At 62.4% G+C, this 55327-nt stretch carries 51 protein-coding genes and 5 pseudogenes (2 of these 56 running past the window's edge); 32 read left to right on the top strand and 24 right to left on the bottom strand.

Annotated elements, in window-relative coordinates:
* Nucleotides 1-406: the 5' portion of an FAD-binding oxidoreductase gene (locus PSH87_RS27720; RefSeq protein ID WP_305431832.1), read on the bottom strand. Its footprint begins 887 nt before the window's first position; the window shows 406 of its 1293 coding nt (coding positions 1-406); it begins with the start codon at nucleotides 404-406; its stop codon lies beyond the left edge, outside the window.
* A 115-nt stretch (nucleotides 407-521) separates the two neighbouring features.
* Here PSH87_RS27720 and PSH87_RS27715 point away from each other — a divergent pair, with 115 nt between their 5' ends.
* A complete protein-coding gene (locus PSH87_RS27715; protein WP_016975913.1) occupies nucleotides 522-875 on the top strand; it encodes a YkgJ family cysteine cluster protein in 354 nt (117 codons plus the stop codon).
* 112 nt (nucleotides 876-987) lie between these two features.
* On the opposite strand, the gene PSH87_RS27710 is transcribed toward PSH87_RS27715, so the two are convergent.
* The gene (locus tag PSH87_RS27710) at nucleotides 988-1476 is read right to left on the bottom strand and encodes an Lrp/AsnC ligand binding domain-containing protein (RefSeq protein WP_003176896.1); all 489 of its coding nucleotides are present in this window, start codon (nucleotides 1474-1476) and stop codon (nucleotides 988-990) included.
* Between the two features lie 155 nt (nucleotides 1477-1631).
* On the opposite strand from PSH87_RS27710, the gene dadA reads away from it, so the two are divergent.
* From dadA to PSH87_RS27680, 6 genes are all read left to right on the top strand, one after another.
* Nucleotides 1632-2933: a D-amino acid dehydrogenase gene (gene dadA / locus PSH87_RS27705; protein ID WP_017735776.1), complete on the top strand. Its 1302-nt coding sequence runs from the start codon at nucleotides 1632-1634 to the stop codon at nucleotides 2931-2933.
* The gene (locus PSH87_RS27700) at nucleotides 2905-3258 is read left to right on the top strand and encodes a RidA family protein (RefSeq protein ID WP_017735777.1); all 354 of its coding nucleotides are present in this window, start codon (nucleotides 2905-2907) and stop codon (nucleotides 3256-3258) included. The genes dadA and PSH87_RS27700 overlap by 29 nt, the downstream gene beginning before the upstream one ends.
* 78 nt (nucleotides 3259-3336) lie before the next feature.
* On the top strand, nucleotides 3337-4410 hold the full coding sequence (gene alr, locus PSH87_RS27695) for an alanine racemase (protein WP_305431830.1): 1074 nt from the start codon (nucleotides 3337-3339) through the stop codon (nucleotides 4408-4410).
* Nucleotides 4411-4526: 116 nt separating this feature from the next.
* Nucleotides 4527-5075: a cupin domain-containing protein gene (locus PSH87_RS27690; RefSeq protein WP_003176893.1), complete on the top strand. Its 549-nt coding sequence runs from the start codon at nucleotides 4527-4529 to the stop codon at nucleotides 5073-5075.
* 180 nt (nucleotides 5076-5255) lie between these two features.
* Nucleotides 5256-5666: a cytochrome c5 family protein gene (locus PSH87_RS27685; RefSeq protein WP_026136673.1), complete on the top strand. Its 411-nt coding sequence runs from the start codon at nucleotides 5256-5258 to the stop codon at nucleotides 5664-5666.
* Between the two features lie 137 nt (nucleotides 5667-5803).
* Nucleotides 5804-7726: an acetyl-CoA hydrolase/transferase C-terminal domain-containing protein gene (locus tag PSH87_RS27680; protein WP_305431828.1), complete on the top strand. Its 1923-nt coding sequence runs from the start codon at nucleotides 5804-5806 to the stop codon at nucleotides 7724-7726.
* A gap of 123 nt (nucleotides 7727-7849) precedes the next feature.
* Here PSH87_RS27680 and PSH87_RS27675 read toward each other — a convergent pair whose 3' ends face one another.
* Complete coding sequence (locus PSH87_RS27675; protein ID WP_010207474.1) at nucleotides 7850-8422, bottom strand: xanthine phosphoribosyltransferase; 573 nt, start codon at nucleotides 8420-8422, stop codon at nucleotides 7850-7852.
* Nucleotides 8423-8480: 58 nt separating this feature from the next.
* Nucleotides 8481-10491: pseudogene (rep, locus tag PSH87_RS27670) on the bottom strand (DNA helicase Rep).
* A gap of 255 nt (nucleotides 10492-10746) precedes the next feature.
* Here rep and PSH87_RS27665 point away from each other — a divergent pair.
* Nucleotides 10747-12411 (top strand): bifunctional diguanylate cyclase/phosphodiesterase, encoded by a 1665-nt coding sequence (locus PSH87_RS27665; protein ID WP_026136910.1) that lies wholly within the window; start codon nucleotides 10747-10749, stop codon nucleotides 12409-12411.
* A gap of 122 nt (nucleotides 12412-12533) precedes the next feature.
* Here PSH87_RS27665 and PSH87_RS27660 read toward each other — a convergent pair whose 3' ends face one another.
* Nucleotides 12534-13937, bottom strand: a complete 1404-nt coding sequence (locus PSH87_RS27660) for a NorM family multidrug efflux MATE transporter (RefSeq protein WP_305431826.1) — start codon at nucleotides 13935-13937, stop codon at nucleotides 12534-12536.
* 152 nt (nucleotides 13938-14089) lie between these two features.
* On the opposite strand from PSH87_RS27660, the gene PSH87_RS27655 reads away from it, so the two are divergent.
* Both PSH87_RS27655 and PSH87_RS27650 read left to right on the top strand, forming a co-directional pair.
* Nucleotides 14090-15007 carry a LysR substrate-binding domain-containing protein gene (locus PSH87_RS27655; RefSeq protein WP_305431825.1) on the top strand — a complete coding sequence of 306 codons (918 nt, stop codon included), beginning with the start codon at nucleotides 14090-14092 and terminating at the stop codon, nucleotides 15005-15007.
* 180 nt (nucleotides 15008-15187) lie between these two features.
* Nucleotides 15188-17164, top strand: coding sequence for a methyl-accepting chemotaxis protein (locus PSH87_RS27650; protein WP_305431823.1), 1977 nt, complete (start codon nucleotides 15188-15190; stop codon nucleotides 17162-17164).
* A gap of 25 nt (nucleotides 17165-17189) precedes the next feature.
* On the opposite strand, the gene PSH87_RS27645 is transcribed toward PSH87_RS27650, so the two are convergent.
* Nucleotides 17190-18689, bottom strand: coding sequence for a PLP-dependent aminotransferase family protein (locus tag PSH87_RS27645; RefSeq protein WP_305431821.1), 1500 nt, complete (start codon nucleotides 18687-18689; stop codon nucleotides 17190-17192).
* Between the two features lie 105 nt (nucleotides 18690-18794).
* Between PSH87_RS27645 and PSH87_RS28955 the strand changes: the two are divergent.
* Together PSH87_RS28955 and PSH87_RS27640 are read left to right on the top strand one after the other, a co-directional pair.
* A pseudogene (locus PSH87_RS28955) lies at nucleotides 18795-19097 on the top strand (benzoate/H(+) symporter BenE family transporter); the annotation flags it as partial.
* Between the two features lie 10 nt (nucleotides 19098-19107).
* Nucleotides 19108-20025, top strand: coding sequence for a benzoate/H(+) symporter BenE family transporter (locus PSH87_RS27640; protein WP_370695287.1), 918 nt, complete (start codon nucleotides 19108-19110; stop codon nucleotides 20023-20025).
* 10 nt (nucleotides 20026-20035) lie between these two features.
* Here the strand turns inward: PSH87_RS27640 and PSH87_RS27635 are convergent, their stop codons facing one another.
* Together PSH87_RS27635 and PSH87_RS27630 are read right to left on the bottom strand one after the other, a co-directional pair.
* On the bottom strand, nucleotides 20036-21544 hold the full coding sequence (locus tag PSH87_RS27635) for a YifB family Mg chelatase-like AAA ATPase (protein ID WP_305431820.1): 1509 nt from the start codon (nucleotides 21542-21544) through the stop codon (nucleotides 20036-20038).
* Nucleotides 21545-21699: 155 nt separating this feature from the next.
* Nucleotides 21700-21963, bottom strand: a complete 264-nt coding sequence (locus PSH87_RS27630) for an accessory factor UbiK family protein (protein ID WP_017736994.1) — start codon at nucleotides 21961-21963, stop codon at nucleotides 21700-21702.
* 422 nt (nucleotides 21964-22385) lie between these two features.
* Here PSH87_RS27630 and glnK point away from each other — a divergent pair, with 422 nt between their 5' ends.
* The 3 genes and pseudogenes from glnK to sutA all read left to right on the top strand — a co-directional run bounded on the left by glnK (nucleotide 22386) and on the right by sutA (nucleotide 24782).
* Complete coding sequence (gene glnK / locus PSH87_RS27625) at nucleotides 22386-22724, top strand: P-II family nitrogen regulator (protein ID WP_002555808.1); 339 nt, start codon at nucleotides 22386-22388, stop codon at nucleotides 22722-22724.
* A 34-nt stretch (nucleotides 22725-22758) separates the two neighbouring features.
* Nucleotides 22759-24099 (top strand): annotated as a pseudogene (locus tag PSH87_RS27620) (ammonium transporter).
* 347 nt (nucleotides 24100-24446) lie between these two features.
* Nucleotides 24447-24782 (top strand): transcriptional regulator SutA, encoded by a 336-nt coding sequence (gene sutA / locus PSH87_RS27615; protein WP_305431817.1) that lies wholly within the window; start codon nucleotides 24447-24449, stop codon nucleotides 24780-24782.
* A 189-nt stretch (nucleotides 24783-24971) separates the two neighbouring features.
* Here sutA and PSH87_RS27610 read toward each other — a convergent pair whose 3' ends face one another.
* From PSH87_RS27610 to PSH87_RS27585, 6 genes and pseudogenes are all read right to left on the bottom strand, one after another.
* Nucleotides 24972-25667, bottom strand: coding sequence for an HAD family hydrolase (locus tag PSH87_RS27610; protein ID WP_305431816.1), 696 nt, complete (start codon nucleotides 25665-25667; stop codon nucleotides 24972-24974).
* Nucleotides 25664-26563, bottom strand: coding sequence for a tyrosine recombinase XerC (xerC, locus tag PSH87_RS27605; RefSeq protein WP_207040362.1), 900 nt, complete (start codon nucleotides 26561-26563; stop codon nucleotides 25664-25666). Before xerC ends, PSH87_RS27610 begins: the two co-directional genes overlap by 4 nt.
* A 2-nt stretch (nucleotides 26564-26565) precedes the next feature.
* Complete coding sequence (locus PSH87_RS27600) at nucleotides 26566-27282, bottom strand: DUF484 family protein (RefSeq protein ID WP_017736988.1); 717 nt, start codon at nucleotides 27280-27282, stop codon at nucleotides 26566-26568.
* A gap of 13 nt (nucleotides 27283-27295) precedes the next feature.
* On the bottom strand, nucleotides 27296-28126 hold the full coding sequence (gene dapF / locus PSH87_RS27595; protein WP_017736987.1) for a diaminopimelate epimerase: 831 nt from the start codon (nucleotides 28124-28126) through the stop codon (nucleotides 27296-27298).
* Nucleotides 28127-28129: 3 nt separating this feature from the next.
* A pseudogene (gene lysA, locus PSH87_RS27590) lies at nucleotides 28130-29378 on the bottom strand (diaminopimelate decarboxylase).
* A 9-nt stretch (nucleotides 29379-29387) separates the two neighbouring features.
* The gene (locus PSH87_RS27585; protein ID WP_010207449.1) at nucleotides 29388-29558 is read right to left on the bottom strand and encodes a lipoprotein; all 171 of its coding nucleotides are present in this window, start codon (nucleotides 29556-29558) and stop codon (nucleotides 29388-29390) included.
* Nucleotides 29559-29796: 238 nt separating this feature from the next.
* Between PSH87_RS27585 and cyaY the strand changes: the two genes are divergently transcribed.
* The 3 genes from cyaY to rnk all read left to right on the top strand — a co-directional run bounded on the left by cyaY (nucleotide 29797) and on the right by rnk (nucleotide 30895).
* Complete coding sequence (gene cyaY, locus PSH87_RS27580; protein ID WP_017736985.1) at nucleotides 29797-30129, top strand: iron donor protein CyaY; 333 nt, start codon at nucleotides 29797-29799, stop codon at nucleotides 30127-30129.
* Between the two features lie 2 nt (nucleotides 30130-30131).
* Complete coding sequence (locus tag PSH87_RS27575) at nucleotides 30132-30350, top strand: DUF1289 domain-containing protein (protein ID WP_026136813.1); 219 nt, start codon at nucleotides 30132-30134, stop codon at nucleotides 30348-30350.
* A gap of 131 nt (nucleotides 30351-30481) precedes the next feature.
* The gene (gene rnk / locus PSH87_RS27570; protein WP_017736984.1) at nucleotides 30482-30895 is read left to right on the top strand and encodes a nucleoside diphosphate kinase regulator; all 414 of its coding nucleotides are present in this window, start codon (nucleotides 30482-30484) and stop codon (nucleotides 30893-30895) included.
* On the opposite strand, the gene PSH87_RS27565 is transcribed toward rnk, so the two are convergent.
* The 3 genes from PSH87_RS27565 to PSH87_RS27555 all read right to left on the bottom strand — a co-directional run bounded on the left by PSH87_RS27565 (nucleotide 30892) and on the right by PSH87_RS27555 (nucleotide 34537).
* Nucleotides 30892-33732, bottom strand: a complete 2841-nt coding sequence (locus PSH87_RS27565; RefSeq protein WP_305431812.1) for a class I adenylate cyclase — start codon at nucleotides 33730-33732, stop codon at nucleotides 30892-30894. The two genes, rnk and PSH87_RS27565, sit on opposite strands and share 4 nt — an antisense overlap.
* 169 nt (nucleotides 33733-33901) lie before the next feature.
* Nucleotides 33902-34156, bottom strand: a complete 255-nt coding sequence (locus tag PSH87_RS27560; protein WP_003195403.1) for a TIGR02647 family protein — start codon at nucleotides 34154-34156, stop codon at nucleotides 33902-33904.
* Nucleotides 34157-34252: 96 nt separating this feature from the next.
* Nucleotides 34253-34537, bottom strand: coding sequence for a hypothetical protein (locus PSH87_RS27555; protein WP_010207441.1), 285 nt, complete (start codon nucleotides 34535-34537; stop codon nucleotides 34253-34255).
* A 126-nt stretch (nucleotides 34538-34663) separates the two neighbouring features.
* Here PSH87_RS27555 and PSH87_RS27550 point away from each other — a divergent pair, with 126 nt between their 5' ends.
* A complete protein-coding gene (locus PSH87_RS27550; protein WP_305431811.1) occupies nucleotides 34664-35323 on the top strand; it encodes a glutathione S-transferase family protein in 660 nt (219 codons plus the stop codon).
* Between the two features lie 109 nt (nucleotides 35324-35432).
* Here PSH87_RS27550 and argH read toward each other — a convergent pair whose 3' ends face one another.
* On the bottom strand, nucleotides 35433-36827 hold the full coding sequence (argH, locus tag PSH87_RS27545) for an argininosuccinate lyase (protein WP_305431810.1): 1395 nt from the start codon (nucleotides 36825-36827) through the stop codon (nucleotides 35433-35435).
* A 502-nt stretch (nucleotides 36828-37329) separates the two neighbouring features.
* Between argH and PSH87_RS27540 the strand changes: the two genes are divergently transcribed.
* The 7 genes from PSH87_RS27540 to PSH87_RS27510 all read left to right on the top strand — a co-directional run bounded on the left by PSH87_RS27540 (nucleotide 37330) and on the right by PSH87_RS27510 (nucleotide 43718).
* On the top strand, nucleotides 37330-38076 hold the full coding sequence (locus tag PSH87_RS27540; RefSeq protein WP_017736980.1) for a LytTR family DNA-binding domain-containing protein: 747 nt from the start codon (nucleotides 37330-37332) through the stop codon (nucleotides 38074-38076).
* Between the two features lie 138 nt (nucleotides 38077-38214).
* The gene (hemC, locus tag PSH87_RS27535) at nucleotides 38215-39156 is read left to right on the top strand and encodes a hydroxymethylbilane synthase (RefSeq protein ID WP_305431809.1); all 942 of its coding nucleotides are present in this window, start codon (nucleotides 38215-38217) and stop codon (nucleotides 39154-39156) included.
* The gene (locus tag PSH87_RS27530; protein ID WP_305431808.1) at nucleotides 39153-39911 is read left to right on the top strand and encodes a uroporphyrinogen-III synthase; all 759 of its coding nucleotides are present in this window, start codon (nucleotides 39153-39155) and stop codon (nucleotides 39909-39911) included. Before hemC ends, PSH87_RS27530 begins: the two co-directional genes overlap by 4 nt.
* Nucleotides 39912-39929: 18 nt before the next feature.
* On the top strand, nucleotides 39930-41045 hold the full coding sequence (locus PSH87_RS27525; protein ID WP_305431807.1) for a uroporphyrinogen-III C-methyltransferase: 1116 nt from the start codon (nucleotides 39930-39932) through the stop codon (nucleotides 41043-41045).
* A 5-nt stretch (nucleotides 41046-41050) separates the two neighbouring features.
* Nucleotides 41051-42292: a heme biosynthesis protein HemY gene (locus PSH87_RS27520; RefSeq protein WP_305431806.1), complete on the top strand. Its 1242-nt coding sequence runs from the start codon at nucleotides 41051-41053 to the stop codon at nucleotides 42290-42292.
* A 236-nt stretch (nucleotides 42293-42528) separates the two neighbouring features.
* Nucleotides 42529-43044 carry a disulfide bond formation protein B gene (locus PSH87_RS27515; protein ID WP_305431805.1) on the top strand — a complete coding sequence of 172 codons (516 nt, stop codon included), beginning with the start codon at nucleotides 42529-42531 and terminating at the stop codon, nucleotides 43042-43044.
* 215 nt (nucleotides 43045-43259) lie between these two features.
* Nucleotides 43260-43718 carry an Rsd/AlgQ family anti-sigma factor gene (locus PSH87_RS27510; protein ID WP_017736974.1) on the top strand — a complete coding sequence of 153 codons (459 nt, stop codon included), beginning with the start codon at nucleotides 43260-43262 and terminating at the stop codon, nucleotides 43716-43718.
* A 53-nt stretch (nucleotides 43719-43771) separates the two neighbouring features.
* On the opposite strand, the pseudogene PSH87_RS27505 reads toward PSH87_RS27510, so the two are convergent.
* Nucleotides 43772-44418 (bottom strand): annotated as a pseudogene (locus PSH87_RS27505) (FKBP-type peptidyl-prolyl cis-trans isomerase).
* A gap of 192 nt (nucleotides 44419-44610) precedes the next feature.
* Between PSH87_RS27505 and PSH87_RS27500 the strand changes: the two are divergent.
* The gene (locus PSH87_RS27500; RefSeq protein ID WP_305431803.1) at nucleotides 44611-45675 is read left to right on the top strand and encodes an AlgP family protein; all 1065 of its coding nucleotides are present in this window, start codon (nucleotides 44611-44613) and stop codon (nucleotides 45673-45675) included.
* Here the strand turns inward: PSH87_RS27500 and PSH87_RS27495 are convergent.
* Complete coding sequence (locus PSH87_RS27495) at nucleotides 45672-46133, bottom strand: TIGR02444 family protein (protein WP_305431801.1); 462 nt, start codon at nucleotides 46131-46133, stop codon at nucleotides 45672-45674. The genes PSH87_RS27500 and PSH87_RS27495 overlap by 4 nt on opposite strands.
* Before the next feature lie 50 nt (nucleotides 46134-46183).
* Between PSH87_RS27495 and PSH87_RS27490 the strand changes: the two genes are divergently transcribed.
* From PSH87_RS27490 to PSH87_RS27480, 3 genes are all read left to right on the top strand, one after another.
* Nucleotides 46184-48097: an ATP-binding cassette domain-containing protein gene (locus PSH87_RS27490; protein ID WP_305431800.1), complete on the top strand. Its 1914-nt coding sequence runs from the start codon at nucleotides 46184-46186 to the stop codon at nucleotides 48095-48097.
* Entirely contained in the window at nucleotides 48097-48651 is a 555-nt protein-coding gene (locus PSH87_RS27485) for a mechanosensitive ion channel family protein (protein WP_017736968.1), read from the top strand. Before PSH87_RS27490 ends, PSH87_RS27485 begins: the two co-directional genes overlap by 1 nt.
* A 71-nt stretch (nucleotides 48652-48722) precedes the next feature.
* Nucleotides 48723-49355 (top strand): LysE family transporter, encoded by a 633-nt coding sequence (locus PSH87_RS27480; protein WP_017736967.1) that lies wholly within the window; start codon nucleotides 48723-48725, stop codon nucleotides 49353-49355.
* A gap of 121 nt (nucleotides 49356-49476) precedes the next feature.
* Here the strand turns inward: PSH87_RS27480 and PSH87_RS27475 are convergent, their stop codons facing one another.
* Genes PSH87_RS27475 through PSH87_RS27460 form a run of 4 tightly spaced genes read right to left on the bottom strand, consistent with a single transcriptional unit; the run spans nucleotide 49477 to nucleotide 52620 of the window.
* Entirely contained in the window at nucleotides 49477-50217 is a 741-nt protein-coding gene (locus PSH87_RS27475) for a penicillin-binding protein activator LpoB (protein WP_305431798.1), read from the bottom strand.
* Between the two features lie 3 nt (nucleotides 50218-50220).
* Nucleotides 50221-50808: a penicillin-binding protein activator LpoB gene (gene lpoB / locus PSH87_RS27470; protein ID WP_017736965.1), complete on the bottom strand. Its 588-nt coding sequence runs from the start codon at nucleotides 50806-50808 to the stop codon at nucleotides 50221-50223.
* A gap of 35 nt (nucleotides 50809-50843) precedes the next feature.
* Nucleotides 50844-51215 carry a YcfL family protein gene (locus PSH87_RS27465; RefSeq protein ID WP_017530843.1) on the bottom strand — a complete coding sequence of 124 codons (372 nt, stop codon included), beginning with the start codon at nucleotides 51213-51215 and terminating at the stop codon, nucleotides 50844-50846.
* 10 nt (nucleotides 51216-51225) lie between these two features.
* A complete protein-coding gene (locus PSH87_RS27460; RefSeq protein WP_305431795.1) occupies nucleotides 51226-52620 on the bottom strand; it encodes a COG3014 family protein in 1395 nt (464 codons plus the stop codon).
* A gap of 257 nt (nucleotides 52621-52877) precedes the next feature.
* Between PSH87_RS27460 and PSH87_RS27455 the strand changes: the two genes are divergently transcribed.
* Together PSH87_RS27455 and PSH87_RS27450 are read left to right on the top strand one after the other, a co-directional pair.
* Nucleotides 52878-54773 (top strand): FTR1 family protein, encoded by a 1896-nt coding sequence (locus tag PSH87_RS27455; RefSeq protein WP_305431793.1) that lies wholly within the window; start codon nucleotides 52878-52880, stop codon nucleotides 54771-54773.
* Between the two features lie 136 nt (nucleotides 54774-54909).
* A protein-coding gene (locus PSH87_RS27450; RefSeq protein ID WP_124526870.1) for a YaiI/YqxD family protein crosses the window boundary here: on the top strand, nucleotides 54910-55327 show its 5' portion. It continues 38 nt past the right edge of the window; 418 of the gene's 456 nt are visible here — the first part of the coding sequence; its start codon is at nucleotides 54910-54912; the stop codon falls past the right edge of the window.

Genomic DNA, 55327 nt, shown 5'->3' with positions numbered 1-55327 from the left:
CGCGGGGTTTGTTGGCGAGGTCGCAGTAGCCCCAGGTCAAATCGCAGGGGATCTGAAAGCGTTCGACGCGCTCGCGCACGATTTCCACGGCTTCCAGGCCCATCAGTTTCAGCTGGTGTACGCCGTCGGTGCCGATCACGTTGGCGAACTGGTCCAGGCCGTGACCGACGCCACGGATCAGCTGCCCACCGTTACGCCCGCTGGCGCCCCAGGCGATCTTGCGTGCTTCCAGCAACACCACGCGAAAACCCCGCTCGGCCAGTTCCAGGGCGGTGTTCAGCCCGGAAAACCCACCGCCGACCACGCATACATCGGCCGTGATTTCGCCGGTCAACGCCGGGTAATCGGGTTGCGGCACGCTGCTGGCGGCGTAGTAGGACGTGGTGTGCCGGGCGCTGGCGGTCATGGGGAGCATCCCTGTTTGGAAAATTTGACGCAGGATACAGCGGTCGGACGAAGCTGTCTCACCACGGGCTTTTACGGCAGAATCCACGCCTATCCGCCGTTCGGTACCTGTTTCGATGAGTTGCAACAGCCAGAAAATCAGCGCCCTGCGCCGACAGATCCCTTCGTTCGAGTGCGTCCCCGGCTGCCACGACTGCTGTGGGCCGGTGACCACCTCGCCCGAGGAAATGTCGCGCCTGCCGCGCAAGACCGCGGCCGAGCAGGACGCGGCCATGGACGAGCTGAACTGTGTGCACCTGGGGCCCAACGGCTGCACGGTGTATGACGAGCGGCCGTTGATCTGCCGATTGTTTGGTACGACCAAGACCTTGCCATGCCCCAATGGGCGCCGGCCTGTGGAGTTGATTCACCCCAGAGTGGAAAAACAGATCCATGAATACATGGCGAGCACTCGGCAGGTGCTGGTCTAGCGAACGTACGCGGTTAAAAAATGTGGGAGCTGGCTTGCCTGCGATAGCTTTGGTGAATTCACTACAGCTATCGCAGGCAAGCCCGCTCCCACATTTGACCGCAGTGTGTCAGTCAGTCGGGGATCGGCAGGTTCAGGCTCTCCTTCACCTCTTCCATCACGATATAGCTTTTGGACTCCCGCACATGGGGCAGCTTGAGCAGGATATCGCCGAGCAATTTGCGGTACGAAGCCATCTCGGAAATCCGCGCTTTCACCAGGTAGTCGAAGTCCCCCGATACCAAATGGCACTCCAGCACATGGGGCAGTTTCAGCACCGCGCGGCGGAACTCCTCAAAGGTGTCGCCGGACTTGTAATCCAGGCTGATCTCGACAAATACCAGCAAACTCCCCTTCAAATGCTGGGGATTGAGCCGCGCGTTGTAGCCCATGATGATCCCTTCACGCTCCAGCCGACGCACGCGCTCGGTGCACGGCGTGGTCGACAGCCCGACCTTTTCCCCCAGCTCCGTGAACGAAATGCGCCCGTCGGTTTGCAGGATGCGCAGGATGTTGCGGTCGATCTTGTCCAGCTCCCGCTTGGTCTGGGTGTTGGTACGCATAGGGGATACGCCTCTGTGAAAAGGGTTTTTGCCGAGAATTGTCGCCAAATATAGGCGGTTATATAGTGAAATGCACTGGCAATAGTTTTTTACACTGCGCTCATCATTGCTCGAATAACACACGTCGGCGGTCAAGCCGCGATGAGGATATAAAAATGCGCGTTCTGGTCTTGGGTAGTGGCGTCATTGGTGTGACCAGTGCCTACTATTTGGCGCGGGCCGGCTTTGAAGTGGTCGTGGTTGACCGTCAGCCCGCCGCTGCGATGGAAACCAGTTTCGCCAACGCCGGCCAGGTGTCCCCAGGCTACGCCTCGCCCTGGGCCGCGCCGGGTGTGCCGCTCAAGGCCATCAAGTGGCTGCTGCAACGCCATGCGCCGCTGGCGATCAAGGCCACCGCCGACATCGACCAGTACCTGTGGATGGCGCAGATGCTGCGCAACTGCACCGCCAGCCGCTATGCCGTGAACAAAGAGCGCATGGTGCGCCTGTCCGAGTACAGCCGTGACTGCCTCGACGAGCTGCGTGCCGAAACCGGTATTGCCTACGAAGGCCGTAGCCTGGGGACTACCCAACTGTTCCGCACCCAGGCCCAGCTGGATGGCGCCGCCAAGGACATCGCCGTGCTGAAAGAGTCCGGCGTGCCGTTCGAACTGCTCGACCGCGCCGGCATCGCCCGTGTAGAGCCGGCCCTGGCCAGTGTCACCGACATCCTCGCCGGTGCCCTGCGCCTGCCGAATGACCAGACCGGCGACTGCCAGATGTTCACCACGCGCCTGGCCGAGATGTGCAAGCAGCTGGGTGTGGAGTTCCGCTTTGAACAAGACATCCAGCGCCTCGACTATGCCGGTGAGCGCATCAACGGCGTGTGGATCGACGGCAAGCTGGAAACCGCCGACCGCTACGTGCTGGCCCTCGGCAGCTACTCGCCGAAGCTGCTCAAGCCACTGGGGATCAAGGCACCGGTGTACCCGCTCAAGGGTTACTCGTTGACCGTGCCGATCACCAACCCGGCGATGGCACCGACCTCGACCATTCTCGACGAGACCTACAAGGTCGCGATCACCCGTTTCGACAACCGCATCCGCGTCGGCGGCATGGCGGAAATCGCCGGTTTTGACCTGTCGCTGAACCCGCGCCGGCGCGAAACCCTGGAGATGATCGTCAACGACCTTTATCCTCAGGGCGGCGATCTGGCCGAAGCCACCTTCTGGACCGGCCTGCGCCCAACCACACCCGACGGCACGCCGATTGTCGGTGCCACGCCGTTCAAGAACCTGTTCCTGAACACCGGCCACGGCACCCTCGGTTGGACCATGGCCTGTGGCTCGGGCCGCTTGCTGGCCGACCTGATGGCGAAGAAAACCCCACAGATCAGCGCCGCCGGCCTCGATATTTCCCGTTACGGCAACCACCAGGAGTCCGCAAAACATGTCAATCCAGCGCCAGCTCACCAATGAGCGCATGAGCCAGATCGTTGTCCACAGCGGTACCGTGTATCTGGCCGGGCAAGTCGGCGACGACATGAATGCCGGGATTGAACAGCAGACCCGTGAAACCCTGGCCAATATCGAGCGTTTGCTGGACCTGGCCGGTACCGACAAGACCCGGTTGCTGTCGGTGACGATCTACTTGAAGGACATCGATGCCGATTTCGCCGGCATGAACGCGGTGTGGGACAAGTGGCTGCCCAAAGGCGTCGCCCCGGCCCGCGCCACGGTTGAAGCCAAGCTGTGCGAACCGGAAATTCTGGTGGAGCTGTCCGTCGTGGCCGCGCTGCCGTAAACCCAGATCCTCTCCCGGTGCCGACGTTATTGGGCGGCACCGGTTTTTTTTCACTCTGCCGCCTAGAAGCCTGCCGCCATGCGTCCTGCCCGTGCCCTGATCGATCTCCAAGCCCTGCGCCATAACTACCAATTGGCCCGTGAAGTCACGGGGGCCAAGGCCCTTGCCGTGGTCAAGGCCGATGCCTACGGCCATGGCGCCGTGCGCGTGGCCCAGGCGCTGGAAGCCGAGGCCGACGGCTTTGCCGTGGCCTGCATCGAAGAAGCATTGGAGCTGCGCGCCGCCGGTATTCGTGCGCCGGTATTGCTGCTGGAAGGTTTTTTCGAAGCCAGTGAACTCCCGCTGATCAACGAGCATGACCTGTGGTGTGTGGTGCATTCGCTGTGGCAGCTGGACGCGATCGAACAGGCCCGGCTGAGCAAACCGTTGACCATCTGGCTCAAGCTGGATTCGGGCATGCACCGCGTCGGCCTGCATCCCAAGGACTACCACGAGGCGTACCAGCGCCTGCTGGCCAGCGGCAAGGTCGCGAAGATCGTGTTGATGAGCCACTTCGCCCGCGCCGATGAACTCGATTGCGTGCGCAGCGATGAGCAAGTCGCGGTATTCGAAGCGGCGCGCCAGGGCTTGGCGGCCGAGGTCAGCCTGCGCAACTCGCCGTCGGTGATGGGCTGGCCGAACGTCGTCAGCGATTGGGTACGCCCCGGCATCATGCTCTACGGCGCCACGCCGTTTGGCGAAGACCAGGCCGTGGCCGCGCGATTGCAGCCGGTGATGACCCTCGAATCGAAAGTGATCTGCGTTCGTGAACTGCCAGCCGGCGAGCCGGTCGGTTACGGCGCCCGGTTCATCACGCCCAAGCCGATGCGCATCGGCGTGGTTGCCATGGGCTATGCCGACGGCTACCCGCGCCATGCGCCAACCGGCACGCCGGTGCTGGTGGCCGGGCAGCGCAGCCAATTGCTCGGTCGTGTGTCCATGGACATGCTGTGCGTCGACCTGACGGACGTGCCCCAGGCCGGCCTCGGTTCCACGGTGGAGCTGTGGGGCAAAAACATCCTCGCCAGCGACATCGCGGTGGCTGCTGAAACCATTCCGTACCAGATATTCTGCAACCTGCGCCGGGTGCCAAGGCTCTATTCCGGCGACTGACCGCTTGGGACGAACGTCGCCGCCTGGGATTTAGGCCCAAGTGTTGTAAATACTGAACGCTGTCGCCATGATAACGCTCAATTACAACAAAGCCTGAACCCTAGGAGGCACCCGCATTGGACGTCGGCGAACGACTGCAATCCATCCGTAAACTGAAGGGTCTTTCCCAGCGTGAGCTCGCCAAGCGCGCGGGTGTCACCAACAGCACCATTTCGATGATCGAAAAAAACAGCGTCAGCCCCTCGATCAGCTCCTTGCGCAAGGTGCTGGGCGGCATCCCCATGTCCATGGTCGAGTTCTTTTCCGAGGAAATCCTCCAGGAAATACCGACGCAGATCGTCTATAAAGCCAATGAGCTGATCGACATCTCCGACGGCGCCGTGACCATGAAACTGGTAGGCCGGGCGCACCCTAGCCGGGCGATTGCGTTTCTCAACGAAATCTACCCGCCGGGCGCCGACACGGGCGAAGAAATGCTTACCCACGAAGGCGAGGAAACCGGGATTCTGGTGGAGGGTCGCCTGGAATTGGTGGTCGGTCTTGAAACTTTTGTGCTCGAAGCTGGCGATAGCTACTACTTTGAAAGCACCAAGCCCCATCGTTTTCGCAATCCGTTCGACGTGCCGGCGCGACTAATCAGCGCAGCCACACCCGCGAACTTCTAAAGAAGAGGCGTCCTGCCAGCGTTGCAGCGACTCCCGTAGCAGTATCCGCGTGGTCGAATCTCCCTTTATTTAATAGGGTTGTTTCGGCCAGGCGGGCTAACCGTTATACTTTCGCCGCCTGCGAAACCGTGGCCGCAGGCGTGAATAGCCACCATTGAGGGTGAACGCGTGAACCTAATTATGAAAATGCTGGCTGCACCAGCAACCGTACTGGCCCTATGGGCTGTCAGCGCTCAAGCTGCGACCAATGATGATATTGCCAAGCGCCTTGAGCCTGTTGGCCAGGTTTGCGTCCAGGGCCAGGAATGCAAGGGCATGGAAGTCGCCGTGGTAGCGGGCGGCGGCGGGGCGAAAACCCCGGACGAGATCATCGCCAAGCACTGCAATGCCTGCCACAGCACTGGCCTGCTGGGTGCGCCGAAAATCGGCGACACGGCGGCCTGGAAAGAACGCGCTGATCACCAGGGCGGCCTCGACGGCATCCTGGCCAAGGCGATCACCGGTATCAACGCCATGCCGCCGAAAGGCACCTGCGCTGATTGCTCGGATGACGACCTTAAAGGCGCCATCAAGAAGATGTCCGGGCTCTAATCCGCCGATCTTCGGCAAAAATGCCGCTTACGAGCGGCTTTTTTGTTCCCGCGATTTTTGTTTCAGGGCTGTTCTTTGCAGCAAACACCCGCCACTCTCTGTCCAACCCCTAATCACGGAATGTTCAGGAGGGTCGGATGGTGCAGTTGTGTTCAATCGAGCAGGCAGTTGACGACGTACTGGCGCGCTTGCCGGCGCATATCCACATGGGCATGCCGCTCGGGTTGGGCAAGCCCAATTTGTTCGTCAATGCGCTGTACCGGCGCATCGCCAAGCTGCCGGAGCGGGCGCTGACGATCTACACCGCACTCAGCCTGGGCCGCCCACCGCTGGGCGACGGCTTGCAGAAGCGCTTTCTCGAACCCTTTATCGAGCGGGTGTTTGGTGATTACCCCGAGCTGGATTTCCTCGCCGCCCTGCGCAAAGACAGCCTGCCCAAAAACATCCACGTTCAGCAGTTCTTCATGCAGCCCGGCAGCCTGCTCCATAGCACCTCGGCCCAGCAGGACTACGTGAGCAGCAACTACAGCCACGCCGCCCGCGATATCAACGCCGCCGGCCTGAACCTGGTGGCGCAACTGGTGGCCAGCAGCAGCGAACACCCCGATCGGCTGAGTCTCAGTTGCAACCCGGACATCACCCTCGACCTGCTGCCGATGATCGCCAAGCGCCGCGATGCCGGGGAAACCGTCCTGATCGTCGGCCAGGTCCATACCGATCTGCCCTACATGCCCGGCGATTCCGAGCTAGGCATGGACGCGTTCGATTACCTGATCGACGAAAAAGACAGCACCACGCTGTTCTCCACGCCGAATATGCCGGTGGGGTTCCAGGATCACTTCATCGGCCTGCACGCCAGCACCCTGGTGCGCGATGGCGGCACCTTGCAGATCGGCATCGGCTCCATGGGTGATGCGCTCACCGCTGCACTGTTGGCGCGCCAGGCCGACAACGAAGCCTATCGTTTACTGCTGAGCGACCTCGATGTGTACCAATGGGCGCCGCTGATCAGCCGTGAAGGCGGCGTCGATCCCTTCGCCCGTGGCCTTTACGGTTGCAGCGAAATGTTCGTCAACGGCCTGCTGGTGCTGGCGGATGCCGGGATTGTGCGGCGCAAGGTCTACCCGGATGTGGCGACCCAGGCGCAAGCCAATGCCGGCCTGCTCGATGAGGCGGCACAATCTGATGGCGTGTCGATCCATGGCGGCTTCTTCCTGGGCCCGCGCAGTTTTTACCAGCGCTTGCAGGAAATGACCCACGACAAGCGCGTTGAATTCAACATGACCCGCATCAGCTACATCAACGAGCTGTATGGCCAGGAACAACTCAAGCGCCTGCAACGCCTGGATGCGCGGTTTATCAACAGCGCGATCATGGTGACCTTGCTCGGCGCCGGTGTGGCCGACCAGTTGGAAGACGGCCGCGTGCTCAGTGGCGTCGGCGGGCAGTACAACTTCGTGGCCCAGGGCCATGCGCTGGACGGTGCGCGGTCGATCCTGATCCTGCGCAGCTGGCGTGAGTCGGCGGGGGAGGTCAGTTCCAATATTGTGTGGGACTACGGCCACTGCACCATTCCTCGGCACCTGCGGGATATCGTCATCACCGAGTACGGAATCGCCGATTTGCGCGGTCAGACGGATGCCAAGGTGATCGAGGCGTTGCTCAATATCACCGACTCACGCTTTCAACACGACTTGATCGAGCAAGCGCAAAAGGCCGGCAAGTTGCCCAAGGATTTCCAGTTGGATGTGCGCTTTGCCGACAACACGCCGGAGCGCCTCCAGGCGATTCAGGCGCGGCATCAGCGGTTGTTCCCGGAGTATCCGCTGGGCAGCGATTTCAGCGATGAAGAGCGGGATTTGTTGCGCGCGTTGAATTGGCTCAAGAGCAAATTCAAGCTGACGGAGATTCTGGAGTTGGGCAAGGCGGCGTTGGATGCGCCGGAGCCGGAGGTGTTTCCCGGGCATTTGAGGCGGATGGGGTTGGATAGCCCGGAGGGGCTCAAAGAGGACCTGTATCAGCGGCTGTTGCTCGCCGGTCTACAGGCCACCGCAACCTAACAGGCCACCCAAAACCAACTGTGGGAGCTGGCTTGCCTGCGATAGCGGAGTGTCAGGCGACATCAATGTCGCTGTACCACCGCTATCGCAGGCAAGCCAGCTCCCACATTTTTAACCGTGCCCTTACTCGATAAAGGTCACGACACCACCCGCCAGCGACTTCACCCGCGCCAGCGACTCAACCCGATACCCCTGCGCATCCAGCTCCGCACGGCCACCCTGGAACGACTTCTCGATCACGATCCCCAAGCCGGCAACGGTCGCGCCGGCCTGCTTGATGATCGAAATCAGCGCCTGGGACGCCTTGCCGTTGGCCAGGAAGTCATCGATCACCAGCACGCGGTCGCTGCTGGTCAGGTGGCGCGGGGAGATCGCCACAGTGCTTTCGACCTTCTTGGTGAAGGAGTAAACCGTCGCCGACAGCAGGTTTTCCGTCAGCGTCAGGGACTGCTGCTTGCGCGCGAAAATCACCGGTACGCCCAGGTTCAGGCCGGTCATGATCGCCGGCGCAATGCCCGAGGCTTCGATGGTGACGATCTTGGTGATGCCCGAATCCTTGAACAGCGCAGCGAATTCGTCGCCGATCAGTTTCATCAGCGCCGGATCGATCTGGTGGTTCAGAAAGGCGTCGACCTTGAGTACCTGATCGGAAAGCACGATGCCTTCTTCGCGAATTTTCTTGTGCAGTGCTTCCACGAAAAGCTTCCTCTGTTGACGCAATGCGCGCCGAAAGTAGATTAAAAAGTAGTCGATTCTAGCGCTTTAACATCGCGCGTATGTCCGCCAAGGCGGTGTTGCCGCGAACGGCCTTCACCTCGGTCGGGGTGTCGTCATTGCCTTCCCAGGCCAGGTCGTCCGGCGGCAGTTCGTCGAGGAACCGGCTGGGGGCACAATCGATGATTTCGCCGTATTGCTTGCGCTTGGCGGCAAAGGTGAAGGCCAGGGTCTGGCGAGCGCGGGTAATGCCCACGTAGGCCAGTCGGCGTTCTTCTTCGATGGTGTCAGCTTCGATACTGGAGCGGTGTGGGAGGATTTCCTCTTCCATGCCCATGATGAACACGTAGGGAAAATTCCAGGCCCTTGGACGCATGCAAGGTCATCATCTGCACACCTTCGGCGCCGTCTTCCTCTTCCTGCTGGCGCTCCAGCATGTCGCGCAGCACCAGCTTGCCGATGGCGTCTTCGACGGTCATCTCGCCGTCTTCGTCTTTTTCCAGGGTGTTCTTCAGCGCTTCGATCAGGAACCAGACGTTGCCCATGCGGTAATCCGCGGCCTTGTCGCTGGAACTGTTGGTGCGCAGCCAGTTTTCATAGTCGATGTCCATGACCATGCTGCGCAGGGCGCTGATCGGGTCTTCGCCGGCGCACTGTTCGCGGACCTTGTCCATGAAGCGCTTGAAGCGCGACAGGCGGTCGGTGAAACGGGTGTCCAGGTGTTCGCCCAGGCCGATTTCGTCGGTGGCGGCGTACATCGAGATCTTGCGTTCGGTCGCATAGTTGCCGAGCTTTTCCAGGGTGGTGGAACCGATCTCGCGGCGCGGCACGTTGATCACGCGCAGGAAGGCGTTGTCGTCGTCCGGGTTCACGATCAGCCGGAAGTAGGCCATCAGGTCTTTCACTTCCTGGCGTCCGAAAAAGCTGTTGCCGCCCGACAGGCGATACGGAATCTGGTGATGCTGCAGCTTCAGCTCGATCAGCTTGGCCTGGTAGTTGCCGCGATACAGGATCGCAAAGTCGCTGTAGGGCCGGTCGGTGCGCAGGTGCAAGGTCAACAACTCGACGGCCACGCGCTCGGCTTCGGCGTCTTCGTTACGGCAGCGGATCACGCGGATCTCGTCGCCGTGGCCCATCTCACTCCACAGTTGTTTTTCAAACTCGTGGGGGTTGTTCGAGATCAGCACGTTGGCGCAGCGCAGGATGCGGCTGGTGGAGCGGTAGTTCTGCTCCAGCATCACCACTTTCAGGGACGGGTAGTCGTCCTTGAGCAGCATCAGGTTTTCCGGGCGCGCACCGCGCCAGGCGTAGATCGATTGGTCGTCGTCGCCCACCACGGTGAACTGGTTGCGCTTGCCGATGAGCATTTTCACCAGCAGGTACTGGCTGGCGTTGGTGTCCTGGTATTCGTCCACCAGCAGGTAGCGCACCTTGTTCTGCCATTTTTCGAGGATGTCGGCGTGTTCCTCGAACAGCTTCACGGGCAGCAGGATCAGGTCGTCGAAGTCCACCGCGTTGAACGCCTTGAGCGTGCGCTGGTAGTGGGTGTAGACGATGGCGGCGGTCTGTTCCTTGGGGTTGCGTGCGTTTTCCAGGGCCTGGGGCGGCAGGATCAGGTCGTTTTTCCAGGCGCCGATCATGTTCTTGATCTCGTCCACGCCGTCGTCGCCTGCGTATTCCTTCTGCATGATGTCAGTCATCAGCGACTTCACATCGGTCTCGTCGAAGATCGAGAAACCGGGCTTGTAGCCAAGGCGAGCATGTTCCTTGCGGATGATGTTCAGGCCCAGGTTGTGGAAGGTACACACGGTGAGGCCACGGCCTTCGCCACCCTTGAGCAGGGTGCCGACGCGCTCTTTCATTTCCCGCGCCGCCTTGTTGGTAAAGGTCATGGCGACGATGTACTGGGCGCGGATGCCGCAGTTCTGGATCAGGTGCGCGATCTTGCGGGTGATCACGCTGGTCTTGCCGGAGCCAGCACCGGCGAGCACCAATAGAGGGCCGCCGACGTAGTTCACGGCTTCTTGCTGCCGGGGATTGAGTCGGGACATACAGAATTTTAGGAGTCGTTATTCAAAAGGGCGGGCATTTTAACAGGCTGGCAGGATTCTGCTCTGTCAGAACGACAGTGTGACGTACCACTCGATCTAAATTTGCCGGTTTTGCTACTTTGCCGCAGGATGTCAGGGCAATTGAGACTAATGTTTACAACCTGCGTGTTTGATAACCCCTATCATTGGTGATTATCAGGCCGCACGTCATAATGCCCGCCGCCAACGAATTCTTGCAGAGTCTAGGGAGCTAGCTTGTCTACGCCTGTCGAACCCTTGCGTTTGCTGCTGCTGGCCGATGAGCCCGCGTGGGCAGCGTTGTTGCGCGAGTGCCTGGCGCCGATGGGCGATGGGGCTGTGCTGATCAGTGCACCAAATTGGGACTCCGTAAGTCGTCTGTTCGATGACGACCACGGTGCCGTGCTATTGACCACGCCAGGCCTGCAACCCGGCCCTGGCCGATGTAGCTTGCCGTGCGTATTGCTGCTGGAGCAGGAACCGCTGGTCTCGCCGCTGGGCGTCAGCGACTGGCTGGTGCAGAGCGCCTTGGACGCCGACACCCTGCGCCGCTGCCTGCGCCATGTGCGCGAACGCGGTGTGTTGGAAACCACCCTGCAACGCCTGGCCGAACAGGACCCGCTCACCGGTATCGCCAACCGCCAGGGTTTCCAGACCCTGCTGGCGGCGCGGCTGGCCGAAAACGAAGGGCGCGGCCTGGCCCTCGGTCACCTGGACCTCGACAACTTCCGCCACGCCAACGACGCCCTCGGCCACCAGGCCGGCGACCGGTTGATCCTGCAAGTGGTCTCGCGGCTCAAGAGCCAGCTGGAGGCCGGCGATCAACTGGCGCGCCTGGGCAGCGATGAATTCGCCCTGCTGATCGACACCCGCCGTGCGCCCCAGCGCGCCGAGTGGATGGCCGAGCGCATCACCGAAGTCATGGCCGAACCTTATTGGGTGGATGGCGAAAGCCTGCTGATCGGTTGCAGCCTGGGCGTGGCCCACGCCCGTGCCAGCGCTGGCGCCGACCCGCTGATGTGGCACGCGCATATCGCCATGCAGCAAGCCAAAAGCACCCAGGGCTGCACCTTTCATATCTTCAACGAACGCATCAACCGCAACGCGCGCAGCCTGGCCGACCTGGAAAGTGAACTGCGCCGGGCCTTGCGTCGCGATGAGCTGGAGCTGCACTACCAGCCGCGCCTGGACCTGGACGACGGGCATATCGTCGGCCTCGAAGCCCTGGTGCGCTGGCGCCACGGCGAACGTGGCCTGCTGCCGCCCAGCGAGTTCGTGCCTCTGGCCGAGCAAAGCGGCCTGATCGTGCCGCTGGGCTACTGGGTGATCTCCCGCGCCCTGCGCGATATGCAGGACTTGCGCGAACGCGGCCTGCCGCCGCTGCACATGGCGGTCAACCTGTCGTTCCGCCAGTTCCAGGACAGCCAGTTGCTGTCCACCCTCAGCCGGCTGATTGCCGAACGTGGCGTGGAAGCGCAATGGCTGGAATTCGAGCTGACGGAAACCGCCGTGATGCGCCGCAGCGACCTGGTCAAGCAGACCATGGACGCCCTCGGCCGCCTCGGCGTGCGCTTTTCCCTGGATGACTTCGGCACCGGGTTCTCATCGTTCGTGCACCTCAACAGCCTGCCCATTGCCTTGTTGAAGATCGACAAGAGCTTTGTCGGCGGCATGGAAGAGCGCGAAGAGAACCGCAAGCTGGTGCACGCGATGATCAACCTGGCCCACAACCTCAACCTGGAAGTGGTGGCCGAGGGTGTGGAAACCCCTGAGCAGCTGGCGTTGTTGCGGTTGTTTGGGTGTGACCAGGCCCAGGGGTATCTGATCAGCAAGCCGTTGCCGTTGCCGGAACTGGTGGAGTACCTCACCTATGGCAAAGGCCGGGAAGCACTGCTTGGCTGAATTGCAAACCCGGTTAACTGTGGGAGCTGGCTTGCCTGCGATTGAATCACCTCGGTTTTGCTGGAAGACCGAGTTGTCAGCATCGCAGGCAAGCCAGCTCCCACATTGACCGCGTACATTTTCTAGTCCGGTAGCGCAGCCTGGAATTGCGGATGTACCTGCGGCTCCCGCCGAATCATCCGCTTCATCTTCGCCTCAAACGCCCACGTCAGGCTCACCGCCGCACACGCCAGCCCCAGCGCCAGGCCCCACCACACGCCGGTCGGCCCCCAGCCCAGGGTGAACGCCATCAGCCACGCCGCTGGCGCGCCGATCAGCCAGTAGCAACCCAGGCCCACCAGGAAGGTGGTCTTGGCGTCCTTCAACCCACGGATACAACCCATGGCGATGGTCTGCACCCCGTCGAACAATTCAAACCACGCCGCCACGGCCAACAGGCTGACGGCCAGCACGATCACGTCGTGGAACGCCGGGTCATTGTGGTCAAGGAACAGCCCGATCAGCGGGTCGGACAACAACCAGAACACGGCGGCAAACCCGAGCATCACCGTTGCCCCAAAACCGATGCCGACCCGGCCAGCCAGGCGCGCCTGCAGCAACTGCCCGGCGCCGTAGTGCTGGCCGATGCGCATGGTCACCGCGTAGGACATCCCCGCCGGCACCATGAACGCCACCGAGACAATCTGCAGGGCAATCTGATGCGCCGCCAACTGCGTGCTGCCCATGGTGCCCATGCACAGCGCCGCGAAGGCGAACAACCCGACTTCGACCGCATAGGTGCCGCCAATCGGCAGGCCCAGGCGCCACAGCTCGCGCAGATATGTAGTGTTGAGGCGCAGCAGGCCCGTGCCCAGCGGGTAAGCGGCATACGCGCGGTTGCTGCGGATGTACCACATCAGCGCCAGGGCCATGCCGTTGGCGACGATGGCCGTGACCAGGCCGATGCCCATCAAGCCCAGTTTCGGCAGGCCGAACATGCCCTCGATCAAGGCATGGTTGAGCAGGTAGTTGATCACCGTGCCGCACAGGCTGATGACCATCACCGGCGTGGCTTTGCCGATGGCGCTGGTGAAGCCGCGCAAGGCCATGAAACTCAGGTAGCCGGGCAGGGCGAAGGGCAGGATCGTGAGGAATTGCCCCGCCGCCTGCACGTTGGTTTCGGTCTGGCCAAACATCAGCAGCACGGGCTTGAGGTTCCACAGCAGCAACGCCGCCGCCAGGGCCATCAGCATGGCGAGCCACAGCCCGGCCTGGGTCAGGCGGGTGGCGCCTTCGATATCGCCCGCGCCGTGACGAATCGCCACCAGGGTGCCCACGGCGGCAATCACGCCGATGCAGAAAATCGCCACGAACGAATAGCTGGCCGCGCCCAGGCCGCCGCCGGCCAGGGCTTCGGGGCTCAGGCGCGCCATCATCAGGGTGTCGGTCAACACCATCAGCATGTGCGCCAACTGTGAGGCAATCAACGGCCCCGACAGCCGCAGAATGGCCCAGAGTTCGGTACGTGCTGGATGCTGCATGATCATCACGCTCAAATAGTCAGAGGGTTGTGGAAGGGTTGATTCTCGGCGCTCTCGGCCGATTGCACAAAGGGATAAAAGCGATCGTTCGCATGATTAAAACTCATGCCTGATTGATTCTGGTAGGGTTTCGTCATCCTGCTGTCGGAGCTTTCCTCATGTCCCGTCGTCTTCCTCCTCTTTACGCCCTGCGGGCCTTCGAAGCCGCCTCCCGGCACAACTCCTTCACCCGTGCGGCGGAGGAACTGTCGATTACGCAAAGTGCGGTGAGCCGGCATATCCGCACCCTTGAGGATCATTTCGCCTGCCGCCTGTTCCAGCGCAGCGGCCGCACCTTGCAGCTCACGGAGGCCGCGCGCCTGTTGTTGCCCGGCGTGCGTGAAGGGTTTGCGGCACTGGAGCGCGCCTGCCATACCTTGAACGCCGAAGATGACATCCTGCGCATGAAAGCACCTTCGACCCTGACCATGCGCTGGCTGCTGGCGCGGCTCAGCCGTTTCCGCGCCTTGCAGACGGGCAACGAAGTGCAACTGACCAGCGCGTGGATGAACGTGGATGAAGTGGACTTCAACCAGGAGCCTTTCGACTGCGCGGTGTTGTTGAGCTACGGGCATTTCCCGGCGGATTGGGACGCGTGCTACCTCTATCCAGAGTTGCTGATCCCGGTCGGCGCGCCGAACCTGCTGGACGAGGGTCCGTGGGATGCGGCGCGCCTGGCGACGGCCGAGTTGCTGCATCCCACGCCCGACCGCCGCGACTGGCGCAGTTGGCTGGGGCGCATGGGCTTGTCTTCGCAGGTCTCGCTCAAGGGCGGGCAGGTGTTCGACACCCTTGAACTGGGCATGATCGCCGCCGCGCGGGGCTACGGCGTGTCCATGGGGGATTTGTTGATGGTCGCCGAAGACGTGGCCCAGGGGCGCCTGAGCCTGCCGTGGCCCACCGCCGTGGCCAGTGGGGAAAGTTACTACCTGGTGTGGCCGAAAACCCGCCCCGGCGGTGAGCGGCTGCGGCGCCTGGCGGACTTCCTGCAAAGCGAGGTCAAGGCCATGGAATTGCCCCAGGTCGAGCGCCTGTAATGACGCGTTGCGCACCGTTCATGCAATCGTTTGCGCGATAACCCTGTGAATCGCTCAAGTATTGCCCTGGCACGCCGAAGTAGGTGTGTTGGAACCATCGTGCCCCAACGCTTCCCACTAGATAAATTGCCGAGCAGCGCTATGAGATCAGGATGATCCTGGCCTCGGCCAGGAGCTGTCATGTCTCAACCTCGCGCTCGGATTGCCTCCCAGCTGGGCCTCGCACTCGCCGTGATTCTGGCTGTTGTCATCAGCGGCAGCACCGTGTTTGCCTTGCGTTCCCTCGACTCTGCCAACCTCGAAACCCGCGAGGAGCACCTGGCCAGCGAAGCACGCCTGCTCGCCGACCAACTCAATACCTTCCACAGCACCTTGCGCGAAAGCACCCAGCGTTTGAGCGGGCTGTTCGAAAAGCGCTTCGGCGCCGGTTTGAGTGTGCGTGCCGACCAGCCAGTGACTGTGGCCGGCGTACAGACCCCGAGCCTGTTCCTGGGCAGCGACCTGTTGAACAACGATTTCGCCGAAGTCGATGAGTTCAAGGACACCTCGGGCGGCGTGGCCACGGTGTTTGTGCGCAACGGCGAGGACTTTATCCGCGTCAGCACCTCCCTGACCAAGCAGGATGGCAGCCGCGCCATCGGCACGGCGCTGGATCACCAGCATCCGGCCTATCAACGCTTGCTGGCCGGGCAGAGCTATGTCGGCCGTGCGGTGTTGTTCGAACGTTCCTACATGACCCAGTACACGCCGGTACGCGACAGTGCAGGAAAAGTCATCGCCGTGCTGTTTGTAGGCTTCGATTACACCGACGCGCAGAACGCCCAGTTCGACAACCTCAAGCGCTTCCGCATCGGCCAGACCGGCTCCCTGGCCTTGCTCGATGAGCAGAAGAAGTGGCTGGTGCCACCGGCAGGCGTGCAGGCGCTGGACCAAGCGGTTCCGGTGATCCTCGACCTGGCGAAAAAGCCGGGTGCCGGACGCTTCTGGAGCGACAAGAACGAAGACTTCTACAGCGTCGCGGTGCCGTTCGAGGGCGGCCCGTGGTCGGTGGTGGCAAGCATGCCGAAGGCTGAAATCCGCGCAGTTACCTGGGCCGTAGGCATTCGTCTGGTGATCGGCAGCGTGTTGGCGATGCTGCTGGCGGTCGGTGCGGCCGTCTGGCTGCTGCGCAGCAAATTGCAGCCGTTGAGCGACCTGGTGCGCCAGGCCGAGGCCTTGGGTGCTGGTGATCTGAGCGCACGCCTGAACGTGTCCAGCCATGACGAAATCGGCCAACTGGCGCGCAGCTTCAACCAGATGGGCGAAGCGTTGTCGACCATGGTCTCGCATATCCGCAAGGCGGCCGAAGAGGTCAACAGCCGGGCGCAGGCGCTGTCCGGGTTGTCCGGCGGTGCCTATGAAGGCATGGAGCAGCAGTCTGGCGAGATCACCAGCATGGCCGGCGCCGTGGAAGAGTTCAGCGCCACTTCGCTGAACATTGCCGACAACATGGGCAACACCGAGCGCCTCGCCCAGGAAAACGCCCAGCAGACGCGCATCGGCCGCAACTCGATGCAAGAGGCCTCGTCGTCCCTGGAACATATCGCCACCGCGCTGAACAGCACGGCCACCGTGATCAACACCCTTGGCCAGCGTTCCCAGGAGATCGGCGGGATTGTCGGCACGATCACCTCCATCGCCGACCAGACCAACCTGCTGGCACTCAACGCCGCCATCGAAGCCGCCCGCGCCGGTGAACAGGGCCGTGGGTTTGCCGTGGTTGCCGATGAGGTGCGCAACCTGGCGTCGCGCACCCGCGAGGCCACCGACGAGATTTCCGCGATGATCCAGAGCATCCAGCAGGAAACCGGCAACGCCATCACCACCATGGAACACGGCAATGTGCTGATGCAGGAAGGCTTGTCGCGCAACGCCGACGTGGCCTCGGCCCTGGCACGTATCGACGAGCAAAGCCGCTCGGCGGGGCAGCAGTTTGCCGCGATTACCACGGCGACCCAGGAACAGAGCAGCACGGCGACGTTGCTCAGCAGCAACTTGCAGAGCATTGCGCTGGCCAACAGCGAGCAGCGTGAAGTGGTGTCGAACCTGGCGATTACGGCCAAGGAGCTGGAGACGTTGGCGGCAGGCTTGCGCCAAGAGGTTGACCGCTTCCGTTGACGGCAAACGAGGCGCGTCCGGTTCCTTATGGTTTTTTCAGCGCACCGGCCAAGCGCACCATGGCGGTTTCGATTTCATGGGCGTTCAAGGATGAATAGCCCAGCAGCCAGCCCTGCTTTTTTTCCGCGCCGGCATACAACCGGCTGAGACCCGGCAACTGCACACCCGCGCTGGCGGCTTGGCGAATGGTGGTTTCTTCCGACCAGCCTTCGTGCAACAAGCACGGGATTTGCAGCCCGCCCGGCGGGCGACAGGCTGTCACCACAGCGTGCAGGTGCTTGTCGATAGCCTCCAACATGATCGCTTGGCGTGCGCCGTAGAGTTTGCGCATGGCCCGTACGTGGGCGTTGTAATGCCCGTCTTCCATAAAGCGCGCCAGCGTCAGTTGCAGGATCTGCGGGGTGTGGCCGTCCATCATGCTGCGGGCATAGGTGAAGGCTTTGACCAGTTCGGCGGGCAGCACCATGTAGCCCATGCGCAGGCCGGGGTAGAGGGTCTTGCTGAAAGTGCCGATGTAGAGCGTGCGGCGGTACTTGTCCAGGCCCTGCACGCAGGCGGTGGGCTTGCCCTGGTAGTGAAACTCGCTGTCGTAGTCATCCTCGATGATCCACTTGCCTTGTTGCGCTGCCCAGTTGATCAACTCAAGACGCCGTTCCAGGGCTAGCGTGGCGCCGGTCGGGTATTGGTGGGAGGGCGTCACATACACGCACGGGGCGCCGCTGCGGTCGACGTGCAGCAGGTCGGTGCGGATGCCCTGTTCATCCACATCGATCGGCACAGCCTTGGCCTCGGCGGTTTCAAACGCCTTTTTCGCGCCGAAGTACCCCGGGTTTTCCAGCAGGATCGGTTGGCCGACGTCCACCAGCAACTGTGCGCAGAGGAATAGCGCCTGGCGCGTGCTGCTCAGCACCAGGACCTGGTCAGGCGAGCATTGCGCCCCACGCTCCAGATTCAAGTAGGTGGCGATGGCTTTACGCAGCGGCTCAGCCCCTTGCGGGTCGCCGTGCAACAGCACGTTGCTGCGATGGTCCTTCAGCACCTGGCGTTGCAGGCGCTCCCAGACGTCCGTCGCAAATGTCCGGGTTTCCGGCAGTCCGGTGGCAAACGCCTTGCTGACCTGTTGATCGTTCACGCCGCCGCTGTCGAGGATCATCTGCCCGCGATGGCTCAAGCCGGCGCCGTTCGCTGCCTCGCTGCTTTTGACGGCTTCGGCCTTGATGCGTCGGCGTGAGGCGCCGCGCAATTCGGTGCCGATGGCATCGCACACATAACTGCCAGAGCCTGCGCGCCGCACGATGAAGCCATCGCGGTGTAACTGGATGTAGGCGTTTTCCACCGTGTCGCGGGCAAGCCCCAGTGATGTGGCCAGCACCCGCGTTGCCGGCAGCTTCAGGCCGGGCGCGAGTGCGCCGTCGAGGATCAGCGCCCGCAATGCGCGCTGGATGCGCAGATGCAGGTCCAGCAGGTGGAATTCAGCGTCATTGAGCCGTATCTGCAGCGTTTCCAGCTCGAATGTTTTTGCCATGCGGTCTGCTCATCCCTGATGAATTGGCCGGTAGTGGCAGGCCAGTCTGTCCGTAGACTTTAACGCTTGCTGCTATCACCTATCCACCGCAAGGAGCAAAGCCCCATGTCTTCTCCGCTATCGTCGCCGCTGCATTGGCGCGACCTTTTCCACCCGGTGATTGCCGGCCTCATTTCGGTGATCGTCAATTATGGCGGCACCTTCATCCTGGTGTTCCAGGCGGCCAGGGTTGCGGGGCTCAGTCCTGAGCTGACGGCGTCGTGGGTGTGGTCGGTGTCGATTGGTGTTGGCGTCACCGGGCTGTATCTGAGTTGGGCAAACCGCCAGCCGATCATTACCGCGTGGTCGACGCCTGCGGCGGCGTTTCTGGGTGGTTGCGCTGGCCACGACGCCCTACGCCGAGGCGGTCGGTGCGTACATGCTGTCAGCTGCTGCCTTTGTGTTGCTGGGGTTGTCGGGCTGTTTCGAAAAGTTCATCCGCTTGATTCCGCCAGGCATCGCCGCCGCGCTGCTCGCCGGTATCCTGCTGCCGTTCGGTGTGGGCGCGTTTGCGGGCATGAGCCTCGACCCGCTGTTGGTCGGGTTGCTGATCGCCGCTTACATCCTGCTCAAGCGGTTCACCGCACGTTATGCCGTCGTGGGCATTCTGGTGCTGGGGCTGGCGTTTCTGTTGACGCAGGAACGTGTGGATCTTTCGGGGCTATCCCTGCAATTGGCGGCGCCGGTGTTCACCCCGCCTGAGTTTTCGCTCAACGCGCTGCTCAGCGTGGCACTGCCGCTGTTTCTGATCACGCTGACGGGGCAGTACATGCCGGGCATGCTGGTGCTGCGCAACGACGGTTTCAGGATCAGCGCCAACCCGATCCTCACGGTAACGGGGTTGGGCTCGCTGTTAATGGCGCCCTTTGGCTCCCACGCGTTCAACGTGGCGGCCATCACTGCCGCCATCTGTACCGGCAAGGAAGCCTCGCAGGACGCGTCCAAACGTTGGATCGCGGGGGTTGCCGCAGGTGTGTTCTACATTCTCGTCGGTGTCTTCGGGGTAACGCTGGCCGCGGTGTTCATGGCCTTCCCGGCCACCTTCATTTCGACACTGGCAGGGTTGGCGTTGCTCGGTACCATCGGCGCCAGCCTGGCCAGCGCCATGGCGGACGCCAAATCCCGTGAAGCATCGCTGATTACCTTTCTGGCGTGCGCCGCCAATATCACCCTGTTGGGCATAGGCGGGGCGTTTTGGGGGCTGTTGATCGGGCTGGCGGCGTATGCGCTGCTCAATGGCCGCCTGCCAAGGAGAAGGACGGCAGCAGACGATTCGATCAAGGGCGCCACGCAATAAGGCTTGCCTATCAGTGATCAGCCGGGCTGCACGCTGCTGGTCGGTATTGCAGGGCTTCGGCAATGTGTTGGCGACCGATCGTCTGTGTGTGCTCCAGGTCCGCCAGGGTGCGCGCGACTTTCAGCAGCCGGTGCGCGGCACGCAGGGACAGGGTCAGCCGCTCGCACGCGCTTTCCAGCCAGGCTTCATCGGGCTTGGACAGCGCGCAATGCTGGCGCAGCCCGGGCAAATCCAGGAACGCATTGGCGCAGCCCTGGCGATTTTGCTGGCGCTCCCGGGCCTGTGCCACCAGCGCTGACGCGGTGGCCGTGTTGTCGCCGGTTTGCGCCGCCGGGGTCAATGCGGTGGTCTCCCGGGCGACGGTCAGGTGCAGGTCGATGCGGTCCAGCAACGGCCCCGAGAGTCTGTTGCGATAGCGTTGGACCTGCTCCGGCGTACAGCGACAGCGCCCGCTGGGTTCGCCCATGTAGCCACAGGGGCAGGGGTTCATCGCGGCCACCAATTGAAAGCGCGCGGGGAAGCTCACCCGGTCGCGGGCGCGGGAAATGACGATGTGCCCCGATTCCAAGGGCTCGCGCAGAACCTCCAGCACCTTGCGATCAAACTCTGGCAACTCATCCAGAAACAATACGCCGTGATGGGCCAGGGTGATTTCCCCCGGTTGCGGCTTTGATCCGCCGCCGACCAAGGCCGGGCCTGACGCGGAATGGTGCGGCTGACGAAACGGTCGGTGCGGCCAATGGCTCAGGGGTGCCAGGCTGACCACGGATTGAATCGCCGCCACTTCCAACGCTTCCTGCTCGCTCAGTGGCGGCAACAAGCCGGGCAGGCGGCTGGCGAGCAAGGTCTTGCCGGTGCCGGGCGGCCCGCTGAACAGCAGGTTGTGGGCGCCCGCTGCCGCAATCAACAGCGCGCGCTTGGCAGCCAATTGGCCCTGAACTTCGCTCAAGTCCGGGTATGGCTTGTTCAAGTACAACAAGCCATCGGACTTGTAGGGTTCAATCGGTTGGTGCCCGTTCAGGTACGCAACGACCTGCAACAGGTGATCCACCGCAATCACCTTCAAGCCTGACGCCAGGCACGCTTCCTCGGCATTCGCCCTGGGCACTATGACGGTGCGCCCGGCCTTGCGCGCCGCCAATGCCGCTGGCAATACACCCTTCACCGCGCGCACCTCGCCGGACAGCGCCAGTTCGCCCAGGCATTCCACTTCATCGAGCATCAGCGCCGGCACCTGCACACTGGCGGCCAGGATGCCCAGGGCTATCGCCAGATCAAAACGCCCGCCGTCCTTGGGCAGGTCGGCGGGCGCGAGGTTGAGAGTGATGCGGCGGGATGGGTATTGCAGTGCGCTATTGAGGATGGCGCTGCGTACGCGGTCCTTGCTTTCCTTGACGGCGGTTTCGGGCAGGCCCACCAGGGTAAGTGATGGCAGACCATTGGCCATATGCACTTCGACGGTGACCGCCGGGGCTTCAACGCCGACCTGGGCGCGGCTGTGGACGATGGCGAGGGACATGATCGTTCCTTGAAATGGAGAGGCCGCTTCCTGCGGTTTTTCAAGGGTAGACGAGGTGGGGAAGAGCGAGGCGGGGGAGGTTTTACAGAACGTATCCGCGAGGCAGCACAGGGCAAATGTGGGAGCAGGCAAGCCAGCTCCCACATGGACCGTGTTTATTCAGCAGGTGGCGGCGTCAACCGCGCTTCCAGTTCGGCGACTTTCGCTTCCAGGCTCTCAAGCCGCGCACGGGTGCGGGCCAGTACGACCATCTGGCTGTCAAACTCTTCCCGGCTCACCAGGTCGAGCTTGCTGAAGCCGCTTTGCAGCAGCGCCTTGAACTGGCTTTCGATTTCAGTGCGGGGCAGCGGGGTGTCGCCGCTGAACAGGCGAGAGGCGTGGCCGCTCAGGGCGTCGAGGAGGTCTTTGGGCGCGAGCATGGGAAATATTCCGAGAAACTGTTGGCCGGCAGTGTATCACGCGGCGTCTATAGTCTTTTTTACCGCCGCCAGCGCACGATTTTCGCGCAACGTGCCGTACGGCGGCGCACTGTTTTTGTGCGCATTGCCGTCGCCAAAACACCCCATAGCTGGGCAAACGTGGGCAAAGGACTGATTTCAGTGATTTTTACGGAGCTGGCAAGGTTTCTGCTTAGACGATCATGACCCATGCACTGATGCAGTCGCTGTGACGAATGCAGTGCGCCGACGGATCAGGGGTACAGGTTTCGTCACCAGTGGATCGCTGGCGTCACAAAGGCAATTGCCTTCGCGACGACGCGTTACAAAGCCAGGCACTGCGCTTAGACTTGAGACGGGTTTGTTTTCCTGGGGCAAGTCCACCAATTCGGGAGAGAGTTTTCATGAAGCTAGTCACTGCCATCATCAAGCCGTTCAAGTTGGACGATGTACGCGAGTCGTTGTCCGAGATCGGCGTGCAGGGCATTACCGTCACTGAGGTCAAAGGCTTCGGTCGGCAGAAGGGTCACACCGAGCTGTATCGCGGCGCGGAATACGTGGTCGATTTCCTGCCGAAGGTGAAGATTGATGTCGCCATTGACGACAAGGATCTTGACCGGGTTATCGAGGCGATAACCAAGGCGGCCAACACCGGCAAGATCGGTGACGGCAAGATCTTCGTGGTCAATCTGGAACAGGCTATTCGCATCCGTACCGGCGAAACCGATACCGACGCAATCTAAGCCGCCAAACCCCAACGCCCCAGGAGAAAACAATATGACTCTGCGTAAATTCGCAGGGCTCGGAGCCCCTGTTGTCCATCGTAATGCCAAGCCTGGCCATGGCGGCAGACGAAGTGGCTGCTCCAGTCCTCAATTCCGGCGACACCGCCTGGATGCTGACGGCCACCGCTTTGGTGCTGTTCATGACCATCCCTGGCCTGGCGCTGTTCTACGGCGGCATGGTCCGCTCCAAGAATATTCTGTCGGTGATGATGCAGTGCTTCGCCATCACTGGCCTTATCAGCATTCTGTGGGTTTGTCTACGGCTACAGCATCGCGTTCGATACCACCGGTATGGAACAGGGTGTGGTCAACTTCAACTCCTTCTTCGGCGGCATGGGCAAGGCGTTCCTGGCGGGCGTGACCCCGGCCAGCATCACCGGGCCTGCGGCGCTGTTCCCGGAAGCGGTGTTCATCACCTTCCAGATGACTTTCGCCATCATCACCCCGGCCCTGATCGTCGGTGCCTTCGCCGAGCGCATGAAGTTCTCCGCGATGCTGATCTTCATGGCTATCTGGTTCACCCTGGTTTATGCGCCGATTGCGCACATGGTCTGGAGCGGCAACGGCGGCCTGATGTGGGACTGGGGTGTGCTGGACTTCGCCGGCGGCACCGTGGTGCACATCAACGCCGGTGTGGCTGGCCTGGTGGCGTGCATCGTGCTCGGCAAGCGCAAAGGCTTCCCGACCACCCCAATGGCACCGCACAACCTCGGTTACACCCTGATCGGTGCGGCCATGCTGTGGATCGGCTGGTTCGGCTTCAACGCCGGTTCCCGCCGCTGCAGCCAACGGCACCGCCGGCATGGCGATGCTGGTCACCCAGATCGCTACCGCTGCGGCGGCGCTGGGCTGGATGTTCGCCGAGTGGATCACCCACGGTAAGCCAAGCGCACTGGGCATTGCCTCGGGCGTGGTCGCCGGCCTGGTTGCAATCACGCCAGCTGCGGGCACCGTGGGCCCGATGGGCGCCCTGGTGATCGGCCTGGTGGCCGGTGTGATCTGCTTCTTCTGCGCCACCAGCCTCAAGCGCAAGCTGGGCTACGACGACTCCCTGGACGCATTCGGCGTGCACGGTATCGGCGGTATCGTCGGTGCGATCCTCACCGGTGTGTTCGCAGCCCCTGCATTGGGCGGCTTCGGCACCGTGACTGACGTGGCTGCACAGGTCTGGATCCAGTGCAAAGGCGTCGGCTTCACCGTGATCTACACGGCGATCGTGACCTACATCATCCTCAAGGTGCTGGACATGGTCATGGGCCTGCGGGTCACCGAAGAGGAAGAGGCTGTCGGCCTCGACCTGGCGCAACACAACGAACGCGGCTACAACTTGTAAGTATGCGAAAAAAAATGCCCGGCTTGCCGGGCATTTTTTTGTCTGGTGTTTGTGAGAGAGAGCACGCGACGTGCCCCCGCATGCGAATGTCTTACAGGCATGTAGGCGTATTCGGCACTTTGTTTTTTCCCAGAGCGCGCTAGAATGCGCGCCGATGGGCGCAAAACTGTATTTATCAGGGCGAGCAGCGTGATCATGACGCTGCTTGTAAAGTCCTCGCCATCTCTCGCGGTGATGAGGCATAAGCCACTGGTTATCCAGTGGATGTTGATTTTTTTCCGGCGGCCTCGACAGAGGATGAAGCTGGGCTATAACTAATCTGCTTTTCGCAAGTCATGAGGTAGAACATGAGCGACGATGATCTGGAAAACGATGACCTCGAAGTAGGTGACGACGACGAGACCGATGAAGGTCTTGACGCAGCAGCCGTTGACGACGGTGCCGACGAAGCCGAGGACAGTGGCGACGGCGACTCAGCACCCAAAGCCAAAGGCAAAGCCAAGGCTGCTGTTTCGGTAGACGAACTGCCGAGCGTTGAAGCCAAGAACAAAGAGCGCGATGCGTTGGCCCGTGCGATGGAAGAATTCCTCGCTAAAGGCGGCAAAGTGCAGGAAGTCGAGGCCAACGTGGTGGCTGATCCACCGAAGAAGCCGGATAACAAGTACGGCAGCCGACCTATCTGAGGTCAGCCACCTGCTTGTAGGAAAAAGCCCGCCGTCGCTGCGGGCTTTTTCATGTCTGGAACAAACTCATCAGGGCACAGCAATACCCTGTGGGAGCTGGCTTGCCTGCGATGGCGGTCTGTCAGTTAGCCCTGTGGTGCCTGGCCCACCGCTATCGCAGGCAAGCCAGCTCCCACATTGGGCCCGGTGTTAGTTCCAGCTTTTGAGGAGCGCTGGAAGTTCAGCCAAGTTGCGAATCTGTGCATCAGGGTTTTTTTCCCCATCCCACACCTTGCCCGCCGGGTTAAACCACACCGCCCGCAGCCCCGCCTGTTGCGCCCCGGCAATGTCATCCCCCGGATGATCACCAATATGCACCGCCGCACTGGCCTCCACGCCGCCGCGCTTCATCGCCTCCTGGAACAATCGCGCATCCGGCTTGGCGATGCCGATGTCTTCGGCGCGCAGGGCAAAGTGGAAGTAATCGGCCAGGCCGACGCGCTGCACATCGGCATTGCCGTTGGTGATCACGCCCAGCAGGAAGTGCTGGCGCAGCGCTTGCAACATCGGCACGGCTTCAGGGAACGGGGTGAGCTGATGGCGTGCATGGATGAAGGCTTCAAAGCACACATCGGCCATTTGCGTGGCCTCGGGTTGTGGATAACCGGCTTCTTCAAAGGCGTGGGTCAACACCCGCTGACGCAGGATACTGATGCGGTGTTTCAGCTCGGGATCGCGCTCCAGCACCTGCTGGCGCAGGTTGGCGAAATGCTCCAGCGGCAACTCGCCGACCTCTGGCGCATGGGTGGCCAGCCATTCGCGCATCGACGCTTCGGCGCTGATGATGACGGGTACGTTGTCCCAGAGCGTGTCGTCCAGGTCGAAGGTGATCAGCTTGATACTCATGAGTCGCCGCCCTTGATGCGTTTGGCCCGTGGATGGGCGCTGTCGTACACCGTTGCCAGGTGTTGGAAATCCAGATGGGTGTAGATCTGCGTGGTCTTGATGTCGGCATGGCCGAGCAGTTCCTGCACGGCGCGCAGGTCCTGGGACGACTCCAGCATATGGCTGGCAAACGAGTGCCGCAGCATGTGCGGGTGCAGGTTCTGTCCCAGCTCGCGCTCGCCGGCGGCCTTGACGCGTAACTGGATGGCGCGTGGCCCCAGGCGCCGGCCCTGCTGGCTGACAAACACCGCATCGTCAGCCGGGTTGGTCAGCAGCCGCAACGGCAGCCACAGCTGCAAGGCTTCCCGGGCTTTGCGGCCCACCGGCAGCACGCGGGTCTTGCTGCCCTTGCCGAGCACCTGCACCAGGCCGTCCGCCAGGTCCAGTTGATCCAGGTTCAGGCCGGTCAGCTCCGACAGGCGCAGGCCCGAGGAATAGAACAGCTCCAGGATCGCCTGGTCGCGATGGGCGAGGAAGTCGTCTTCGACCGCACCATCCAGCAGTTGCAGGGCGCGGTCGGTGTCGAGGGTCTTGGGCAGGCGCCGTTCGCCCTTGGGCGGTGACAGGCCGTTGGCCGGGTCGTGGTCGCACAGCCCTTCGCGATTGAGATAGTGATAGAGGCCGCGTACCGCCGACAGCAGGCGCGACAGGCTGGGCGAGGATTGACCGGCCTGGTGCAGGCGTGCGACCAGGCTGCGCAGGCTCTGGATATCCAGGGCTTTCCAGCTGCTGATCTGTTGTTTTTCGCAGAACGCCAGGACCTTGTTCAAGTCCCGTCGGTAGGCTTCCAGCGTATGGGGCGACACCTGGCGCTCGTTGCGCAGGTGAGCGCAATAAGCGTCCAGTTGCCGTTCCATGGCTAGCGCACCGCGCGCAGGGCGGTGGTGAACCGCGGCAGGACGCGGCCCAGCACTTCGGCGATGTAGGTCAGGAACAACGTGCCCACCGAGCTTTTGTAGTGCGCCGGATCACGGCTGGCGATGGCCAGCACGCCATGCAGGCCTTGATGGCTGAGGGCGACCACGGCGGTGGAGCCGATCTGCTGGCGCTGTTCGGCGCCAAAGAGGAAGTCCAGCTCGTGCTCGCGCAAGGTGCCGCTGATGGTCTTGCCTTCGGACAGCAGGCCACCAATGGCGGTTTGTGCGTCGCTGCCGCTGACCCAACGGCCCACCGGCATCGGGTTGTCGCTGAACAGGATCAGGCTGACAAAGGGCACCTGGAAATCCTGGCGCAGGCTGTCTTCCACGGCGATCACCGTTTCTTCCAGGCTGGTGGCATCCATCAGCGCGAGGATCAGGCGCCGGGTCTTCTCGAACAGGCGGTCGTTGTCGCGGGCCACGTCCATCAGGTGCGAGAGCTTGTGGCGCATTTCGATATTGCGCTCGCGCAGGATCTTCATCTGTCGCTCCACCAGCGACACGGTGTCGCCACGCTGGTGGGGGATGCGCAGGGCCGGCAGCAGTTCTTCGTGCTGGACGAAGAAGTCCGGATTAGCCTCAAGGTACGCCGCGACGGCAGCGGCCTCCAGACTGTCGCTCGGGGATGCTTGTGCGGGTACTTGAGGCTTATCGGTCATTGGCTGGGCTCACTCATAGACGGACCTGTCCTTCGTATACACGCGAGGCCGGCCCGGTCATCAGCACCGGGTGGCCTGGGCCTGCCCATTCGATGGACAGGCGTCCACCGGGCAGGTCGATCAACAGCGGCGAATCCATCCACCCCTGGCTGATCGCGGCCACGGCCGCGGCGCAAGCACCGGTGCCGCAAGCCTGGGTTTCGCCGGCGCCGCGTTCCCAGACGCGCAATTGCGCGCGGGAACGGTCGATCACCTGTAGGAAGCCTACGTTGACCCGCGCGGGAAAGCGCGGGTGGTGTTCGATCTTCGGCCCCAATTCATGCACGGGCGCGTTATTGATGTCGTTGACCCGCAGCACCGCATGGGGGTTGCCCATGGACACGGCGGCCAGGTCGACGATCTGGCCGTCGACATCCACCGCGTAGCTGGTTGCTTGCTCGGTGGCCTGGAACGGAATGTCCGCCGGCACCAGGCGTGGCGCGCCCATATTGACGCTGATCTGGCCGTCGCTGCGGATATCCAGCTCGATCACGCCGCTCTTGGTCTCGACGCGGATCTGCCGCTTGGCGGTCAGGCGCTTGTCCAGCACAAAGCGGGCGAAGCAGCGCGCACCGTTGCCGCACTGTTCCACTTCGGAACCGTCGGAGTTGAAGATCCGATAACGGAAATCCACCTCCGGGTTGCTCGGCGCCTCGACGATCAGCAACTGGTCGAAACCAATGCCGGTGTGCCGGTCACCCCATTGCTTGGCGTGCTTGGGCAGGATATGCGCGTGCTGGCTGACCAGGTCGAGGACCATGAAGTCATTGCCCAGCCCGTGCATCTTGGTAAAACGCAGCAGCATGGCTTACTCCGGCAGCAGGCTTTCGCCAGCATACAACTCGGCTACCGTCTCGCGGCGACGCACTTCAAACGCTTGATCACCGTCCACCAGCACCTCGGCGGTACGACCGCGGGTGTTGTAGTTGGAGCTCATGACAAACCCGTAGGCACCGGCCGAATGCACGGCCAGCAGATCGCCTTCTTCCAGGGCCAACTGACGATCCTTGGCCAGGAAGTCGCCGGTCTCGCAGATCGGGCCGACGATGTCGTAGGCGCGGGCTGCGCTGTCGCGCCGGCGCCACGGCGGTGACATTCATCCAGGCCTGGTACAGCGCCGGGCGGATCAGGTCGTTCATCGCCGCATCGACGATGGCGAAATCCTTGTGCTCGGTGTGCTTGAGGTACTCGACCTGGGTCAGCAGCACGCCGGCATTGGCGACGATGTAGCGGCCCGGCTCGAACATCAGCGTCAGGCCACGGCCTTCGATGCGCTCGCGCACGGCCTGGATGTAGTCGGCGATCAGCGGCGGCTCTTCGTCGCGATAACGCACACCCACGCCACCACCGAGGTCGATGTGGTGCAGGTAGATGCCGCATTCGCCGAGACGATCGACCAGCGCCAGCAGGCGGTCGAGGGCATCGATGAACGGTGGCAGGGTGGTCAGTTGCGAGCCGATGTGGCAATCGACGCCCAGTACTTCCAGGTTTGGCAGTTGGGCGGCGCGGATGTACACGTCCTCGGCGTCGGCAATGGCGATGCCGAACTTGTTCTCTTTGAGACCGGTGGAAATGTACGGGTGGGTGCCGGCATCGACGTCCGGGTTGACGCGCAGGGAGATCGGCGCGCGAACGCCCATCTCGGCGGCTACCACTTGCAGGCGCTCGAGTTCGTCGGTGGATTCGACGTTGAAGCAATGCACGCCGACTTCGAGGGCGCGGCGCATGTCTTCGCGGCTCTTGCCGACGCCGGAGAACACGATCTTGTCAGCCTGGCCGCCGGCGGCCAGCACACGTTCCAGCTCGCCACGGGAGACGATGTCGAAACCAGCGCCCAGACGCGCCAGGACATTCAGTACACCCAGGTTGGAGTTGGCCTTGACCGCGTAGCACACCAGGCTCGGCGTGCCTTCCAGCGCGTCGGCAAAGCTGCGGTATTGAGCTTCGATGTGCGCACGGGAGTACACATAGGTCGGGGTGCCAAAGCGCTGGGCAATCGCGGACAACGCCACGCCTTCCGCGAACAGCTCGCCGTCCCGGTAGTTAAAAGCGTCCATGGAGCTCCCTTATTCGTAGGTGTCGTGCTTATGCGCTTTGGATGGCTTTTGCGACGATTGCGCCTGTTCATTCGGGTCTTTGCTGTCATCGGGCAGGTACAGCGGGCCTTTTTGACCACAGGCACTAACGAGGCAAGCGACCGCGACGAGCGCAGCAAGGGAAGAGATCAGGCGCTTCATGGCGAAATCCTTGAATATGCATTAATTGCGCCCGAGTATACCGACCACCTGCCAGCTTGCCTATGCGCTGAAATACCCGTCCGACGGGGGTTTGCCGAGACGGCTGTGAAGCGGACTACGCTGGCTGGGGATATTTCATACCGCCAATCGCGATGGGATCGGTATCCTTTGCAATCGGCCGGGCTCGCCCGTATCGTGCGGCGCTTGAGCAAAACCAGACACTTTTGAGGTTGCCACAATGAGTTTGACCGAAGCCCGTTTTCACGACTTGGTGGATGCTACCCAGCAGGCGCTGGAAGATATTTTCGACGACAGCGGCCTGGACGTGGACCTGGAAAACTCGGCGGGCGTGCTGACCGTCAAATTCGAGACCGGCCAACAGCTGATCTTCAGCCGCCAGGAGCCTTTGCGCCAACTGTGGCTGGCGGCGCGTTCCGGTGGCGTGCACTTCGACTACGACGAAGAAAGTGGCAAATGGCAGTGCGACAAGAGCGAAGAGCTGTTGGGCGAAATGCTCGCGCGCCTGGTCCAGGAATACACCAGCGCCGAGCTGGATTTCGACGAGATCTGATCGTGACGCAGCCCACACCCGTACGCCCGCCCAAGCCGCTGTTCAGCAATGTCAGCCCGGCGGTGCCGTCACCTTGTATCAGTTTGTGTCGCCTGGACGAGGAGAAAGTCTGCCGCGGCTGCTTCCGCCACGTCGAAGACATCCGTGAATGGCGCTCTGCCGACGATGCCCGGCGCCGGGTGATCTGCGCCCAGGCCGAGCAACGCAGGGGCAGCGCCTGAGGTCGTCTTGTTTATTTGTGACGCTGTGGTAGTGTCCGGCTACGCCTCAACTCATCGAGGCCCGTGAGAACCCCGCCTTTTCCTGGCGGGGTTTTGCTTTTTTGTGCAGAAAAAAGGAGTCTGCCTGAATCATGACCACCGCACCGTCCATCATCCTCACCCGTCTTGACGTGCAGCGTCTGGAGCAACTGATCGACCGCCTGGGCGACGAGTCTCCTGGCGTCGAAGCGTTGCAAGCCGAACTCGACCGCGCCGAAGACGTGGTTGGCCACGATGAAGTGCCTGCGGGTGTCGTGACCATGAACTCCAGCGTGCATTGCCGTGAACAAGGCAGCGGCAAGGACTACCACCTGACCCTGGTCTACCCGAAACACGCGAATGCCGATGAAGGCAAGATCTCGATCCTCGCGCCGGTGGGCAGCGCGTTGCTCGGCCTGCAAGTGGGCCAGCACATCGATTGGCCAGCACCGGGTGGCAAGACCCTCAAGCTGGAGTTGCTCAGTGTTGAAGGCCAGCCTAAAGATGGCGGCCCTTTCCCGCTCTAAACCTGGTTCAGCGCCGCGTTGAGCGACAGCTCCAACTCGGCCTTGTAGCGCAAGTACAGGTTGCTCGGGCTTTGCCCATCGCCGAGCAGGCCTGACAGGTCCAGATCCGTGATGTAGCAGCGGTAGCGCTCGGTTTCCCGGCGCTGCCCGATGATCTCCTGGGCGACCACGGCAAATAGCTGGTCGCCAAATTCCAGCTCGCAGAACTCCCGCTGATTGCAGTACAGGGTCACGCCCACCTGGCCAGGCGCGGCCTTGCCGATAATCGCCTGCACGTCATAAAACGGTTTGTTCGCCGAGTTCTGCGGAGCCGGTCGAGGCTCGACGGTGCGCGCGCGGTTGCTGCCCGATGGCAACAGTTGGTAGTACAAGACCTGCACTTCACCCAAGGGTTGTTGGGTGTCCAGCGGTGCCAGTGCTTCGCGGCGGAAGAGGATCGATTGCAGGAAACGCTGCAACGGTGCCAGCAGGCTCTGCTCATCATGGAACGGCAAGCGCTGCTGCCAGAGCGCATTGAACTCATCCAGCACATACAACTCGGCCACGCCTTCGTTGATCCGGTAGAACACCTGCACGCAATCGGCCATGCCCATGGGCAGCAGCAAGGCCAGGTCGTGGTCTTCCAGGGCCATGGCGTCCAGGTGCAGCGGGCTGTAGCTCGCCAGCTCTTCGCTGAGGTAGGTGATCAGCGCGTCCTGGGTCGGCAGCGGTACGTGAGTGGCCTGGCCGGGAACCAGTTCCATCACGTGGTAGTGCTGCTGCACCTGCAACAGGTAGCGGTGGTTGCCCTGGCCGAGCAGCAGGTTCTGCGCGGTGTCGAAGATTTCTTCGACGCGCTGGGCAATGAACTGCGCACGGTTGTGGCAGAAACAACGCACCCGCAGGTGCGGCAGGTGGTCCGAGGGCAGTTGGTTGAGGTAGTCGCGCAGGCAATCGAGCAGGGCGTGGGGGCCGTCGTAGCGGCTGACCAGCACTTCGTTCCAGCTATTGAGCGTGACCTGGTCCAGGGTCAGCACCAGGTTGTCGCGCACCCCGGCGTAGCTCAAGGAGTCGGTGCGCTCGGTGGTCATCAGGATGTTCAAGTCACGGTGATGCTTGAGCGGGTCGACGCCGACGTTGATCAGCAACAACACTTCTTCCGGCACCGCCGAGCGCAGCAGGCGTTCTTCATCGACGCTGGCCAGAGGCAGGGCGATGCTCTGTTGCAGGCTGCCCAGCAGGTTGAACAGCTCGAATTCGGTCATGTCGCTGATGCCTGGGTGCAAGGCCAGGCGGGTGCTGCTGTCGATCACGCCGTTGCGATGGCACCAGGTGAGCATTTCCAGCAGGTCGCGGCTGCGCTTGATCGGCGCGAAGTGTTCGGACTCCTGGGCCGTCAGGTTGCCGTTGTACAGGCCCCAGTAATGCTGGCCGGGTTCCTTGCGGTTGGGCGACTGCACCAGGGTCAGGGTGTCTTCGGCCAGGTCCGGGGCGATGCCGGGGTTGATGAACTCGACTTTGCCGGCCTTGCGCTCAAAGGCCGCATACAGGCGGCGGCCCAGCACATTGAGGTCGCGCTTGTTGACCAGGCTGGCGGTTTGTTCGGTGCGGGCGAACTGGGTGAGGAAGCGGTAGCTGTAGTTCAGCTCGCTGACCAGGGCGCGGCGTTCGGAGGCGACCTGGCGCACTTTCCATTGGCTGCGGCTGTCCAGCAGGGCCAGTTGGCGCTGGTCCCAGCCCCATTCCTGGGCCAGGCGCTCCAGCAGCAGACGTTGCCAGCTGGTGGTGCGCTGGCCAGCGCTGAGCTTGCGGTTGACCTTGAGGTACAGGGCGCGCCGGACCAGTTCCAGGCGCTCGGGTTCGTTGCGCGCCTTGAGGTATTCCTCGATGCGGCGGTAGACCACGATGTACGGGTCGAGCTCATCCAGGTCCATTTGGTTGGCGAACACCGCCCGCTTGAAGCGCAGGCTCAGGCAGTGCACGCGGGGGTGTTCGCTGGCGTAGACCTCAGTCAGCAGCAGCTTGAGCACGGACTTGTAGGGCGATTCGATGCCCTTGAACAGTTGCCACAGCCCGGCGCCGATGAATTCCCCGGGAGGAATGCGCGCCAGGTGCCCCAGGTCGAGGGTTTCATCGGCGCGGATAAACCGCTTGGAGATCAACGTGTGGGTGAACTCGGCGTAGCGGGCTTCTTCGTACACCGGCACCAGCCACCAGATCGGCGTGCGCCCGGCGAGCCAGATGGCGGTGCGGTAGAACTCGTCCAGCAGCAGGTAATGCTGGGTGGTGCCGCAGTCGTCGGAACTGAGCTGGGCGTCGCGTTCCCCGAGCACAAATCGGGTCGGCTCGATCAGGAAAAAATGCGCCTCGGCGCCCATGCTCAGGGCCCAGGTTTCCAGGAGCTGGCATTTCTTGCGCAGCTCGGCCAGTTCGTGTTCGCCGAGGTCCGGCGCGTGGCACACCCACACGTCCATATCGCTCTGGTCGGCCTGGGCCAGGGTGCCGAGGCTGCCCATCAGGAACAGGCCGTGGATGGGTTGCGGTGGGTTGCCATGACGCGGCTTGTAGGAAAACGAACGGGTCAGGCGCTGGGCTTCGGTCAGGGCCTGGGTGTCGGGTTCGAAATTCGACAGCCCGGCGGGCGTGCTGCCGGAGACATAGCCGGGCAACAGCGGGTGATTGACGTGAAAGAACAGCGGCAGCAGGGTCAATACGCTTTGTTGGCGTGGGGTCAGCCCTTCGACGGCCCGGGCCATGCGGCCTGCGTTGAGGGCCATGAACCGCGCGCGCAGCTGGGCCAGCACCTTGCGGTCGATGCCTTCGTCCAGGTCTGGGCGGATTTCGTGGGTGCGGGTCATGTCGGACTCGGTGGCGCGCAGGGCCCGACGTGGGCGGCCGTGTTGGAGTTTACAGCCAGTAGCGTAGGAGGTTTAGAAGGTAATCGGTTTTTGGCGCCAGAACTTTAACCCGTTCACAGCAACGCCCCCGGAATCCGCATTGGGCGGACTCCATGGGCGGGATCAGGTATCAGGCGGCTTCTTTGGTGCTGGCAGTGGTCAGGATGGTCAGCAGGGTTTGGGCCTGCTCTGCAGCGTCACGACCCAGGCTGGTCAGGTAGCCGCCGTCCGGTTGGTCGATCAGACCTTTCGCGTGGAGGCGCTTGGCAGCGGCGATAGCAGTGGGGGCGGCGGTCTGGTGGACTTTCAGACCTTCCTTGGTGCTGTCTAATGGGAAGAGTACAAGGATTTCCAGTTCGGCAACCAACTCAGGGGTATACGACATACGGACTCCAGACTTTCTAAGAATTTATTAGAGGCTAGCAGGCCATAAGGTGAACGCACTTTGCCGAACTGTCCAGTGTGTTGCCGCGTGTTGGATTTATTGCTTTTCGGGCGGCAGTTCCGGCAGGGCGCGCAGCGCAGTTTCATACCATTCGGTATTGAACGCGCGGTCCTCTTCCAGCAGTGCGTCGATCTCGACGGCAAGCACGTGGGCCATCAGTTGCAGGATCTCTTCACGCTCGTAGCCGACCAGGGTCAGCTTGTTGAAGGTGGCCTTGGCGGCAGGCGGGTTTTCGCTCTCGATCTGGTTTTCGATGGCTTCGATCAGGGTGGTTTCGGCGAATTCTTCTTCGTCGTTGTCGATATCGGTCGGCTCGCTCATGGCAGGCTCCTCAAGGAAAGGACGCCAGTCTACCCCCATTCAGGCAGGTGATGCTGCTGGTCAGGCGGGGCCTTCGGATCTATAACTCATGCAGCCAACCCCACACTCGGCCTGGAGGCAGTCGCAATGCTCAAGCTCTACGGATTTTCGGTCAGCAACTACTACAACATGGTCAAGCTGGCGCTGCTGGAGAAGGGCCTGCCGTTTGAAGAGGTGCCTTTCTATGCGGGCCAGACGCCTGAAGCCCTGGCCGTGAGCCCCCGAGGCAAGGTGCCCGTGCTGGGGGTCAAACAGGGTTTTATCAACGAGACCAGCGTGATCCTCGAATACATCGAGCAAACCCAGGAAGGTCCGGCGCTGCTGCCGGCGGACCCGTTCCAGCGTGCCCAGGTGCTGGCGCTGTGCCGGGAAATCGAGCTGTACATCGAATTGCCCGCCCGCGCGTGTTTCGCCGAGGCGTTTTTTGGCATGCCGGTACCGGAGGCGATCAAGGACAAATCCAAGGCCGAGCTGTTGCTGGGGATGGGGTCTCTCGGTCGGCACGGCAAGTTCGCGCCTTATGTGGCGGGGGAGAGCTTCACGATTGCGGATCTGTATTTCATGTACAGCGTGAACCTCGCCTGCGGGGTGGGCGAGAAGCTGTTTGGCGTGGATTTGCTGGCGCAGATGCCGGCGGCCAAGGCGTTGCTGGACAAGTTGCATGCACTGCCCAATGCGCAGAGGGTTGCGGCGGACAGGGAAGCGGCGATGCCGGCGTTTATGGCGATGATTGCTGCCAAGAAGTAGATGTTGGGTGCCTGGGAGGTCGTCATCGCGGGCAAGCCCGCTCCCACAGTTGACCGAGTTGTCTTGACGACCCGGGTCTCCTGTGGGAGCTGGCTTGCCTGCGATGCTTTTAGCGGCTAGCGAGTAGGGCCAGGCCACGCACAACGGCAGCCTTCACCTGCGCCGGCGCAGTCCCGCCGATATGGTCACGCGCATTCACCGAACCTTCCAGCGTCAGCACGGCAAACACGTCCTGCTCGATCTGGTCGCTGAACTGGCGCAGTTCTTCCAGGCTCATTTCCGCCAGGTCCTTGCCGGTGTCCACGCCGTACTTCACGGCGTGACCGACGATTTCGTGGCAGTCACGGAACGGCAGGCCACGGCGCACCAGGTAGTCCGCCAGGTCGGTCGCGGTGGAGAACCCGCGCAGCGCCGCTTCACGCATGATCGCGTGCTTGGGCTTGATCGCCGGGATCATGTCGGCAAACGCGCGCAGCGAGTCGCGCAGGGTGTCGGCGGCGTCGAACAGCGGCTCCTTGTCTTCCTGGTTGTCCTTGTTATAGGCCAGGGGTTGGCCTTTCATCAGGGTCAGCAGGCCCATCAGCGCGCCGAACACGCGACCGCTCTTGCCACGTACCAGCTCAGGTACGTCGGGGTTTTTCTTTTGCGGCATGATCGAGCTGCCGGTGCAGAAGCGGTCCGGCAGGTCGATGAACTGGAATTGCGCGCTGGTCCACAGCACCAGCTCTTCGGAGAAGCGCGACAGGTGCATCATCGCGATGCTGGCGGCGGCGCAGAATTCGATGGCGAAGTCACGGTCGGACACGCCGTCCAGGGAGTTGCCGCCGACGGTGTCGAAGCCCAGCAGTTGCGCGGTGTATTCACGGTCGATCGGGTACGTGGTGCCGGCCAGTGCGGCGCTGCCGAGCGGCATGCGGTTGGCGCGCTTGCGGCAATCCACCAGGCGCTCGTAGTCGCGGCTGAGCATTTCGAACCAGGCCAGCAGGTGGTGGCCGAAGGTCACGGGCTGTGCGGTTTGCAGGTGGGTGAAGCCGGGCATGATGGTGCCGGATTCACGCTCGGCCTGTTCCAGCAGGCCTTGTTGCAGGCGGGTGATTTCGGCCAGGATCAGGTCGATCTCATCACGAATCCACAGGCGGATATCGGTCGCGACCTGGTCGTTACGGCTACGCCCGGTGTGCAGTTTCTTGCCGGTCACACCGATACGGTCGGTGAGGCGGGCCTCGATATTCATGTGCACGTCTTCCAGGTCGACGCGCCAGTCGAACGTGCCGGCTTCGATCTCACCGCGGATGGTGGTCAGGCCATCGATGATGCTGTCGCGCTCGGCGTCGGTCAGCACGCCGACCTTGGCCAGCATCGTGGCGTGGGCGATCGAGCCCATGATGTCGTGGCGGTACAGGCGCTGGTCGAAGGTGACGGAGGCGGTGAAGCGGGCGACGAAGGCGTCGACGGGTTCACTGAAGCGGCCGCCCCAGGACTGGTTGGTCTTGTCGGTGCTCATGGATTCGCTCGTGATCTGCTTTAAAGAGGCTTGGAGGTGTGCCGGCGATAATAACAGGGTTGCCCGTGGAGGCGGTGCTACGGGTGGTCGGCATTTTTATTTGCACGAAGGATGGCAAAGTGCCTTGCCGCCGGACGCGTCCGGGAAGAGACTGGACTCGGGTGTTTATTGAAACGATATTTGACGATAGAGCAATGTCGTCGCAGTGAGCGTCTACAGTTGCACTGATAGAGCGTGAATGCACCAAAGCCGGGTGATGCGGTCAGAGCCCAGGCTATTCATTCAGAAGGGGGGTATTCGGATTGTGTATCAGCAAACCCTACGACGATGCCCGAAGTCAGAAGGTCTTGGGCGCAATTGAACAGGTCCGGGTAAATATGGGTGCCACTCTCGGGGCACTTTTTGCCGCTCGCGCTAGTCTTAGCGTGGATCGCTGTGACGCAAGTCACCGCACCTGTCTACGCTATCCTTGTGCGAGACTCACGCAGGAATCCAGCGCAATATGAATGTCCTGATCGTTGAAGACGAACCCCAAGCCCGCGAGCAACTGAGCCGTTTGGTCAGTGAACTCGAGGGTTATACAGTCCTTGAACCGAGCGCCACCACGGGCGAAGAGGCGTTGACGCTGATCGACAGCCTCAAGCCGGATGTGGTGCTGCTCGATATCCGCCTGCCGGGCCTTGATGGCCTGCAAGTCGCCGCCCGCCTGAGCGAACGCGAGTCGCCGCCGGCGCTGGTGTTGTACGCAGGGCCAGAGGATTTCCCCGCGCAGACCCTGGAAGCCAGTGGTGTCAGCTTCCTGGCCAAGCCGGTCGAAGCCGGCGCCCTGCTCAAGGCCCTGAAAAAGGCCGAGCGCCCCAACCGCAGCCAACTCACCGCCTTGACTCAGCCGGCTGCCCAGAGCGGCAACGGGCCGCGCAGCCATATCAGTGCACGTACCCGCAAAGGCATCGAGCTGATTCCCCTGGATCAGGTGGTGTACTTCATTGCCGACCACAAGTACGTGACCCTGCGTCACGAGGCCGGTGAAGTGCTGCTCGATGAGCCGCTCAAGGCCCTGGAAGATGAGTTCGGCGACCGCTTTGTGCGTATTCACCGCAATGCGCTGGTGGCCCGTGACCGTATCGAACGGTTGCAACGCACGCCACTCGGGCACTTTCAGTTGTTCCTGAAGGGGCTCAATGGCGATGCCCTGATCGTCAGCCGACGCCATGTGGCCGGTGTGCGCAAGATGATGCAGCAGCTTTAGCCCAAGGGCCTTGGCGTTGCCTGCAGTCCTTATCCCGGTGCGACGCGGCCAGGGAGGCCCCGCACTTGCTGATTCAAATCAAAGCGTATTTGCCTGAGCTGTTATTATCTGCCGTATCTATTCAGTACGGATTGATCCATGTCCTCTCGCGAAATCCGCATCGCCACCCGTAAAAGTGCCCTGGCCTTGTGGCAGGCCGAATACGTCAAAGCACGCCTTGAGCAGGCCCACCCAGGCCTCGTGGTGTCCCTGGTGCCCATGGTCAGTCGCGGCGACAAGCTGCTCGACTCGCCGCTGTCGAAGATCGGCGGCAAGGGCCTGTTCGTCAAGGAACTGGAAACCGCGCTGCTGGAAAACGAAGCCGACATCGCCGTGCATTCGATGAAAGATGTGCCCATGGACTTCCCCGAAGGCCTGGGCCTTTTTTGTATCTGCGAGCGCGAAGACCCGCGTGATGCCTTCGTTTCCAATACTTATGCCTCCCTGGATGAACTGCCCCTGGGCAGCATCGTCGGCACCTCCAGCCTGCGTCGCCAGGCGCAGTTGCTGACCCGTCGCCCGGACCTGCAGATCCGCTTCCTGCGCGGCAACGTCAATACGCGCCTGGCCAAGCTGGATGCCGGTGAGTATGACGCGATCATCCTGGCCGCCGCCGGGTTGATCCGCCTGGGCTTCGAAGACCGCATCACCTCGGCCATCAGCGTCGAAGACAGCCTGCCAGCCGGTGGCCAGGGCGCCGTGGGCATCGAATGCCGCACCGCCGACAGTGAGATTCACGCACTGCTCAAGCCCCTTGATCACCACGATACCGGAGTGCGCGTCACCGCCGAACGGGCCCTGAACAAGCACCTCAATGGCGGCTGCCAGGTGCCCATCGCCTGCTACGCCGTGCTCGAAGGGGAAAACCTGTGGCTGCGCGGCCTGGTGGGCGACCCGGACGGCGGCACCTTGCTGACTGCCGAGGTGCGTGGCCCGCAACGTGACGCGGCGGCCCTGGGTATTCAGGTCGCCGAAGCGTTGCTGGACAAAGGCGCCGGCGCCATCCTCGAAAAAGTCTACGGCGAGGCCGGCCCGCAGTGACCGACTGGCGTGTGCTGCTGACGCGGCCTGCCGAGGAGTCGTTGTCCTTGGCGGCGTCGTTGTCGGCAGCCGGGATTTTCAGCAGCAGCCTGCCGTTGCTGGACATTGAGCCGTTACCCGTCACACCCGAACAGCAGGCCATCTTTCGTGACCTGGGCCGCTTTTGCGCGGTGATCGTGGTCAGCAAGCCCGCCGCCCGCCTGGCGTTGCAACAGCTGGACCAGGCCTGGCCGCGGTTGCCGTGGTTCAGCGTCGGCGCGGCCACGGGCCAGGTACTGGCCGATCACGGGCTCAACGTTCACTATCCCGACACCGGCGACGACAGTGAGGCCTTGCTTGCACTGCCGGCCTTGCGCGAGGCTATCGCACGGCCCGGTGCCCGGGTGCTGATCCTGCGCGGCGAAGGCGGCCGGGAGTTGCTCGCTGAGCGTTTGCGCGAGCAAGGTGCTAGTGTCGTCTACTTGGAGTTGTACCGTCGGTTCCTGCCGAGCTATGCCGCCGGGACGCTGATGCAACGCATCCAGTTGGAACGCTTGAACGGCCTGGTGGTCAGCAGTGGGCAGGGTTTTTTGCACCTGCAAGCCTTGGCCGGTGCCGATTGGCCACAGGTGGCACAGTTGCCGTTGTTCGTGCCGAGCCCGCGAGTCTATGAGATGGCGCGGGCTGCCGGCGCAGAAAAAGTTGTGGATTGTCGCGGTGCGAGCGCCGCGGCTTTGTTAGTGGCACTGCGCAGCCATCGCGCGACCACTCTCTGATACGCAAAGGACGGATACGTGAGCGAAACAGCCTTGCCCAAAGAAGAAACCCAACCCGCACTCGATGCGCCGGTTGAGTCAGCGGTCACTGCGCCACGCCGTGGCAACGGCCTGGCGATCGTGGCCTTGTTGCTCGGCGCCGCCGGGGTTGCCGCTGGTGGCTGGGGGCTCTGGCAGGTCCGCGCCCTGCAAGCCGGCAGCCAGCAACAGCTGGGCCAGGTGCGCACGCTGGATGACCAGGCCCAATCCCTCAAGCAGAGCCAGCAACAGTTGGCCGCACGCCTGGCGCAGTTGCCCGGCGCGGAGGAGCTTGAAGAGCGGCGCCGCCTGGTGGCCCAGTTGCAGGGCGATCAGCAGCGCCTCAGCCAGCGTCTGGAAACCGTCCTGGGCGCCAGCCGCCAGGATTGGCGCCTGGCGGAAGCCGAGCACCTGATCCGTCTGGCCAGCTTGCGCTTGTCGGCCTTGCAGGATATCAACAGTGCTCAGTCGCTGGTCCAGGGCGCCGACGAGATCTTGCGTGAACAGAGTGATCCGGGTTCCTACGCCGCGCGTGAACAGCTGGCCAAGAGCCTTGCCGCACTGCGCAGCACCGAGCAGCCGGATCGCACCGGGCTGTACCTGCAACTGGCGGCACTGCGCGACCAAGTGGTGCAATTGGCCGCGATTGCCCCCGAATACCAGCTCACCGAGCCGGCCTCCCAAGGGCGTCCGACCACGGATACCGATAGCCGCTGGAGCCAGTGGTGGGAGCAGATCTCGCGCTACTTCCGCATCGACTTCAACCCTGACGACAACATCCGCCCATTGCTGGCCGGCCAAGGCTTGAACCAGGTGCGCCTGGCCCTGAGCCTGGCGCTGGAGCAGGCGCAATGGGCTGCGCTCAACGGCGAGACGGCGGTGTACAGCCGTTCGTTGGGTGAGGCGCGCAGCGTGCTGCAAGACAACTTCAACCAGGACAACCCGCAAAGCAAGGCGATGCTGGCGCGTATCGCCGAGCTTGAGCCCAAGGCCGTGTCGGTGGTGACGCCAGACCTGGCGGCGAGCCTGGCAGCGGTGCAGGCGTACCTTGAGCGTCGCCACTTGTCTGCTGACGAAGCCAAGGCGTCGGCTGGCAAGCCGGCCACCCAGGAGTAAAGCCGATGAAGCGTTTCTATGTGGGCCTCGTGCTGGCGATTGCAATCGCCCTGGCACTGGCGGTGGGCATCTCGAAACACACCGGCTACGTGCTGATTACCTATCCCCACGTGCTGCATTACGAATCGAGCCTGTGGGCGACCTTGGTGGCGGTGTTTGCCTTCGCCCTGGCGATCTACCTGGTACGCCTGCTGTTGAGCCTGGTGACCACCTCCGGTGGCGTGGTCAACCCGTGGTCGCGCCGTAACCGCAGCCGCCGTGTGCAGATCGCCATCGAGCAGGGGCAGATGGACCTCGCCGAAGGCCGCTGGGCCAGTGCCGAGCGCCACTTGCACCGCGCTGCCGAAGCGGAACGCCAACCTTTGCTCTATTACCTCGGCGCCGCGCGTGCGGCGAACGAGCAGGGCCGCTATGCAGAGTCTGACGGTTTGCTGGAGCGCGCCCTGGAGCGTCAGCCCCAGGCCGAACTGGCAATCGCCTTGAGCCATGCGCAACTGCAGCTGGACCGCGGTGACACCGAGGGCGCCCTCGTTACCTTGCAGGCCATGCACGAACGTCATCCCCATAACGCCCAGGTCCTGCGTCAGCTGCAGCGCCTGCATCAGCAGCGTGGCGATTGGTCGTCGGTGATCCGCCTGCTACCCGAGTTGCGCAAGGACAAGGTGCTGCCCGCCGCCGAGCTGGCCGAGCTGGAACGTCGCGCCTGGGGTGAGAACCTCAGCCTGGCGGCCCAGCGTGAAGAGCAGGGCGAAGCCGGCTTGCAATCCCTTGAGCGGGCCTGGCAGCAGTTGACCTCCGCCCAGCGCCAGGAACCGCAGTTGGTTTTGGCGTATGCCGAGCAATTGCGCCAGTTGGGCGCTGACGCCAAGGCTGAAGAAGTGTTGCGTGGCGCGATCAAGCGCGGCTATGACAGCCACCTGATCCGGCTCTATGGCTTGCTGCGTGGCAGCGATCCGGCGCGGCAACTGAAGTTTGCCGAAGGCTGGCTCAAGGACCATCCGGGCGATGCCAGCCTGCTGCTGACCCTGGGTCGCCTGTGCCTGCAAAACAGCTTGTGGGGCAAGGCACGCGACTATCTGGAAAGCAGCCTGCAGGTGCAGCGCAATCCCGAAGCCTGCGCCGAGCTCGCACGCCTGTTGGCCCAGCTGGGGGACACCGAGCGCAGCAACCAGCTGTTCCAGGAAGGCCTGGGCCTTTTGGATAACCGTCTACTCGCCTCTCCGTTGCCGGTACCTGCGCGAGTCTGAAGTAGGAAAGATGAGAGGGTTGGCGCAGATGCTTCTGACAGCCAACCCTTCAAGCCAGCGAAATTCCTCGGTGCAGCGGGATTCGTAACAAACTCCTACGTAGCGCTTCGTTATGTCCTCCGCGCTCTGGCGGGATGTCCTCACGCTTTCGCGGAATCGTCTGCTCTAGCGCGTATTGAAAGGGGTCAGGCCTTTCCTCTACCGTAACGGCCTATCTTCTGCGGTACGGATAAGCAATGTCTTTGGCCCCCTCACGCACCTTGTTTTTCCTGGCGTTCATCGCTGGCGCGCTGACGTTGGGTGTGTCGTTCTACCTGGAATATGGTGCGCTGCTGCGCCCCTGCTTCCTGTGCCAGGTACAGCGGGTGTTTCTTGCCACGTTCATGCTGATCAACGTGATCGCGGCGATCCATAACCCCAAGCGCTCCGGGGCTGGCCTTTACGGGTTGGCAGGCATGGGCTGCGCCTTGTTGGGTGCCTTTACCGCTGCGCGTCAGGTATTGCTGCAAAGTATTTCGTCGGGCGCGCCTCCAGAGTGCTGGCCAAGCCTGCAGGACATGCTGGAAAGGCTGTCCATGTGGCAAGCAGTCCAGGCTATTTTCAATGGCACTGTCGATTGCGTGGAAATCAACTGGACGCTGTTCGATTTGAGCCTCCCGGAGTGGAGCCTGTTGTTCTTCGTCGTGATGCTTGTCCTGGGTCTCATTCCGTTTTCACGGCTGTTGGCCGGCCTGCATTTGCGGCAGGTCTAGCACCTGAATCAGTTCAATGGTTGTAGGACGGGATTAAACACTTGTATGAACTTTCTCTCCTGCGTACCTTGAAGCCATAGTCATGCGGGCATAATCTGGCCCGCACGCGTTATCGAAACCGTTTGTCCGATGCGGCCTTGTCCGGCTGCGGCTTTATCCTTGAAGTGTTGCGCGGGCACCAGGCGGCAGCGCCCCTATAGGGAAGAGAGATCATCATGCTGGAAAGTTGTCAGAATGCTCAGGAACGCTGGGGTGGTGTGCACAAGCTGATCGACAGCTGGTTGAAGGCACGTCATGAACTGGTTCGGGCCTTTGATGCGCTTGGCGCCAAGCCCGAGGCGCTGGCTGAGAACCGCGAGCCGTTGCAGGACTTCTGTGGTGTGTTGGTGGACTACGTGTCAGCCGGCCATTTCGGTGTCTACGAGCAGCTGACCAAGGAGGCGGAAGCCTTCGACGATCAGCGTGGTCTGGACCTCGCTGAAACGATCTACCCACGCATCGATGTGATCACCGAGAAGCTGTTGGTGTTCACCGACCTGTGTGATGCCGGCAACTGTGTGGCCGAGAAATTCAAAGAGTTGGGTGGCCTGCTTCACGAGCGTTTCGAGCTGGAAGACTGCCTGATAGAGGTGCTGCACAACGCCCATAAGGAAGAGCCGGCTACCCAGGCTTGATCCCGGATGGCGAGACAAAAAACGGTGCGCATGGCGCACCGTTTTTTTTGCGCTCAATGGCGGGTGGCGAGCAGTTCGATCTCAAAGACCAGTGGTGTGTAAGGTGCGATCAACTCGCCGGCACCGTCGGCGCCATAGGCCTGGGCAGATGGGATGACCAAACGCCATTTTGCGCCGGTAGGCATTTGTTGCAGTGCGCTGGTCCAGCCACTGATCACGCTGTCCAGGCGAAACCATTGGGGCTGTGCGCTCTGATCGAACACCGTCCCATCGGGCAGCCGCCCCACATACTTCACCTGCACCTCATCCGTTGCCAGCGGCTTGGGCGTATGCTTGGCCATTCGCGCACGCCGCTGGCGGTTTTTTCCTTGGCTAGAAACTGCTGTTCTGCGGCGAGGGCTTTTTCACTTTGCGGTGCCTGTGCATCGGCTTCGTTTTGCGTTTCGTGCTGGGCGAGAAGCTGTTCGATGCGCGCGTTGTCGAGCGCCAGCGGCTTGCCTTGATAGGCTTGCTTGAGCCCGTCGAGCAAGGCCTGGATCTGCAAGTCGGGGACTTCCTGGCGCAAGCGTTCACCGAGGCTGGCGCCCAGGCTGTAGGCAAGGTCGTGCTGGTTCTGCTCAGTGGTTTTGGGCGGTGATTGTTCGCTCGCATTGGCCACCGAAATCGCCAGGCCAAGCACAAGAAAAAGGTAACGCGACATGGGCATCCTCCCGCCGAAAGTGCGACGGATTATGCCAGTGTGAGTGGGTAAAAAGTGCCGGGTATTTTCGTTATAACGATAAGAATTTTCGCGCGGTGCAACGCCGGGCAAACGATACTGTCAACATGCCCTAGCGGCGGTAAGAGCAGAGGGCTAGTATGAGCCGCACCCACGTCAGCCAGGAGGTAAACCATGTCGGCCAAACAGAAGCCTGTAAATACCCCGTTGCATTTACTCCAACAACTTTCGGGCAGCTTGCTCGAACATCTGGAAAGCGCTTGTTCCCAAGCCCTGGCCGATGCAGAAAAACTGCTCGCCAAGCTGGAAAAACAACGCGGTAAAGCGCAAGAAAAGCTGCACAAATCCCGCACCAAACTGCAAGACGCCGCCACTGCCGGCAAGGCCAAGGCACAAGCCAAAGCCAAAGACGCTGTCAAAGAACTCGAGGACCTGCTGGACGCCCTCAAGGATCGCCAAGCTGAAACCCGCGGCTACATTTCCCAACTCAAAAAAGACGCTCAAGAAAGCCTGAAACTGGCCCAGGGCGTTGGTCGTGTGAAGGAAGCCGTGGCTAAAGTGTTGGGTGCTCGTGTACCTGCAAAAGCCGTTGCGGCAAAGGCGCCCGCTAAAGCTGCTGCCAAGCCAGCTGCTAAAACCGCTGCTGCAAAACCAGCCGCTAAGCCAGCTGCCAAAACCGCTGCTGCAAAACCGGCCGCTAAGCCAGCTGCCAAAACCGCTGCTGCAAAACCAGCCGCGAAGCCAGCTGCTAAAACCGCTGCTGCAAAACCAGCCGCGAAGCCAGCTGCTAAAACCGCTGCTGCAAAACCAGCCGCGAAGCCAGTTGCTAAAACTGCCGCTGCAAAACCAGCCGCGAAGCCAGCTGCCAAAACCGCTGCTGCAAAACCAGCCGCGAAGCCAGCTGCTAAAACCGCTGCTGCAAAACCAGCCGCTAAGCCAGCTGCCAAACCTGCTGCTGCGAAACCAGCCGCCAAGCCAGCTGCTAAAACCGCTGCTGCAAAACCAGCCGCTAAACCAGCTGCTGCAAAACCAGCTGTTAAGCCAGTTGCTAAAGCCGCTGCTGCAAAACCAGCCGCTAAACCAGCTGCCAAACCCGCTGTTGCAAAGCCAGCCGCTGCCAAACCAGCACCGGCCAAGCCAGCTGCACCTGCTGCTACCGCGTCCACCGCTCCAACCGCATCGGCCAGCAGCACGCCTGCACCGGTAGCGCCAAGCACCACCCCAACCAGCGCTTCCTAAGTGCCGGTGGCCATGACGCGCAGCTGCTGCAGCGCGTCATGGTCAAGGTTGGCGGCATCCTCAGCCGCCAGTCCTTCCAGCCACTGTTGTTGACCTTCCCCTGCCGGCCATGCCAGCGCCAACGCTTCCAGGCGTGTCAGCAATTCCCGCTCTGCCTCCAACTCCACTGCCTTGATCCGTTCGCGCAGCGCCGCCAATGGCTGATCCTGCTGTGCCATGAGGCGCCATTGCACACGCACCTGTCGTAACGGTTCGATCACCTGCGTGCGCCATGGGCGAGCCAATTGTTGCAAGGCCAGCACGCGATCAGGCGCAGCCGCTACGCCGCGCTGCTCCAGCCAGGCACCACAGAGCAACAGGCACACATCCGCACCTTGTTCCTGCAAGCGCAGGCAAGCGGCTTCGACGCCCGGCCGGGCGTAAGTCGAGAGGGCAAAGCTCCACAGGTCAGCGCACATATTCACACCCAAGCCAGCGGCCAACGAAGCTGGTAGACTCCGCCGCCATTATGATCCGACTTCAAAGCCTAACATTACAGCGTGGCCCGCAACGTCTTCTCGAAGACGCCGAGCTGACCCTGCACGCCGGTCACAAAGCCGGCCTGATCGGTGCCAACGGCGCCGGCAAATCCACGTTGTTCGCCCTGTTGCTGGGTGAGCTGACCCCGGATTCCGGGGACTGCCTGCTGCCCGCCGACTGGCGCATCGCCCATATGCGCCAGGAGATCGACACCCTGGACCGCATCGCGATCGACTACGTGCTCGATGGCGACCTGCGCCTGCGCCAGGTGCAACACGACCTCGCCGAGGCCGAGAAAGCCCAGGACGGCGGCGCCCAGGCGCGCCTGCACGCGGAACTCGACAGTGCCGACGGCTACACCGCCGACGCCCGTGCGCGCAAGATGCTCGCCGGCCTGGGCTTCACCAACGAACAGATGGATCGCCCGGTCGCCGACTTCTCCGGCGGCTGGCGCATGCGCCTGAACCTGGCCCAGGCGCTGATGTGCCCGTCCGACCTGCTGCTGCTCGACGAACCGACCAACCACTTGGACCTCGATGCGATCCTGTGGCTGGAGGATTTCCTCAAGAGCTACCAGGGCACCTTGCTGCTGATTTCCCACGACCGGGATTTCCTCGACGCCGTGGTCGATAACATTGCCCACGTCGAACAGAAGAAAATCACCCTCTACCGTGGCGGCTACACCGCGTTCGAGCGCGCCCGTGCCGAACGCCTGGCCCAACAGCAGCAGGCGTTCGAGAAGCAGCAGGCGCAACGTGCGCACATGGAAAGCTACATCGCCCGGTTCAAGGCCCAGGCCACCAAGGCCCGCCAGGCCCAGAGCCGGATCAAGGCCCTGGAGCGCATGGAAGAACTGTCGGCGGCCCACGTCGATTCGCCGTTCGACTTTGTGTTCCGCGAGTCGGTGAAAATCTCCAGCCCGTTGCTGCTGGACCTCTCGGATGCACGCCTGGGTTATGGCGAAAAAACCATCCTGGAAAAAGTGAAGTTGCAGCTCACGCCGGGCGCGCGCATCGGTCTGCTGGGCCCCAACGGCGCGGGCAAGTCGACGCTGATCAAGAACCTCTCCGGCGAACTGCAACCCCTGGCCGGTCGCCTGACCCGTGGCGAGAACCTGGTGGTGGGCTACTTCGCCCAGCATCAGCTGGACTCCCTCGACGCCAAGGCCAGCCCGCTGTTGCACCTGCAACGCCTGGCGCCGACCGAGCGCGAACAGGTGCTGCGCGACTTCCTCGGCGGCTTCGACTTCCGTGGCGCGCGTATCGATGAGCCGGTGCTGAATTTCTCCGGCGGCGAAAAAGCCCGCCTGGCCCTGGCGTTGATCGCCTGGGACCGGCCGAACCTGTTGCTGCTCGACGAACCGACCAACCACCTGGACCTGGAAATGCGCCTGGCGCTGACCATGGCCTTGCAGGAATTCAGCGGTGCCGTCCTGGTGGTGTCTCACGACCGCCACTTGCTCAAGAGCACCACCGACAACTTCCTGCTGGTGGCCGACGGCAAAGTCGAAGAATTCGACGGCGACCTCGACGACTACGCGCGCTGGCTGACGGATTACCGCCTGCGCAACGCGCCGGTCAGCAACTCGCCGGTCAACCCGGACAAGACCGACAAGAAAGCCCAGCGCCAGGCCGCCGCTGCCTTGCGCCAACAACTGGCGCCGCACAAGCGTGAAGCCGACAAGCTGGAAGCCGAACTGGGCAAGGTGCATGAGCGCCTGGCCAAGATCGAAGCCAGCCTGGGCGACAGCGCCGTGTACGAAGCCGCCCGCAAGGATGAACTGCGCGACCTGCTGGCCGAACAGGCCAAGCTCAAGGTGCGTGAAGGGCAATTGGAGGAAACCTGGATGGAAGCCCTCGAATTGCTCGAAACCCTGCAAGCGCAGCTGGAAGCGCTGTCCTGATGGAAGCCTTGCAGTTGCCGCTGCCGCCGCAGTGGGTCGAGCCGATCTGGATCGGCGTGCAGATCCTGCTGATCCTGCTGGCCGGCTACCTGGCGCAGCGTTTTGTCGCCAAGGGCCTGACGCGCCTGGGCGAGCGCTACCCGTTCCCGCCGCAACTGCTGATGCCGCTGCGCGGTGGCTTGCGCTGGTTGATCATGGGCAGCGCGCTGATCTTTGTGCTGGAACGCGTGGGCGTGTCCGCCACGGTGCTGTGGACGGCGCTGTCGGGGTTTGTCGCCGTGGCGGCCGTGGCGTTTTTTGCCATGTGGTCGGTGCTGTCCAACCTGCTGTGCGCGATCCTGATCTTTACCGTCGGGCCGTTCCGCATCGGCGACATCGTGGAGCTGGTGGACACCGTGGACAAACCGGGCGTGAAGGGCCGCGTCGTGGCGATCAACCTGCTGTACACCACGCTGATCGAAGTGGCCGAAGCCGGTACCGACAGCGCGATGGTGCAGGTGCCTAACAGCCTGTTCTTCCAGCGTTCGGTGCGCCGCTGGACCAGCCCCGCGTAAAAATTCTATAGCCAGGCCTCGGTCGTCGGAGTTAGCTTAACGCTCACGACAGATTTGAAACGAGGTGTGTAATGGCACTCGATACATGGCTGGCCTTTTTCGTGGCCAGTTGGATCATCTCCCTTTCCCCCGGTGCCGGTGCCATCGCCTCGATGTCCAGCGGCCTGCAATACGGTTTTGCGCGCGGTTACTGGAATGCCATTGGCCTGCAAATCGGCCTGGCGATGCAGATTGCCGTGGTCGCCGGCGGCCTGGGTGCGATTCTGGCGACGTCGTCTACCGCGTTCTATGCGATCAAATGGTTTGGCGTGGCGTACCTGGTGTACCTGGCGATCAAGCAATGGCGCGCCTTGCCCATGGACATGTCCGATGACGCGGCCGTGCGCCCGATCGGCAAGCCGATGGCGATGATGTTCCGTGGCTTCCTGGTCAATGCGAGCAACCCCAAGGCCTTGGTGTTCATGCTGGCGGTGTTGCCGCAGTTCGTGAACCCGCAGGCGCCGCTGGTGATCCAGTACGTGATCCTGGGCGCGACGATGATCTGCGTGGATATGATCGTGATGGCGGGGTATACGGGGTTGGCGGCGAAGGTGTTGCGCTTGTTGCGTACGCCGAAGCAGCAGAAGCGGATGAATCGTACGTTTGCCGGGTTGTTTGTCGGCGCCGCCGGCTTCCTCGCCAGCCTGCACCGCGCCACGGCATAACTGACGAAACCGGATCAAAACTGTGGGGGCTGGCTTGCCTGCGATAGCGGTGTATCTGATACACCGCTATCGCAGGCAAGCCAGCTCCCACATTGATTTGTGTTAGCCGCGTTATCGAGGATCAGCGCAGGATCTTCGGCGCTTCATCCCTCGGCAGGTTATTGCGCAACACGGGTTGGCCGGGTTCTTGATACCCGCCATCCAACTGCTCCGCCAGCTGCCGCGCCACATCCTCACCCAACGTTTTCGACACGTCCTTCACCACCCGTGGCCGGTTCAGGTTCACGCGCACGTCGCGGCTGTTCACCAGCTTGGTGTCTTGCCCTTCACCCATGGCGGTAAACGCCGAGGTGATTTCGAAGGTGCGCGTGTTGATCAGGCTGAAATCCGCCACCAACGTCAGGCTCAGCACCGCCGAGTAGCTGTTGGTGCGGTCGATGGCGTTGAGGTCCTGGGTGAAGTCGATGTCGGACAGGGTGCCAAACAGCACGTAGTCCGCGCCCTTGAAGTTGCCGGCCTTGATCCGCTTGATCACGTCATACACGTCACCCTTGGCGTCGGCGGTGTAGGGCGTGCCTTGCACCAACTGGAACTGGCGCGACTTGAGGATCTCGCCCTTGATGTCGCCGCTGAATTTGCGCAGCTCAAGCTGCTCGATGTAGCTGGAGCGGCTCTCGAACTCGGCGTAGCTCGACGCGCCGCTGGCGTGGTAGCCGCTGGCCTGGAAGTTGTTGCTGGCCGACACCGCGTGGATGTATTCCTCGACCCGCGCCTGATAGGCCAGGTCGGTCACCGCGATTTTCGGTGCGGCCGAGGCGCCAAAGGCGCATAGCAGGCCGATCATGCCGATCCATGTACGCATGGCTTAGCGCTCCGTGGTCTTGCGGATTTCTTTTTCGTCCATCCACTCGGCCAGGCCGCTTTCCACGTCCACCAGTTGCAGGCTGAACTTGTAGAACACGTCCTTGTAATCCGAGCTGCGCTTGACGATGGAGCTGATGGAGCCTTCCAGGCGGTACTTGGCGGCGACCATGTTGCCGGTCTTGCTCACCGTGGACTTCTTGTACAGGCCGCTCTGGTTCTGCAGCTTGAGCTGGTCGACCTGGCTTTGCATGTCGGTGTTGTCGCTGGCGAAGCGTGCGGTGCCGGTCTTCATCAGTTGGGTCTTGATCGACGTGGTGATCTCGCGGGTGTCGATGTACTCGCTGGTCTTGTTCTTCACGTCATACACCTGCACCACCGGGCGGCCTTGCAGGATGCCGGACTGGGCGAGCGAGCGGGTCATGCTTTCGGCGATCATCTGCAGGTCGGTGGAGCCGAACTCGTTGGTCACGGTTTCCACGGCCTTGGTGTCGCCGTAGCTGATGTTCTTGCTGCCCAGCACCGGCGAGGTGTTGGAGCAACCGCTGGCCAGGACGGCAACCACGGCAAGGATCGAGAAGCGTGCAAACATGGGGGAATCTCTCCAGAGCTGAATAGGGGCGGGCGTCAAGGCGTCTTCACTTCAAGGCGGAAGTCCGCGGCTTGAGGCAAGTTGGCAATGGCCGGCAGGAAGGTCGCCTGGTTGGCGTACAGGTTCAGCACTTTCCAGGTGTCTTCGTCGCCCACCGGGAAGCCGTCGGCCCCCAGCCAGGCGAAGCGGTAATACATCGTCTGGTTGCTGCTGGTGATATTGCTCAGCTGCACCTTGGCGGTGAGGAAGCCGTTCTCGCGCGCCACGCGGATGGCGCCGACGGCGATGCCCTTGAACTTGCCCATCACTACGATTTTGCTCGCCGCACTGCCGGGTTCCGGTGGCGGCGGGGTGGCGCAGCCGGCCAGCAGGACCAGCGCCAGGGCGCCGAGGATGAAATGACGCATAACGTGCTCCTTAAGGTTGTTTGAGGGCGATGGCCTGGGTGGTCGGGCTCGGCACCACGTGGGCCGCCAGGCCGCCGGCGAACACCTGGTTGCCGACCACGCGCAGGGTGATCACTTGGTAGCGCTGGTCGGCCTTGACGGTCACCCGCGTGCCGCCCAGGGCGTTGGGCAGGCTGACCTGGTGCTCGCCGCGCTTGAGGCGCAGGCGCGTGACCTGGGTCAGGTCCGGCAGGGTGCGCCAGGTGCGTGTGTCGGCGCCTTCGGTGACGGCCGAGGCGATGCCCAGCACCAGCCCGGCCATGGGGTTGGTCTTGTTCAGGTTGTTTTGCGTCACGCCACGGGTCACGGCGCGCACGGTGGTGCGCAGGATGATCCCCGGCATGTCATCGCGCAGGGCGCGGCGCGACATGGCGGTGGTGCTGTTGAGTGCGGTGAGGTTCTGTTGCTGGCCATCGACGCCGATCTGCGCGAAGTGCGCGGTGGAGGTGTCGGCCTTGATCACCGGGAATGACAGCGGGGTAATCACCAGATGGCCGTCGATCGGAATCGGCAGCGGCAGGCGGATCGAATCACGCGCCGGCGCCAGGCCGCTCTGCACCACGATCAGCACGTCGGTTTCATCGGCGCCGAGGCTGCTTTTGTCGAGGTCGAGCAGGGCTTGTTCCAGCAACGGCGTGTTCGGGCGCAACTCGGCGGCCTTGCGGTAGCCGGGGGCGGCCAGGTCTTTTTCGCCGAGGGCTTCGTAGACGAAACCAGCGAGGTAATGGCTGAACGCGCTTTGATAGCTGTTCTTCAGGCCGACCACTTCCGGCGCGTCGAGGGTTTCCACTGGGTAGCCACGCAGGTCCTTGAACTGCGTCGTCACGCCCTGGCGTTCGGCTTCGTTCTCGCGCTTGAGGTATTCCTTGTCGCGCAGGTCGGCGATCACCGCTTCGCGTTCGTGGGTCTTCTTGATCTCGGTGCGGGCGCCGTCGAAGTCGTTCAGGGCCAGCAGGTTCAGGGCCATTTGCGTGGTCAGCATGACTTTTTCGTAGTCATAGCCTTCGTAGCGACGCACCTTGTCGTTGGCGAGGAAACTGCCGAACTGGGCGAGGTAGCGCTCGCTGTCGAACTTGACCGACTCTTCCCACTTGTAGACTTGCAGGTCGGCGCTGCGCCAGGCGATCTGGCTGCCGCTGAGGTCGCCCTTGGCCCGCAGCAATTCACCCTTTTCGAAGAAATACAGCAGGTCCTTGTCTTCGCCGCTGTTGTTTTTCTCCAGCAGGGTCAGCGCGGCCTCGACATTGCCGCTGACCAACTGCTGGTTGGTGGCTTGCAGCTCGCTGTCGTAGCTGCGAAACATCGAGCAACCCGACAGCAAGGTGACCGCCGCGAGTGCGAGCGGGGTAACGGCGCGAAATGCCATGCAGACTTCTTCCCTGAACGTAACCAGCTGATGTGCCAATTCCTCATTAAAACGAGGAAATAAAGACCCTTTCGCGATAACAGGGCGCGGCATTATAGGCGCCATAGCTGGCAAAACAATGGCTTTTTGCCTGGGGGATAGGTGGGGGCGCCATCACTGTTTCGACGCTATTCCCTGCGTCAAATCACTAACGCCTTGAGTCAAAGCGCTTAACGTTAAACAATATGTTACTTCGTATTTCCCTTTGAGATTCATTCATGACTGCCCCCTTCCGTTTTCTCGCCTGGCTGATGCTGCCGGCGTTGATGTCGTGCAGCTCTCATCTGCTGGCCGCGACGACCGAGGGCGCTCCACAAGCCCTGCATTTGTTGGACTACATTGGCGCCGACTACCCGCCGACGGTGGAGGCGGGCAAGGTTGTCGATGATTCCGAGTACCGTGAGCAGCTTGAGTTTCTTGGGGTGTTGCAGGGTTTGGTGGCGGATCTGCCGGCCAAGCCCGAGCGCGCCGAGTTGATCAGCGGCGTTGATGAGTTGCTGGCAGCAGTCACTGCCCATGCGGAGGGCGCGACCGTCGCCCGCCAGGCCCGGCAGTTGGGCGCCAAGCTGGCGGTGGCCTATGAAGTCAGCCAGGCCCCGGCGATCACTCCCGACCCTGTGCGCGGCGCGCCGCTCTACGCCCAGCAGTGCTCGGTGTGCCACGGCGCTGCCGGCGCCGGTGATGGCCCAGCGGGCACCGGCATGACGCCGCCGCCCGCCAACCTGACGGACGCCACGCGCCTGGATCGCCTGAGCCTGTATGCGATCTACAACACCCTCGGCCTGGGCGTCGAAGGCACCGACATGCCGTCCTTTGCCGACCAGCTGGACGACCGCCAGCGCTGGGACCTGGCCACCTACATCGCCGGCTTCACCGCCGACCCGGCTGCGGCCAAGAGCGAGCAACCGTTCAACCTCGCCGACCTGGCCCGCCAGACCCCGAACGAAGTGCTGGCAGCCAGCGGCCCAGCCGCCGCCGCGACCTTCCGCGCCCAGCGCGCACAACCGCCGCAGGTCAAGCGTGGCCCGGCGCAGTTGCTCGACTACACCGCGAGCACCCTGGACAAGAGCCTCGCCGCGTTCCGCAACGGTGATCACGAGCAGGCCTACGACTTGTCCGTCGCCGCCTACCTCGAAGGCTTCGAGCTGGTGGAAAGCTCCCTGGATAACGTCGACGCCAACCTGCGCAAGGACACTGAGAAAGCCCTGATGGCCTATCGGCAATCGTTGCAGGACGGGCTGCCGATCGAACAAGTGCAGCAGCGCCTGGATGTGGCCAAGGGCAAGCTGACTGAGTCCGCCGGCCTGCTGGGCAGCGATGGCCTGAGCTGGTCGCTGAGCTACATCTCCGGTTTGCTGATCCTGCTGCGCGAAGGCCTGGAAGCGATCCTGGTATTGGCGGCGATCCTCGCGTTCCTGCGTAACACCGGCCAGCAGTCGGCGGTGCGCAGTGTCAACGTTGGCTGGGGCCTGGCGCTGCTGGCGGGCTTGGCCACCTGGGCGCTGGCGGCGTATGTGATTGACGTCAGCGGTGCCCAGCGTGAACTGCTGGAAGGCTGCACGGCGCTGTTTGCCAGCGTGATGGTGCTGTGGCTCGGCGTGTGGATGCACGACCGCCGCCATGCTGCTGCGTGGCAGGACTACATCAAGAGCAGCCTGGTGGGCGGCGGCGGGCGCTTCGGTTTTGCGATGCTGGCGTTCTTCTCGGTGTATCGCGAGCTGTTCGAAGTGATCCTGTTTTATGAAACCCTGTGGCTGCAAGCCGGCCCGGCTGGGCACAACGCCGTGTTGGCGGGTGGCGCCACGGCGCTGGTGCTGTTGGTGGGCCTGGCGTGGGTGATCCTGCGCGGCTCGGCGAAGCTGCCGTTGGCGCTGTTCTTCGGCATCAATGCGGCGCTGTTGTGCGCGTTGTCGGTGGTGTTTGCCGGGCATGGCGTGAAGGCATTGCAGGAGGCCGGGATCTTTGGCACACGGCCGGTGGCGTTCTTTGACTTTGATTGGCTGGGGATTCATGCCGATGCGTACTCGTTGAGTGCGCAGGCGGTGGCGATCCTGGCGATTGTGGTGTTGTATGGCCGCAGTCGGTTGGCCGAGAAGCGTCGCGCCACTATTTAATCGGGCACAGTCAGTGTGGGAGCGGGCTTGCCCGCGATTGCGGTGTGTCAGTCGATGTAGGTGTTGGCTGATCCGACGCTATCGCGGGCAAGCCCGCTCCCACATTGGATAGATGTTGTTTCTGGAAGGTGTGTTTATGCGCGTATGGATCGATGCCGACGCCTGCCCTCGGGCAGCCAAGGACCAGGTGGTGAAGTTCGCCCTCAAGCGCCAGTTCGAAGTGGTGTTGGTGGCCGGGCAGAGCCAGATCAAGCCGAGCTTTTCATGCGTAAAGCTGATCGTGGTCCCCAGCGGCCCGGATGCGGCGGATGACTACCTGGTGGAACACGCGGTGCCCGGTGAGTTGGTGATCTGCAGCGATGTACCGCTGGCTGATCGCCTGGTGAAGAAGGGCGTCACCGCCCTAGACCCACGGGGCAAGGAGTTCAGCCCGGCGAACATGAGTGAACGCCTGGCGGTGCGCAACCTGTTCACCGATCTGCGCGAACAGGGCCAGATGGGCGGCGGGCCACCGCCCCATGGCGAGAAGGACAAGCAGGCATTTGCCAATGCCC

It is taken from the genome of Pseudomonas sp. FP453, assembly GCF_030687495.1.
Classification (GTDB): Bacteria; Pseudomonadota; Gammaproteobacteria; order Pseudomonadales; family Pseudomonadaceae; genus Aquipseudomonas.
This window is presented reverse-complemented; position numbering and strand designations above follow the sequence as displayed.

What these genes read in the sequence shown, in the direction of transcription:
- PSH87_RS27715 (WP_016975913.1), top strand. Translation starts at nt 522, where the DNA reads ATGAGTTGCAACAGCCAGAAAATCAGCGCCCTGCGCCGACAGATCCCT.
- PSH87_RS27710 (WP_003176896.1), bottom strand. Translation starts at nt 1,476, where the DNA reads ATGCGTACCAACACCCAGACCAAGCGGGAGCTGGACAAGATCGACCGC.
- dadA (WP_017735776.1), top strand. Translation starts at nt 1,632, where the DNA reads ATGCGCGTTCTGGTCTTGGGTAGTGGCGTCATTGGTGTGACCAGTGCC.
- PSH87_RS27700 (WP_017735777.1), top strand. Translation starts at nt 2,905, where the DNA reads ATGTCAATCCAGCGCCAGCTCACCAATGAGCGCATGAGCCAGATCGTT.
- alr (WP_305431830.1), top strand. Translation starts at nt 3,337, where the DNA reads ATGCGTCCTGCCCGTGCCCTGATCGATCTCCAAGCCCTGCGCCATAAC.
- PSH87_RS27685 (WP_026136673.1), top strand. Translation starts at nt 5,256, where the DNA reads ATGAAAATGCTGGCTGCACCAGCAACCGTACTGGCCCTATGGGCTGTC.
- PSH87_RS27680 (WP_305431828.1), top strand. Translation starts at nt 5,804, where the DNA reads ATGGTGCAGTTGTGTTCAATCGAGCAGGCAGTTGACGACGTACTGGCG.
- PSH87_RS27660 (WP_305431826.1), bottom strand. Translation starts at nt 13,937, where the DNA reads ATGATCATGCAGCATCCAGCACGTACCGAACTCTGGGCCATTCTGCGG.
- PSH87_RS27655 (WP_305431825.1), top strand. Translation starts at nt 14,090, where the DNA reads ATGTCCCGTCGTCTTCCTCCTCTTTACGCCCTGCGGGCCTTCGAAGCC.
- PSH87_RS27650 (WP_305431823.1), top strand. Translation starts at nt 15,188, where the DNA reads ATGTCTCAACCTCGCGCTCGGATTGCCTCCCAGCTGGGCCTCGCACTC.
- PSH87_RS27645 (WP_305431821.1), bottom strand. Translation starts at nt 18,689, where the DNA reads ATGGCAAAAACATTCGAGCTGGAAACGCTGCAGATACGGCTCAATGAC.
- PSH87_RS27640 (WP_370695287.1), top strand. Translation starts at nt 19,108, where the DNA reads ATGCTGTCAGCTGCTGCCTTTGTGTTGCTGGGGTTGTCGGGCTGTTTC.
- PSH87_RS27635 (WP_305431820.1), bottom strand. Translation starts at nt 21,544, where the DNA reads ATGTCCCTCGCCATCGTCCACAGCCGCGCCCAGGTCGGCGTTGAAGCC.
- PSH87_RS27630 (WP_017736994.1), bottom strand. Translation starts at nt 21,963, where the DNA reads ATGCTCGCGCCCAAAGACCTCCTCGACGCCCTGAGCGGCCACGCCTCT.
- glnK (WP_002555808.1), top strand. Translation starts at nt 22,386, where the DNA reads ATGAAGCTAGTCACTGCCATCATCAAGCCGTTCAAGTTGGACGATGTA.
- sutA (WP_305431817.1), top strand. Translation starts at nt 24,447, where the DNA reads ATGAGCGACGATGATCTGGAAAACGATGACCTCGAAGTAGGTGACGAC.
- PSH87_RS27610 (WP_305431816.1), bottom strand. Translation starts at nt 25,667, where the DNA reads ATGAGTATCAAGCTGATCACCTTCGACCTGGACGACACGCTCTGGGAC.
- xerC (WP_207040362.1), bottom strand. Translation starts at nt 26,563, where the DNA reads ATGGAACGGCAACTGGACGCTTATTGCGCTCACCTGCGCAACGAGCGC.
- PSH87_RS27600 (WP_017736988.1), bottom strand. Translation starts at nt 27,282, where the DNA reads ATGACCGATAAGCCTCAAGTACCCGCACAAGCATCCCCGAGCGACAGT.
- dapF (WP_017736987.1), bottom strand. Translation starts at nt 28,126, where the DNA reads ATGCTGCTGCGTTTTACCAAGATGCACGGGCTGGGCAATGACTTCATG.
- PSH87_RS27585 (WP_010207449.1), bottom strand. Translation starts at nt 29,558, where the DNA reads ATGAAGCGCCTGATCTCTTCCCTTGCTGCGCTCGTCGCGGTCGCTTGC.
- cyaY (WP_017736985.1), top strand. Translation starts at nt 29,797, where the DNA reads ATGAGTTTGACCGAAGCCCGTTTTCACGACTTGGTGGATGCTACCCAG.
- rnk (WP_017736984.1), top strand. Translation starts at nt 30,482, where the DNA reads ATGACCACCGCACCGTCCATCATCCTCACCCGTCTTGACGTGCAGCGT.
- PSH87_RS27565 (WP_305431812.1), bottom strand. Translation starts at nt 33,732, where the DNA reads ATGACCCGCACCCACGAAATCCGCCCAGACCTGGACGAAGGCATCGAC.
- PSH87_RS27560 (WP_003195403.1), bottom strand. Translation starts at nt 34,156, where the DNA reads ATGTCGTATACCCCTGAGTTGGTTGCCGAACTGGAAATCCTTGTACTC.
- PSH87_RS27555 (WP_010207441.1), bottom strand. Translation starts at nt 34,537, where the DNA reads ATGAGCGAGCCGACCGATATCGACAACGACGAAGAAGAATTCGCCGAA.
- PSH87_RS27550 (WP_305431811.1), top strand. Translation starts at nt 34,664, where the DNA reads ATGCTCAAGCTCTACGGATTTTCGGTCAGCAACTACTACAACATGGTC.
- argH (WP_305431810.1), bottom strand. Translation starts at nt 36,827, where the DNA reads ATGAGCACCGACAAGACCAACCAGTCCTGGGGCGGCCGCTTCAGTGAA.
- PSH87_RS27540 (WP_017736980.1), top strand. Translation starts at nt 37,330, where the DNA reads ATGAATGTCCTGATCGTTGAAGACGAACCCCAAGCCCGCGAGCAACTG.
- hemC (WP_305431809.1), top strand. Translation starts at nt 38,215, where the DNA reads ATGTCCTCTCGCGAAATCCGCATCGCCACCCGTAAAAGTGCCCTGGCC.
- PSH87_RS27520 (WP_305431806.1), top strand. Translation starts at nt 41,051, where the DNA reads ATGAAGCGTTTCTATGTGGGCCTCGTGCTGGCGATTGCAATCGCCCTG.
- PSH87_RS27515 (WP_305431805.1), top strand. Translation starts at nt 42,529, where the DNA reads ATGTCTTTGGCCCCCTCACGCACCTTGTTTTTCCTGGCGTTCATCGCT.
- PSH87_RS27510 (WP_017736974.1), top strand. Translation starts at nt 43,260, where the DNA reads ATGCTGGAAAGTTGTCAGAATGCTCAGGAACGCTGGGGTGGTGTGCAC.
- PSH87_RS27500 (WP_305431803.1), top strand. Translation starts at nt 44,611, where the DNA reads ATGTCGGCCAAACAGAAGCCTGTAAATACCCCGTTGCATTTACTCCAA.
- PSH87_RS27495 (WP_305431801.1), bottom strand. Translation starts at nt 46,133, where the DNA reads ATGTGCGCTGACCTGTGGAGCTTTGCCCTCTCGACTTACGCCCGGCCG.
- PSH87_RS27490 (WP_305431800.1), top strand. Translation starts at nt 46,184, where the DNA reads ATGATCCGACTTCAAAGCCTAACATTACAGCGTGGCCCGCAACGTCTT.
- PSH87_RS27485 (WP_017736968.1), top strand. Translation starts at nt 48,097, where the DNA reads ATGGAAGCCTTGCAGTTGCCGCTGCCGCCGCAGTGGGTCGAGCCGATC.
- PSH87_RS27480 (WP_017736967.1), top strand. Translation starts at nt 48,723, where the DNA reads ATGGCACTCGATACATGGCTGGCCTTTTTCGTGGCCAGTTGGATCATC.
- PSH87_RS27475 (WP_305431798.1), bottom strand. Translation starts at nt 50,217, where the DNA reads ATGCGTACATGGATCGGCATGATCGGCCTGCTATGCGCCTTTGGCGCC.
- lpoB (WP_017736965.1), bottom strand. Translation starts at nt 50,808, where the DNA reads ATGTTTGCACGCTTCTCGATCCTTGCCGTGGTTGCCGTCCTGGCCAGC.
- PSH87_RS27465 (WP_017530843.1), bottom strand. Translation starts at nt 51,215, where the DNA reads ATGCGTCATTTCATCCTCGGCGCCCTGGCGCTGGTCCTGCTGGCCGGC.
- PSH87_RS27460 (WP_305431795.1), bottom strand. Translation starts at nt 52,620, where the DNA reads ATGGCATTTCGCGCCGTTACCCCGCTCGCACTCGCGGCGGTCACCTTG.
- PSH87_RS27455 (WP_305431793.1), top strand. Translation starts at nt 52,878, where the DNA reads ATGACTGCCCCCTTCCGTTTTCTCGCCTGGCTGATGCTGCCGGCGTTG.